The organism is Kitasatospora phosalacinea, assembly GCF_000717185.1.
Classification (GTDB): domain Bacteria; phylum Actinomycetota; class Actinomycetes; order Streptomycetales; family Streptomycetaceae; genus Kitasatospora; species Kitasatospora phosalacinea_A.
The window spans coordinates 1-56,337 of the sequence record NZ_JNYE01000029.1 but is presented as its reverse complement, the minus strand read 5'-3'; the positions used below and the strand labels follow the sequence as shown (position 1 = coordinate 56,337).

47 protein-coding genes, 1 tRNA gene and 2 pseudogenes (1 of these 50 only partly in view) are annotated in these 56,337 nt (G+C 73.9%); 18 read left to right on the top strand and 32 right to left on the bottom strand.

Annotation, left to right across the window (positions count from 1 at the left end):
- The 12 genes from OO57_RS15220 to OO57_RS15165 form a co-directional block, all read right to left on the bottom strand.
- On the bottom strand, positions 1–507 hold the 5' portion of the coding sequence (locus OO57_RS15220; protein ID WP_033252980.1) for an L-threonylcarbamoyladenylate synthase. It extends 141 nt beyond the left edge of the window; only the first 507 of its 648 coding nucleotides appear in the window; its start codon is at positions 505–507; the stop codon falls past the left edge of the window.
- A 175-nt stretch (positions 508–682) separates the two neighbouring features.
- Positions 683–1,549 carry a peptide chain release factor N(5)-glutamine methyltransferase gene (gene prmC, locus OO57_RS15215; protein WP_033252979.1) on the bottom strand — a complete coding sequence of 289 codons (867 nt, stop codon included), beginning with the start codon at positions 1,547–1,549 and terminating at the stop codon, positions 683–685.
- A gap of 18 nt (positions 1,550–1,567) precedes the next feature.
- A complete protein-coding gene (prfA, locus tag OO57_RS15210; protein WP_033252978.1) occupies positions 1,568–2,644 on the bottom strand; it encodes a peptide chain release factor 1 in 1,077 nt (358 codons plus the stop codon).
- A gap of 120 nt (positions 2,645–2,764) precedes the next feature.
- Positions 2,765–2,989: a 50S ribosomal protein L31 gene (rpmE, locus tag OO57_RS15205; RefSeq protein WP_033214688.1), complete on the bottom strand. Its 225-nt coding sequence runs from the start codon at positions 2,987–2,989 to the stop codon at positions 2,765–2,767.
- A gap of 124 nt (positions 2,990–3,113) precedes the next feature.
- Entirely contained in the window at positions 3,114–4,274 is a 1,161-nt protein-coding gene (locus OO57_RS15200; RefSeq protein WP_051777657.1) for an LCP family protein, read from the bottom strand.
- A gap of 187 nt (positions 4,275–4,461) precedes the next feature.
- Positions 4,462–6,567, bottom strand: a complete 2,106-nt coding sequence (gene rho / locus OO57_RS15195) for a transcription termination factor Rho (RefSeq protein ID WP_033252977.1) — start codon at positions 6,565–6,567, stop codon at positions 4,462–4,464.
- Between the two features lie 513 nt (positions 6,568–7,080).
- Positions 7,081–7,998: a homoserine kinase gene (thrB, locus tag OO57_RS15190; protein WP_033252976.1), complete on the bottom strand. Its 918-nt coding sequence runs from the start codon at positions 7,996–7,998 to the stop codon at positions 7,081–7,083.
- 293 nt (positions 7,999–8,291) lie between these two features.
- Positions 8,292–9,380, bottom strand: a complete 1,089-nt coding sequence (gene thrC / locus OO57_RS15185; RefSeq protein WP_033252975.1) for a threonine synthase — start codon at positions 9,378–9,380, stop codon at positions 8,292–8,294.
- A gap of 9 nt (positions 9,381–9,389) precedes the next feature.
- Positions 9,390–10,682: a homoserine dehydrogenase gene (locus tag OO57_RS15180; protein ID WP_033252974.1), complete on the bottom strand. Its 1,293-nt coding sequence runs from the start codon at positions 10,680–10,682 to the stop codon at positions 9,390–9,392.
- Between the two features lie 132 nt (positions 10,683–10,814).
- Positions 10,815–12,206 (bottom strand): diaminopimelate decarboxylase, encoded by a 1,392-nt coding sequence (gene lysA, locus OO57_RS15175; protein WP_033252973.1) that lies wholly within the window; start codon positions 12,204–12,206, stop codon positions 10,815–10,817.
- A gap of 97 nt (positions 12,207–12,303) precedes the next feature.
- Entirely contained in the window at positions 12,304–13,959 is a 1,656-nt protein-coding gene (gene argS, locus OO57_RS15170; RefSeq protein ID WP_033252972.1) for an arginine--tRNA ligase, read from the bottom strand.
- 117 nt (positions 13,960–14,076) lie between these two features.
- The gene (locus OO57_RS15165) at positions 14,077–14,604 is read right to left on the bottom strand and encodes a response regulator (protein ID WP_081973694.1); all 528 of its coding nucleotides are present in this window, start codon (positions 14,602–14,604) and stop codon (positions 14,077–14,079) included.
- Positions 14,605–14,831: 227 nt separating this feature from the next.
- Between OO57_RS15165 and OO57_RS15160 the strand changes: the two genes are divergently transcribed.
- The 3 genes from OO57_RS15160 to OO57_RS15150 all read left to right on the top strand — a co-directional run bounded on the left by OO57_RS15160 (position 14,832) and on the right by OO57_RS15150 (position 15,861).
- A tRNA-Arg gene (locus tag OO57_RS15160) sits at positions 14,832–14,903 on the top strand.
- A 99-nt stretch (positions 14,904–15,002) separates the two neighbouring features.
- Complete coding sequence (locus OO57_RS15155) at positions 15,003–15,404, top strand: hypothetical protein (RefSeq protein ID WP_033252971.1); 402 nt, start codon at positions 15,003–15,005, stop codon at positions 15,402–15,404.
- Positions 15,405–15,483: 79 nt separating this feature from the next.
- The gene (locus OO57_RS15150) at positions 15,484–15,861 is read left to right on the top strand and encodes a hypothetical protein (RefSeq protein WP_051777656.1); all 378 of its coding nucleotides are present in this window, start codon (positions 15,484–15,486) and stop codon (positions 15,859–15,861) included.
- A gap of 111 nt (positions 15,862–15,972) precedes the next feature.
- Here the strand turns inward: OO57_RS15150 and OO57_RS15145 are convergent, their stop codons facing one another.
- The 4 genes from OO57_RS15145 to OO57_RS15130 form a co-directional block, all read right to left on the bottom strand.
- Positions 15,973–16,899, bottom strand: coding sequence for a trypsin-like serine peptidase (locus tag OO57_RS15145; RefSeq protein ID WP_051777654.1), 927 nt, complete (start codon positions 16,897–16,899; stop codon positions 15,973–15,975).
- 244 nt (positions 16,900–17,143) lie between these two features.
- Positions 17,144–18,640, bottom strand: coding sequence for an MFS transporter (locus tag OO57_RS15140; RefSeq protein WP_051777652.1), 1,497 nt, complete (start codon positions 18,638–18,640; stop codon positions 17,144–17,146).
- A gap of 169 nt (positions 18,641–18,809) precedes the next feature.
- Positions 18,810–20,522, bottom strand: a complete 1,713-nt coding sequence (locus tag OO57_RS15135) for a DUF885 domain-containing protein (RefSeq protein ID WP_033252969.1) — start codon at positions 20,520–20,522, stop codon at positions 18,810–18,812.
- Between the two features lie 57 nt (positions 20,523–20,579).
- Positions 20,580–21,230, bottom strand: a complete 651-nt coding sequence (locus OO57_RS15130) for a rhomboid-like protein (protein WP_033252968.1) — start codon at positions 21,228–21,230, stop codon at positions 20,580–20,582.
- 139 nt (positions 21,231–21,369) lie between these two features.
- Here OO57_RS15130 and OO57_RS15125 point away from each other — a divergent pair, with 139 nt between their 5' ends.
- On the top strand, positions 21,370–22,140 hold the full coding sequence (locus OO57_RS15125; RefSeq protein WP_033252967.1) for a TetR/AcrR family transcriptional regulator: 771 nt from the start codon (positions 21,370–21,372) through the stop codon (positions 22,138–22,140).
- Between the two features lie 128 nt (positions 22,141–22,268).
- Here the strand turns inward: OO57_RS15125 and OO57_RS39465 are convergent, their stop codons facing one another.
- The 4 genes from OO57_RS39465 to OO57_RS15105 all read right to left on the bottom strand — a co-directional run bounded on the left by OO57_RS39465 (position 22,269) and on the right by OO57_RS15105 (position 26,207).
- Positions 22,269–23,507 (bottom strand): ALF repeat-containing protein, encoded by a 1,239-nt coding sequence (locus OO57_RS39465; protein WP_051777651.1) that lies wholly within the window; start codon positions 23,505–23,507, stop codon positions 22,269–22,271.
- A 178-nt stretch (positions 23,508–23,685) separates the two neighbouring features.
- Positions 23,686–24,525, bottom strand: coding sequence for a fumarylacetoacetate hydrolase family protein (locus tag OO57_RS15115; protein WP_033252966.1), 840 nt, complete (start codon positions 24,523–24,525; stop codon positions 23,686–23,688).
- Between the two features lie 186 nt (positions 24,526–24,711).
- Entirely contained in the window at positions 24,712–25,821 is a 1,110-nt protein-coding gene (locus OO57_RS15110) for a DUF6745 domain-containing protein (RefSeq protein WP_051777648.1), read from the bottom strand.
- A 59-nt stretch (positions 25,822–25,880) separates the two neighbouring features.
- Entirely contained in the window at positions 25,881–26,207 is a 327-nt protein-coding gene (locus OO57_RS15105; RefSeq protein WP_033252965.1) for a hypothetical protein, read from the bottom strand.
- Positions 26,208–26,399: 192 nt separating this feature from the next.
- On the opposite strand from OO57_RS15105, the gene OO57_RS15100 reads away from it, so the two are divergent.
- From OO57_RS15100 to OO57_RS15080, 5 genes and pseudogenes are all read left to right on the top strand, one after another.
- Positions 26,400–27,353: an STM4015 family protein gene (locus OO57_RS15100; protein WP_033252964.1), complete on the top strand. Its 954-nt coding sequence runs from the start codon at positions 26,400–26,402 to the stop codon at positions 27,351–27,353.
- A 14-nt stretch (positions 27,354–27,367) separates the two neighbouring features.
- A pseudogene (locus OO57_RS15095) lies at positions 27,368–28,510 on the top strand (STM4014 family protein); the annotation flags it as partial.
- A gap of 78 nt (positions 28,511–28,588) precedes the next feature.
- Positions 28,589–29,410 carry an STM4013/SEN3800 family hydrolase gene (locus tag OO57_RS15090; protein ID WP_033253004.1) on the top strand — a complete coding sequence of 274 codons (822 nt, stop codon included), beginning with the start codon at positions 28,589–28,591 and terminating at the stop codon, positions 29,408–29,410.
- Positions 29,407–30,738 carry an STM4012 family radical SAM protein gene (locus OO57_RS15085; protein ID WP_033252963.1) on the top strand — a complete coding sequence of 444 codons (1,332 nt, stop codon included), beginning with the start codon at positions 29,407–29,409 and terminating at the stop codon, positions 30,736–30,738. The genes OO57_RS15090 and OO57_RS15085 overlap by 4 nt, the downstream gene beginning before the upstream one ends.
- On the top strand, positions 30,735–31,586 hold the full coding sequence (locus OO57_RS15080; protein WP_033252962.1) for an STM4011 family radical SAM protein: 852 nt from the start codon (positions 30,735–30,737) through the stop codon (positions 31,584–31,586). The genes OO57_RS15085 and OO57_RS15080 overlap by 4 nt, the downstream gene beginning before the upstream one ends.
- A 31-nt stretch (positions 31,587–31,617) precedes the next feature.
- Here OO57_RS15080 and OO57_RS15075 read toward each other — a convergent pair whose 3' ends face one another.
- The 6 genes and pseudogenes from OO57_RS15075 to OO57_RS15050 form a co-directional block, all read right to left on the bottom strand.
- A complete protein-coding gene (locus OO57_RS15075) occupies positions 31,618–32,607 on the bottom strand; it encodes an ABC transporter substrate-binding protein (RefSeq protein ID WP_033252961.1) in 990 nt (329 codons plus the stop codon).
- A gap of 30 nt (positions 32,608–32,637) precedes the next feature.
- Positions 32,638–33,414, bottom strand: a complete 777-nt coding sequence (locus OO57_RS15070; RefSeq protein ID WP_033252960.1) for an amino acid ABC transporter ATP-binding protein — start codon at positions 33,412–33,414, stop codon at positions 32,638–32,640.
- Positions 33,411–34,358, bottom strand: coding sequence for an amino acid ABC transporter permease (locus OO57_RS15065; protein ID WP_033252959.1), 948 nt, complete (start codon positions 34,356–34,358; stop codon positions 33,411–33,413). Before OO57_RS15065 ends, OO57_RS15070 begins: the two co-directional genes overlap by 4 nt.
- Before the next feature lie 15 nt (positions 34,359–34,373).
- Positions 34,374–35,300: an ABC transporter substrate-binding protein gene (locus tag OO57_RS15060; RefSeq protein WP_033252958.1), complete on the bottom strand. Its 927-nt coding sequence runs from the start codon at positions 35,298–35,300 to the stop codon at positions 34,374–34,376.
- Entirely contained in the window at positions 35,297–35,818 is a 522-nt protein-coding gene (locus OO57_RS15055; RefSeq protein WP_033252957.1) for a GNAT family N-acetyltransferase, read from the bottom strand. Before OO57_RS15055 ends, OO57_RS15060 begins: the two co-directional genes overlap by 4 nt.
- Positions 35,815–36,828: pseudogene (locus OO57_RS15050) on the bottom strand (LLM class flavin-dependent oxidoreductase); the annotation flags it as partial. The pseudogene OO57_RS15050 and the gene OO57_RS15055, both read right to left, overlap by 4 nt.
- 542 nt (positions 36,829–37,370) lie before the next feature.
- Between OO57_RS15050 and OO57_RS15045 the strand changes: the two are divergent.
- Genes OO57_RS15045 through OO57_RS15035 form a run of 3 tightly spaced genes read left to right on the top strand, consistent with a single transcriptional unit; the run spans position 37,371 to position 42,615 of the window.
- Positions 37,371–38,390: an amino acid ABC transporter permease gene (locus tag OO57_RS15045; protein WP_033252956.1), complete on the top strand. Its 1,020-nt coding sequence runs from the start codon at positions 37,371–37,373 to the stop codon at positions 38,388–38,390.
- A gap of 5 nt (positions 38,391–38,395) precedes the next feature.
- The gene (locus OO57_RS15040) at positions 38,396–40,282 is read left to right on the top strand and encodes an FAD/NAD(P)-binding protein (protein ID WP_199811265.1); all 1,887 of its coding nucleotides are present in this window, start codon (positions 38,396–38,398) and stop codon (positions 40,280–40,282) included.
- A 59-nt stretch (positions 40,283–40,341) separates the two neighbouring features.
- On the top strand, positions 40,342–42,615 hold the full coding sequence (locus OO57_RS15035; protein ID WP_033252954.1) for an FdhF/YdeP family oxidoreductase: 2,274 nt from the start codon (positions 40,342–40,344) through the stop codon (positions 42,613–42,615).
- A gap of 19 nt (positions 42,616–42,634) precedes the next feature.
- On the opposite strand, the gene OO57_RS15030 is transcribed toward OO57_RS15035, so the two are convergent.
- Positions 42,635–44,167, bottom strand: coding sequence for an NlpC/P60 family protein (locus tag OO57_RS15030; protein ID WP_051777646.1), 1,533 nt, complete (start codon positions 44,165–44,167; stop codon positions 42,635–42,637).
- Positions 44,168–44,453: 286 nt separating this feature from the next.
- On the opposite strand from OO57_RS15030, the gene OO57_RS15025 reads away from it, so the two are divergent.
- Together OO57_RS15025 and OO57_RS15020 are read left to right on the top strand one after the other, a co-directional pair.
- Positions 44,454–45,620: an inorganic phosphate transporter gene (locus OO57_RS15025; protein ID WP_033252953.1), complete on the top strand. Its 1,167-nt coding sequence runs from the start codon at positions 44,454–44,456 to the stop codon at positions 45,618–45,620.
- 14 nt (positions 45,621–45,634) lie between these two features.
- Positions 45,635–45,862: a hypothetical protein gene (locus OO57_RS15020; RefSeq protein WP_033252952.1), complete on the top strand. Its 228-nt coding sequence runs from the start codon at positions 45,635–45,637 to the stop codon at positions 45,860–45,862.
- Between the two features lie 180 nt (positions 45,863–46,042).
- Here the strand turns inward: OO57_RS15020 and OO57_RS15015 are convergent, their stop codons facing one another.
- Together OO57_RS15015 and OO57_RS15010 are read right to left on the bottom strand one after the other, a co-directional pair.
- Positions 46,043–47,623, bottom strand: coding sequence for an MDR family MFS transporter (locus OO57_RS15015; RefSeq protein ID WP_033252951.1), 1,581 nt, complete (start codon positions 47,621–47,623; stop codon positions 46,043–46,045).
- Between the two features lie 108 nt (positions 47,624–47,731).
- Positions 47,732–48,196, bottom strand: coding sequence for a MarR family winged helix-turn-helix transcriptional regulator (locus OO57_RS15010; RefSeq protein WP_033252950.1), 465 nt, complete (start codon positions 48,194–48,196; stop codon positions 47,732–47,734).
- 115 nt (positions 48,197–48,311) lie between these two features.
- On the opposite strand from OO57_RS15010, the gene OO57_RS15005 reads away from it, so the two are divergent.
- Positions 48,312–49,355 carry an ABC transporter permease gene (locus tag OO57_RS15005; protein ID WP_033252949.1) on the top strand — a complete coding sequence of 348 codons (1,044 nt, stop codon included), beginning with the start codon at positions 48,312–48,314 and terminating at the stop codon, positions 49,353–49,355.
- A gap of 31 nt (positions 49,356–49,386) precedes the next feature.
- Here OO57_RS15005 and OO57_RS15000 read toward each other — a convergent pair whose 3' ends face one another.
- The 3 genes from OO57_RS15000 to OO57_RS43830 form a co-directional block, all read right to left on the bottom strand.
- Positions 49,387–49,920 carry a GtrA family protein gene (locus OO57_RS15000; protein WP_033252948.1) on the bottom strand — a complete coding sequence of 178 codons (534 nt, stop codon included), beginning with the start codon at positions 49,918–49,920 and terminating at the stop codon, positions 49,387–49,389.
- A gap of 81 nt (positions 49,921–50,001) precedes the next feature.
- Positions 50,002–52,395: an endopeptidase La gene (lon, locus tag OO57_RS14995; protein WP_033252947.1), complete on the bottom strand. Its 2,394-nt coding sequence runs from the start codon at positions 52,393–52,395 to the stop codon at positions 50,002–50,004.
- Positions 52,396–52,539: 144 nt separating this feature from the next.
- Positions 52,540–53,253 carry a rhomboid-like protein gene (locus OO57_RS43830; RefSeq protein WP_051777644.1) on the bottom strand — a complete coding sequence of 238 codons (714 nt, stop codon included), beginning with the start codon at positions 53,251–53,253 and terminating at the stop codon, positions 52,540–52,542.
- A gap of 312 nt (positions 53,254–53,565) precedes the next feature.
- On the opposite strand from OO57_RS43830, the gene OO57_RS14985 reads away from it, so the two are divergent.
- From OO57_RS14985 to OO57_RS14975, 3 genes are all read left to right on the top strand, one after another.
- Positions 53,566–54,291, top strand: coding sequence for a response regulator transcription factor (locus OO57_RS14985; RefSeq protein WP_033212075.1), 726 nt, complete (start codon positions 53,566–53,568; stop codon positions 54,289–54,291).
- Positions 54,292–54,394: 103 nt separating this feature from the next.
- Positions 54,395–55,552, top strand: a complete 1,158-nt coding sequence (locus OO57_RS14980) for a HAMP domain-containing sensor histidine kinase (RefSeq protein WP_051777642.1) — start codon at positions 54,395–54,397, stop codon at positions 55,550–55,552.
- Positions 55,553–55,850: 298 nt separating this feature from the next.
- Positions 55,851–56,337, top strand: a 487-nt coding sequence (locus OO57_RS14975) for a 2-oxoglutarate dehydrogenase E1 subunit family protein (protein ID WP_033252946.1), incomplete at its 3' end; no start/stop codon positions are given.

Here is a 56,337-nt window from a genome sequence, read left to right as displayed (position 1 = left end):
GTAGATCGACACCGCGTCGCCGAGCTGCGACTGGGCCTCGTCGCAGGTGGACGGGGACGGGCCGCCGGTCTTGTTGCCGGAGGAGACCGCGAGCGGGCCGGTGGCGTTCAGCAGCTCCAGGACGACCGGGTGCAGCGGCATCCGGACCGCGACGGTGCCCCGGGTCTCGCCCAGGTCCCAGCGCAGCGACGGCTGGTGGCGCGCCACCAGGGTCAGGCCGCCCGGCCAGAACGCGTCCACCAGCTCCCAGGCCTGCTCGGAGAAGTCGGTGACCAGCCCGTGCAGCGTGGTCGGCGACCCGACCAGCACCGGCGAGGGCATGTTCCGGCCCCGGCCCTTGGCGGCGAGCAGCGCGCCGACCGCCTCCGGCGAGAAGGCGTCCGCGGCGAGGCCGTACACGGTGTCGGTCGGCACCACCACCAGCTCCCCGCGGCGGATCGCCGTGGCGGCCTCACGCAGCCCGCTCGCGCGGTCCTGGGCGTCGGAGCAGTCGTATCGGCGGCTCATCGGAGCAATCCCCTTCCGGTGGTGTCAGTGGTACGTGCGGCGCGGCAGTGCCCTACGGCGAAACGCGCCTTGCCGTCGTGCTGTGCTCGGTGTTCACAACGAGACCCTTCGGGCCGTCGTGCTGTGCTCGATGTTCACAACGAGACCCTTCGGGCCGTCGTGCTGTGCTCGATGTTCACAACGAGACCCTTCGGGCTGTTGTGAAGCGCGGCCGGTTGTTCAGGTCCCGGTGGTCGGCGGCGTCCGTCCAGCCGCCCTCCTCGCGGAAGATCCACGGGACCTGCCCGCCCTGGGTGTCCGCGTGCTCGATCACCACCGCGCCGCCGGGCCGCAGCAGCCGGGCCGCGACGCGTTCGATGCCGCGGATGGTGTCCAGGCCGTCCTCGCCGGAGAACAGCGACATCTGCGGGTCGTGGTCGCGGGCCTCGGGGGCGACGTACTCCCACTCGGTGAGCGGGATGTACGGCGGGTTGCTGATCACCAGGTCGAAGCGGCCGTCCCAGCCGCGGTCGTCGGCGAAGGCCTGGGTGGCGTCGCCCTGGTGCAGGTGGACCCGGGCCCGGTCGGGGCTGGCCTCGACGTTGCGGCGGGTGTAGGCGATGGCGCCCTCGTCGAGTTCGAAGGCGTGCACGGTGGAGCGGGGCAGTTCCTGGGCGAGGGCCAGCGCGATCGCCCCGGAGCCGGTGCACAGGTCGACCACCAGCGGCTCGGCCACGTCCATCGCGCGGACCGCGTCTATCGCCCACTCGACCACCGACTCGGTCTCCGGCCGGGGGACGAACACCCCGGGGCCGACCTCCAGTTCGAGGTAGCGGAAGAACGCCCGTCCGGTGATGTGCTGCAGCGGCTCGCGCTGCTCGCGGCGGGAGACCGCCTCCCAGTACCGGGCGTCGAAGTCGCCGTCCGGCACGGTGTGCAGCTGGCTGCGCTTCACCCCGTGGATGTGCGCCGCCAGCTCCTCCGCGTCGAAGCGCGGCGAGGGCACGCCGGCCGCGGCCAGGCGCTGGGTGGCCTGGGCCACCTCGGCGAGCAGCAGGTTCATCCCTCGGGCCCCTTAGGCTCAGTTCTCCTGCGCGGCGGCCAGCTTGGCCGCGGCGTCGGCGTCCACGCAGGACTGGATGACGGCGTTGAGCTCCCCGTCCAGCACCTGGTCCAGGTTGTACGACTTGAAGCCGGTGCGGTGGTCGGAGATGCGGTTCTCCGGGAAGTTGTACGTCCGGATCCGCTCGGAGCGGTCCACGGTGCGGACCTGGCTGCGGCGGGCGTCGGACGCCTCCCGCTCGGCCTCCTCCTGCGCGGCGGCCAGCAGCCGCGAACGCAGGATGCGCATCGCCTGCTCCTTGTTCTGCAGCTGGCTCTTCTCGTTCTGGCAGGACGCCACGATACCGGTCGGCAGGTGGGTGATCCGGACCGCGGAGTCGGTGGTGTTCACCGACTGCCCGCCGGGGCCGGAGGAGCGGTAGACGTCGATCCGCAGGTCGTTGGCGTGGACCTCCACCTCGACCTCCTCGGCCTCCGGGGTGACCAGCACGCCCGCGGCGGAGGTGTGGATGCGGCCCTGCGACTCGGTCGCGGGCACCCGCTGCACCCGGTGCACGCCGCCCTCGTACTTCAGCCGGGCCCAGACGCCCTGCCCGGGCTCGGTGCTGCCGCGCGTCTTGACCGCGACCGAGACGTCCTTGTAGCCGCCGAGGTCGGACTCGTTGGCGTCGATGATCTCGGTCTTCCAGCCCAGCCGCTCGGCGTAGCGCAGGTACATCCGCAGCAGGTCGCCGGCGAACAGCGCGGACTCCTCGCCGCCCTCGCCCGCCTTGACCTCCAGGATGACGTCCTTGTCGTCGTTGGGGTCGCGCGGCACCAGCAGCAGCCGCAGCTCCTCGGTCAGCTCCTCCCGGCGGGCCTCGGACGCCTTCGCCTCGGCGATGAAGTCCGGGTCCTCGGCGGCGAGTTCGCGCGCGGCGGCGATGTCCTCGCCGGTCTGCCTCCAGGCCAGGTACGTCCGGGTGATCGGGGTCAGCTCGGCGTAGCGCTTGGCCAGCTTGCGGGCGTTCGCCTGGTCGGCGTGCACCGACGGGTCGGCCAGCCTCTTCTCGAGGTCGGCGTGCTCGACGAGGAGCTCTTCGACTGCCTCGAACATCGGTCTGTCCTACTTCCGTGAGTGTGCCGCGGGGTGCTGGAGGGGGGAGACGCGAACGGCGCCGGCCCGGACGCCACCGTGACGAGCACGGGGACGTCCGAGACCGGCGCCGTGGAAGCGCTAGGCCTTGCCGCCGGAGAGCTTCTTGCCGAAGCGGGCCTCGAAGCGGGCCACGCGGCCACCGGTGTCGAGGATCTTCTGCTTGCCGGTGTAGAACGGGTGGCAGTTCGAGCAGACCTCGGCGCGGATCTCGCCGCTGGTCTCGGTGGAGCGGGTGGTGAACTCGTTGCCACAGGTGCAGGTCACCTTGGTGAGCACGTACTCCGGGTGAACGTTGGACTTCAAGGGATTCTCCTAGCTGATCGGGAGGGCACCGGGTCGGCGGACTGGGCAGCCGCTCGTGAACCGGGACCGACGGACCAGTGTGCCAGCACTGCCCGCTTCTTCCCAAACCGGGAGGCGGATCCGACTATTCCGCTCCCCCGTCCACCGCGGTCGGCCGGGCCGAGCGGGCCGCGGAGGCCGACGCCCGGGCGGACGGGTCGGCCGACCGACCCGCCGACGGGCCCGCCGAGGGGTCGGCCTGCGCCGGGTTGGTCGGCTGCTCCGCGAGCACCGACTGCGGCACCGCCCCGTCGCCGCGCAGCGCCGCCCACAGCTGCTGGGCGTCCGGGTTCTTCGGCACCACCCGGTTGGGGTCGTTGACCGAGTACACCACCGGCAGGGTGACCATGGTGAGCTGGCCGGGGCCGATCTTCTTGATCGTCTGCGCCAGGCCGACCAGCGCGCCCACCGAGGCCAGGTCGGAGTCGGTGGTCAGCGAACTGGTCAGCTGGTCGCCGAGCTTCCACATCGCCACCGGGTTGGAGGCCAGGCCGAGCGAGCCGACCTGCCCGAGCATCGCCCGGACCATCTCCTGCTGCAGCTCGATCCGGCCCAGGTCGCTGCCGTCGCCGATGCCGTGCCTGGTCCGGACGAAGGCCAGCGCCTGCTCCCCGCCCAGGTGGTGGTCGCCCGGGTCCAGGTGCAGTCCGCTGTCCGCGTCGTCGATCGCGACCGTGGTGGTGACGTCCACCCCGCCGATCGCGTCGATCATCGCGGCGAACCCGGCGAAGTCCACCTCGACGAAGTGGTCCATCCGCATCCCGGTGAGCTGCTCGGCGGTCTTCACCGCGCAGGCCGGGCCGCCGACCTCGTACGCGGAGTTGAACATCGCGCTGCGGGCGGCCGCGACCTGCTTGCCGCCGGTGCCGGTGCAGGCCGGACGGGACACCAGGGTGTCGCGCGGTACGGAGACCACCGAGGCGGCGGTGTGCGCCTGGTTGACGTGCACCACCATCGCGGTGTCCGAGCGGGCGGTGTCGCCGGTCTCGCCGCCCGCCAGGCTCCCGTTGGCGCCGGAGCGCGAGTCGGAGCCCAGCACCAGCACGTTGAACGCCCCGCCGGTGGAGGCGGGCGGCCGGGCGGTGCCCAGCTGGCCGGAGATGTCGACGCTGCGGATGTTCCCGTTCAGCTTCCAGTAGGCGAGCCCGCCCAGCCCGGCGGCGACCAGGACGACGCCGGCCAGGGCGAACAGTGCGATCCGCAGCCTGCGGCGGCGCGGGGGGCGGCGTTCGGTGTTCTCGGCCATATCGCCTCTTTTCGCCCTCAGTGCGACCTTTCGAGCATAAGTGACACGCCGGAACGGTGATCGGTTTCCGGGCGGGGCCCGGCCCCGGGGCCCGCCCGCGGCCCCGGGGCGGCGGGCGCCCGGAACGGCGGAGACCCCGCCCCGCCTGGACGGCGGTGCGGGGTCTCCGGTGCGGTCGCGGCCGGGGTCAGTCGCCCGAACCCGGGGTGTTCTTCGCGATCTGCATCAGGAACTCGGCGTTCGACTTGGTCTGCTTCATCTTGTCCAGCAGCAGCTCGATCGCCTGCTGCGAGTCCAGCGCGTGCAGGACCCGGCGGAGCTTCCAGGTGATGGCCAGCTCCTCGTGGCCGAGCAGGATCTCCTCCTTGCGGGTGCCGGAGGCGTCCACGTCGACGGAGGGGAAGATGCGCTTGTCCGAGAGCTTCCGGTCGAGCTTGAGCTCCATGTTGCCGGTGCCCTTGAACTCCTCGAAGATCACCTCGTCCATCCGGGAGCCGGTGTCGACCAGCGCGGTGGCGAGGATGGTCAGCGAGCCGCCGTTCTCGATGTTGCGCGCGGCGCCGAAGAACTTCTTCGGCGGGTACAGCGCGGTCGAGTCGACACCACCGGACAGGATGCGGCCGGAGGCGGGCGCGGCCAGGTTGTAGGCGCGGCCCAGGCGGGTGATGGAGTCCAGCAGGATCACCACGTCGTGGCCCAGCTCCACCAGGCGCTTGGCGCGCTCGATGGCGAGCTCGGCGACGGTGGTGTGGTCCTCGGCCGGGCGGTCGAAGGTCGAGGAGATGACCTCGCCCTTCACCGACCGCTGCATGTCGGTGACCTCTTCCGGACGCTCGTCCACCAGGACGACCATCAGGTGGCACTCGGGGTTGTTGTGGGTGATCGCGTTGGCGATCGCCTGCATGATCATGGTCTTGCCGGTCTTCGGCGGGGCCACGATCAGACCGCGCTGGCCCTTGCCGATCGGCGACACCAGGTCGATGATCCGGGTGGTCAGCACGCCCGGGTCGGTCTCCAGGCGCAGCCGCTCCTGCGGGTACAGCGGGGTCAGCTTGCCGAACTCGGGGCGGCCGCGGCCGCTGTCCGGGTCCATGCCGTTGACGGAGTCCAGCCGCACCATGGCGTTGAACTTCTCGCGGCGCTCGCCGTCCTTGGGCTGGCGGACCGCGCCGGTGATGGCGTCGCCCTTGCGCAGGCCGTGCTTGCGGACCTGGGCCAGCGAGACGTAGACGTCGTTCTGGCCGGGCAGGTAGCCCGAGGTCCGGACGAAGGCGTAGTTGTCGAGGATGTCCAGGATGCCCGCGACGGGGATCAGGACGTCGTCGTCGCTCAGCGGGACCTCGGGGCCGCCGGTGCCCTCGAAGCCGTCGCGGCGGCGGCCCCGGCGGTCGCGGTAGCGGCCGCGGCGGCCGCGGCGGCCGTCGTCGCCGAACTCGTCGTCGTAACCGCCCTGCTGCTGGTGGGCGTTGCCGCCGCCCTGCTGCTGGGAGCCGCCCTGCTGCTGGTTCTGCTGGCGGCCCTGGCCGCCGTCCTGCTGCTGGCGGTCGCCGCCCTGCTGCCGGTCGGTGCGGTCGCGCTCGCGGCGGTTGCGGCGGTCCCGGCGGGACTCGCGCACCTCGCCGTCGCCCTCGGCCGCGGGGGCCTCGGTGCGCTCGGTGCGCTCGCGGCGGTCCCGGCGCTCGCGGCGCTCGGCGCGGGCCTCGCCCTCGGCGGCGGCCGGGCGCTGCGCCTCGGCCTTGGCCTCGGCGGGGGCCTGCTCGGTCGCGGTGGCCGCGGCGGCGGCGGCCGCCTCGGCGGTCGGGGCGCCGGCCGCGGCGGTGGCCCGGCGGCGCGGGCGCTCGGCCCGGGCGGTGGCGGCCGCGGTCTCGGCGGCGGCCTGCACCGGGATCTCGATCTGCGCCTGCGGCTCGGTGGCGACGGCGGCACGGGTGCGGCGGGCCGCCCGCGGCGAAGCCGCCGGTTCGCCCTGCTCCTCGGCCGGGGCGGCCTCGGCGGCGGGCGCGGCGGCGGCCTTGGCGGCCTTCTTCGCGGCCGGAGCGGCGGCGCCGGGGGCGCCCGCGAGCAGCGGGTCCCCGCCGCTCTTCTCCTTGATGGCCTCGATCAGCTGGCTCTTGCGCAGCCGCCCGGTGCCGCTGATCCCGAGGGACGAGGCGAGCTTCTGGAGCTCGGCCAGCACCAGGCCGTCCAGGCCGGCGGCGGCGGTACGACGGCGTCGCGCCGGAGCCGCCGGGGCGGCCGCGTCCGACGCCTCGGCGTCCGGGCGCGCGCCCATCAGATCGGTGGTGTCGCTCACTAAGGGTCCTTCCCTGGAGCGGACGTCGGCCTGTCTGGCACGGCGACCGGTTGTGCTGTCCTGTCCAGTGGCTCTTTGCACTGGTCAGGGGCTGGATTCCCGTGGAAGGCTGGTCCTTCCGGGGAGCTGCGAAGTGCGGTGCACTGTGGTGCGAAGCGGCGCGGACGGCCGGTTCTGGTGCCGACCTCGCTGCGCCTTGTTGATACCCGGGCCCCCGTCGCGCGGCGGCACTGCGGGCCCCAGCCCGGCCGAGCCTCAGTGCGGAGGCTGGGGGTGGGAGTCCGGTGCCGTCACGGCTTCGGGACGGGCCGCAATCGCGCAGGCAGGCTGCGTACGCGCTGTGGCGAGCTCCCGGAGAATCGTGTTCCCGAGCTTCCGGCCCCCGTGCGGACGGGGGAACGGGATCGGGATGCGTCGCACCGGCGCCCGGAGGGCATCTGGTGCAGCAATGAGGTTAACACTACCTACCCCCTGACACATTCCCCAGCCCTTTGGTTGTCAATCGTGTCCGTCTCACATGTCGAGCGGCAGCACGGTGGCGCCGGTGCGGTCCAGCTCCAGCCGGTGCGACGCGAACTGCTCGCCCGCGAAGTCCATCACCTTGCCGACGTGCGCCTCGTCGGTGAGCGCGAGCACGGTCGGTCCGGCGCCCGAGATGACGGCGGGGACGCCCTCGGCGCGCAGCGCGGCGACCAGGGCGGCGCTGTCCGGCATCGCGGAGGCCCGGTAGTCCTGGTGCAGGCGGTCCTCGGTGGCGGTGAGCAGCAGCTCGGGGCGGCGGGTGAGCGCCTCGACCAGCAGGGCGGCGCGGCCCGCGTTGAGCGCGGCGTCGGCCAGCGGCACGGTCCTGGGGAGCAGGCCGCGGGCGGTCTCGGTGAGCACCTCGGTGGACGGGATGAACACGACCGGCACGACCCGGTCGGAGGGGTCCAGGGTGATGGTGCGGGCGCCGCCGTCCTCGGTCCAGGCGACGGTGAAGTTGCCGCGCAGGCAGGCCGCGACGTTGTCGGGGTGGCCCTCCAGCTCGGAGGCGAGGGCCAGCAGCGCGTCGTCGCCGAGCGCGGAGGCGCCGCCGATGGTGACGGCGCGGGCGGCGACGATGCCGGCGCAGATCGCGGCGGACGAGGAGCCCAGGCCGCGGCCGTGCGGTATCCGGTTGGCGCAGACCACTTCGAGGCCGCGGGGCTGGCCGCCGAGCCGGTCGAAGGCGGCGCGCATCGAGCGGACCACCAGGTGGCGCTCGTCGCGGGCGAGGTTCCCGGCGCCCTCCCCGGCGATGTCCACGGTCAGGCCGGAGTCGGCGACCCGGACCACCACGTCGTCGTAGAGCCCCAGGGCGAGGCCGAAGGCGTCGAAGCCGGGGCCGAGGTTGGCGCTGGTCGCGGGGACGCGGACCCGGACGGCGGCGGCGCGGAACGCGGGACCGGCCATGCGGTGGACACACTCCTGAAAAGGTGGGGGATCTCAGGCCCGGATCCATCCGGACGACGGGGCCTGCGGCGGTACGGACGGCGGGGTCTCGGAAGGGGCGCGCAGCACGGCGCGGCCCGCCGGGGTCAAGCGTATCGAAGAGAGGTTCCGGAGCGGTACACCCCGCTCGGCTTCGATCTTCCGTGTTGCTGCAAGCAGCGGAAAAGCGCCGGTGGGTTGACCGGAAAGCGGCGGCGAGCGGCCGGCCCGGAGGGGGCCGGCCGCTCGCCGGGTCGACGCTCGGTCGAGCGGCGTCAGTCGAGCAGGCCGAGGCGGCGGGCGGCCGTCTCCGGGTCGATCGGGACGACCTGGGGCTGCGGCGCGCCGGCCACCGCCCAGTCCGGGTCCTTGAGGCCGTTGCCGGTGACGGTGCAGACGATCCGCTGCCCGGGGTCGACCAGGCCGGCCTCGGCCTTGGCCAGCAGGCCGGCCACCGAGGCGGCGGAGGCGGGCTCCACGAAGACGCCCTCCTGCGCGGCCAGCAGGCGGTAGGCGGCCAGGATCTGGCGGTCCGTCACCTTGTCGATGAGGCCGCCGGAGTCGTCCCGGGCGGCGAGCGCGTAGTCCCAGGAGGCCGGGTTGCCGATCCGGATCGCGGTGGCGATGGTCTGCGGCTTGAGCACCGGGGCGCCGTCCACGATCGGGGCCGAGCCGGACGCCTGGAAGCCCCACATCCGGGGGGTGCGGGTGGCCAGGCCGTCCGCCGCGTACTCGCGGTAGCCCTTCCAGTAGGCGGTGATGTTGCCCGCGTTGCCGACCGGGAGGACGTGGACGTCCGGGGCGTCGCCGAGCATGTCGACGATCTCGAAGGCGGCGGTCTTCTGGCCCTCGATGCGCACCGGGTTGACCGAGTTGACCAGCGCCACCGGGTACTTCTCGGAGAGCTCGCGGGCCAGCGTCAGGCAGTCGTCGAAGTTGCCGTCGACCTGGAGGATCTTGGCGCCGTGCACCAGCGCCTGGCCCATCTTGCCGAGCGCGATCTTGCCCTGCGGGACGAGCACGGCGGAGACCATCCCGGCCCGCACCGCGTAGGCGGCGGCGGAGGCCGAGGTGTTGCCGGTGGACGCGCAGATGACGGCCTGGGCGCCGTCCTCCTTGGCCTTGGAGATGGCCATGGTCATCCCGCGGTCCTTGAAGGAGCCGGTCGGGTTGGCGCCCTCGACCTTGAGGTAGACGTCGCAGCCGGTGCGCTCGGAGAGCACCTGGGCGGGGACGAGCGGCGTGCCGCCCTCCAGCAGGGTCACCACGGGGGTGGAGTCGGAGACCGGGAGGCGGTCGCGGTACTCCTCGATGAGGCCGCGCCACTGGTGGGTGTGGCTGCCTCGGGCAATCACGGCGTTCATTGGCTTTCCTTATTCCCCTTCGACCCGCATGATGCTGGCCACGTCGCGCACGCTGTCCAGTGCGCGGAGCTTGTCGACCGTCGCCGACAGGGCGGCGTCGGTGGCGCGGTGGGTCACCACGACGAGCGCGGCGTCGCCGTCGCGGCCCTGCTGGCGGACGGTGTCGATGGACACGCCGTGCTCGGCGAAGACCGAGGCGACCTGGGCGAGCACGCCCGCGCGGTCGTCCACGTCCAGGCTGACGTGGTAGCGGGTGACCACCTCGTCCATCGGCTTGGCGGGCAGCGCCGCGTACACCGAGTCGCCCGGGCCGGTGGTGCCGACCAGCTTGTTGCGGCAGACCGCGACCAGGTCGCCGAGGACCGCGGAGGCGGTCGGCGAGCCGCCCGCGCCGGGGCCGTAGAACATCAGCCGGCCGGCCGCCTCGGCCTCCACGAAGACCGCGTTGTACGCCTCGCGGACCGAGGCCAGCGGGTGGCTGAGCGGGATCATCGCCGGGTGGACCCGGGCGGTGACCGAGGCGCCGTCGGCGGCGCGCTCGCAGATCGCCAGCAGCTTGACCACGCAGCCCATCTGCTTGGCGGAGGCGATGTCGGCGGCGGTGACCTCGGTGATGCCCTCGCGGTAGACGTCCGCGGCGGTGACCTTGGTGTGGAAGGCGATCCCGGCCAGGATGGCGGCCTTGGCGGCGGCGTCGAAGCCCTCCACGTCGGCGGTCGGGTCGGCCTCGGCGTAGCCCAGCGCGGTGGCCTCCTCCAGCGCCTCGGAGTACCCGGCGCCGGTGGAGTCCATCTTGTCGAGGATGAAGTTGGTGGTGCCGTTGACGATGCCCAGCACCCGGTTCACCTTGTCGCCCGCCAGCGACTCGCGCAGCGGCCGCAGCAGCGGGATCGCCCCGGCGACGGCGGCCTCGTAGTAGAGGTCGACGCCGGCCGCGGCGGCCGCCTCGTGCAGCTCGGCGCCGTCCTTGGCGAGCAGCGCCTTGTTGGCGGAGACGACCGAGGCGCCGCCCGCGAAGGCTTTCAGGATCAGCGACTTGGACGGTTCGATGCCGCCCACGACCTCGACCACCACGTCGACGTCGTCCCGGCTGACCAGGGTCTCGGCGTCGGTGGTGAGCAGGTGGTCGGGCACCCCCGGGCGGGAGCGGCCGGCCCGCCGGACCGCGATGCCCGCGAGCTCGACCGGGGCGCCGATGCGCGCGGCGAGGTCGTCGGCCGTCGTCGTCATGATGCGCGCCACCTCGGAGCCCACCACACCACAGCCCAGCAACGCCACCTTCAGCGGGCGCGTACGCATCATCCGACTCCGCTCTGCATTCTTCGGTCCCCGCCGGGGTGTTCCGTCGCCCCCGGGGGCTTGTCTGTCGTCACCAGTCTCCGGGACTTTCCGCACAGATCTACGGCTGGTCCACGTTCTGAGACGAAAATTTCGTCAGCCGATATCGAGCCGCAGGAGATCCTCCTCCGTCTCGCGGCGGACGATCACCCGGGCCGATCCGTCCGCGACGGCCAGCACGGGGGGCTTGAGGGCGTGGTTGTAGTTGCTCGCCATCGAGCGGCAGTAGGCGCCGGTCGCGGGCACCGCGATCAGGTCGCCGGGGGCCAGGTCGGCGGGCAGGAAGGCGTCCTTGACCACGATGTCGCCGGACTCGCAGTGCTTGCCGACCACCCGGACCAGCATCGGCCCGGCCTCGCTGGTGCGGGAGACCAGCGCCACCGAGTACTCGGCGTCGTACAGCGCGGTGCGGATGTTGTCGGACATGCCGCCGTCCACGCTGACGTAGGTGCGCAGGCCCTCCAGCGCCTTGACGGTGCCGACCTCGTACAGCGTGAACGCGGTCGGGCCGACGATCGCCCGGCCGGGCTCGACCGAGATCCGGGGCGGCGTCAACTCGGCGGCGGCGCACTCGCGTCGGACGATCTCGCTGAGCGAGGCGGCGATCTCGGCGGGCTCGCGCGGGTCGTCCTCGGCGGTGTAGGCGATGCCCAGGCCGCCGCCCAGGTCGACCTCCGGCAGCTCGACGCCGTGCTCGTCGCGGACCTCGGCCAGCAGGCCCACCACCCGGCGGGCGGCGACCTCGAAACCGGCGAAGTCGAAGATCTGCGAGCCGATGTGCGAGTGGATGCCGCGCAGCTCCAGGGAGGGCTCGGCGAGCACCCGGCGGACCGCCTCGGCGGCCAGGCCGCCGGAGAGCGAGAGGCCGAACTTCTGGTCCTCGTGCGCGGTGGCGATGAACTCGTGGGTGTGCGCCTCGACGCCGACGGTGACCCGGATCAGCACCGGCTGCCGGACGCCCTGCGCCCCGGCGACCTCCGCCAGGCGGGCGATCTCCTGGAAGGAGTCGACCACGACGTGGCCGACCCCGGCCTTCACGGCCTGCTCCAGCTCCTGCACCGACTTGTTGTTGCCGTGCAGCGCGATCCGCTCCCCCGGCATCCCGGCCGCCAGCGCCACGTGCAGCTCGCCCGAGGAGCACACGTCGACGTTCAGGCCCTCCTCGTGCAGCCAGCGCACCACGGCCTTGGACAGGAACGCCTTGCCCGCGTAGTACACGTCGGCGCTGTCGCCGAAGGCCTCCCGCCAGGCCCGGGCCCGGGCGCGGAAGTCGGCCTCGTCCATCACGTACGCGGGGGTGCCGAACTCGGCCGCCAGGGTGCGCACGTCGACGCCGCCGACGGTGACGACGCCCTCGGCGTCGCGGCCGACGGTGCGCGACCAGACCTTGGGGTCCAGGGCGTTCAGGTCGGCCGGCGGGGCCTGGTAGTGGCCCTCGGGCAGCACGTCGCCGTGACGGGGGCCGGCGGGGTGGGCGGAACGACTCATCTTCGAAACTTTCCTCGACCTATGGCGAGGGGCGGCCACCGGTCGCCGTCGACCGGTCGCCGCCCCCTGCTGTGCTGCGCTTCGGGGGTCTGGTGCTTTACATCCGCTCGGGCGCCGAGACGCCGAGCAGGTGGAGGCCGTTGGCCAGCGTCGTTCGCGTGGCGTCGGCCAGCCAGAGGCGGGCGTGCGTGAGGTCGGTGACCTCCTCGTCGCCCTTCGGCAGGATCTGGCAGTTGTCGTAGAAGCGGTGGTAGGCGCGGGCCAGTTTCTCCAGGTACGTGGCCACGTGGTGCGGCTCGCGCAGCTCGCCGGCCTTGGCCAGCACCCGCGGGAACTCGCCGAGCTGGCCGAGCAGGTCGTTCTCCCACTCGGTGCTCAGCAGCTCCGGCGCGAAGTCCGCGCTGCGGGCGATGCCCTTCTCCGCGGCGTTGCGCTGCACGGAGCACATCCGGGCGTGCGCGTACTGCACGTAGAAGACCGGGTTCTCGGCGGTCTGGCTGGTGACCACGTCGATGTCGATGGTGATGGTGGAGTCGGTGGACTGCCGCACCAGCATGTAGCGGGCCGCGTCCACGCCGATCCAGTCGACCACGTCGTCGATCGTGATGATGTTGCCCGCGCGCTTGGAGAGCCGGACCTCCTTGCCGTCGCGCAGCATCTTCACGAACTGGCCGATCATCACCTCGATGTTGCGGTCCATGTCGTCGCCCGCGCAGGCCGCGATGGCCTTCAGCCGGTTGACGTAGCCGTGGTGGTCCGCGCCGAGCATGTAGACCGAGACCTCCGCGCCGCGGTCCCGCTTGCTCAGGTAGTAGGCGGCGTCGGCGGCGAAGTAGGTGGTCTCGCCGTCGGCCTTGATCAGGACGCGGTCCTTGTCGTCGCCGAAGTCGGTGGTGCGCAGCCAGATCGCGCCGTCCCGGTCGAAGACGTGGCCCTGCTCGCGCAGCCGCTCGATGGCCTTCTCGACGGCGCCGGAGTCGTGCAGCGTCTGCTCGGAGAACCAGGTGTCGAAGTGCACGCCGAACTCGGCCATCGAGCGCTGGATCTCGGCGACCATCAGCTTGAGGCCCTCGGTGCGGAACACCCGGAGCTGCTCGTCCGCGGGCAGGTCGAGCAGGCCGGGGACGCCGTCGGTGACGGCCTTGGCGATGTCGGAGATGTACTCGCCGACGTAGCCGTCCTCGGGGGCGGGCTGCCCGTTGGCGGCGGCCCGGAGCGACGTGGCGAACTTGGTGATCTGCACGCCCGCGTCGTTCAGGTAGTACTCGGTCGACACCTCGGCGCCGGTCGCCTTCAGCACCCGGGCCAGCGAGTCGCCGACCGCGGCCCAGCGGACGCCGCCGATGTGGATCGGGCCGGTCGGGTTCGCCGAGACGAACTCCAGGTTGATCTTCAGGCCCTTGAGCGCCTCGTTGCGGCCGTACGCCTCGCCGGCCTCGACGATGGTGCGCGCCAGCTCGCCCTGGGTGGCGGCGTCCAGCGTGATGTTCAGGAAGCCTGGACCGGCGATGTCGACCTTCGCGACGCCGGTGATCCCTCGCAGGCGGGCGGCCAGGACCTCCGCGACGGCTCGCGGCGGCTTGCCGGCCGGCTTCGCGAGCTGGAGGGCCACGTTGGTGGCGTAGTCGCCGTGGTCCCTGTTCTTGGGCCGCTCGACCGTGACGTGCTCGGGCACGTCGACGGTCAGCTCGCCGGCCTGGGCGGCGGCGAGGACTGCGGCCTGGACTGCCTGGGAGAGTTCTGCGGGTGTCACGGTGCCAAGCCTAGGCGAGAGGGGGCACCCGGCCGCCACCCGGTTTGCCCGCGGCGGCGCGCGTCGCCCCTCCGGGCGTGCTTCGTGTCGTCGGACGTCGGTGCTGGCGGGCACATCTCACGGGCGCGGGTCGTCCGGCCGGACGAGTTCCTGCGACCGTTCGCTCAGGGCTGAATCACCGGGGGTTTGCCGGTCGCCCCGCGGGGCCTCCGGGAGCGGGCTGCCGAAGTCGTAGGCGAAGCGCCGCCCGGCCGGAGCGGGCCGGGCCGCCGACCGCTCCCGCAGCCGCCGCACCAGCGCGACCAGCTCCGCCGGGTCGAAGGGCTTGGCCAGGTAGCCGTCCACCCCCACCGACTCCCCGCGCTCCAGGTCGGCCGGCGTGCAGGCGCTCACGATCGCGATCGGCAGGTGCGCGGTCTCCCGCGCGGCCCGCAGCCGGGCCGCCGTCCGCAGCCCGTCCAGCCGGGGCATCACCACGTCCAGGGTCACCACGTCCGGCGCGACCCGGCGAACCACCTCCAGGCACTCGGCACCGTCGGCGGCGGTCACCACCTCGAAGCCCTCCAGCTCCAGGTTGACCCTGATCAGTTGGCGGATCACCTCGCTGTCGTCCACCACGAGGACCCGCCCCGACGTCGCCGCCACCTCACCGAGGGTAGCCGCGGCCCGCCCCCCGCGTCCGGCCTTTCGGCTACTTGCCGGTCACCCCCTGACGGCCCGTCGGGGCGGCCCCGGCCCGAGTCGTCGGACGGGTCGGCGGACGGGCCGCGGACGGGTCGGCGGGGCCTCGCGGAAACCCTTGCACGGAGCACGGAGTTTCCCTGGTAGTGTTTTCCCCGTCAGGCCGGGCGACGCCGCGAGGTCAAGCCCAGGCCCCCGTAGCTCAGGGGATAGAGCACCGCCCTCCGGAGGCGGGTGCGTAGGTTCGAATCCTACCGGGGGCACTTCGCAGGAAGTGCGTGTGACAGAGGCTCAGATCCGTCGGGATCTGGGCCTTTCCCGCGTTCCGGGGGGGTGTCAGGGGCGGGCGCTACGGTCCGGGCATGGTGATCAGACCTTCCAGCGCATGGCGCGAAGACGTGGCGGCGGAGGCGCGCGAGGTGGCGGCGGGCCGTATGGAGCCCGGGGAGGCCTTCCTGGCGGAGCTCTTCCCGGAGGCGCTGCTGACCGCCACGGATGCCGTCCTCCAGGGGTTCGAGACCGACGTGCGGGGGCTGGCGGGGGCGTCGGACGAGCAGGTCATGGCGGTGGTCGAGCGGGTGGTGCTCGCGCTGAACGCCGTCAACGAGTCGTTCGACGGGGCCGCCTACGAGACCGGCGAGCGGGAGCAGCTCTGCGAGTACCTCGACCGGGTGCTGGTGGACGGGGGCGTCGACGTTCCGGCGCTCGCGGGGCGCCTCGGCATCGACCGCTACGAGATCACGGACGAGTGGCGCGACTGGTGACGGGGGCCCGGGTCCGCCGGGGGGCGGACCCCTGCCGCGTTCCGGGGCGGGCCGCGGGGTGTGGCAGGGTACCGGGGTGATGATCTCTCCCGAACAGGCCCGACTGGTCTCCGGGGCGTCCGCCCCGATCCTGCTGCTGGGCGGTGCGCCGGTGCACGACGCGCTGCCGGTGCTGCGGGTGGTGGACGGGGCGGTGCCCGGGCTGGCGGGGTGGTCGGTCTTCGCCCGGTTGACGATGTGCGTGCTGGACGGGCCCGGCGACGCGGGGTGCCTCTTCCCGACCCTCGGCGGGTCCTTCGGCACCGACGGGGTCGCCCAGTGGTGCGACGAGGTCGAGCGGGCCGGGGGTGCGCTCGTGGTCTCGCTGCCCGACGCCGCGGAGCTGGCCGGGCCGGTCGACTGGCCCGCCCTGCTGGACGGCGGTTCGCGCGGCGGGTTCGCCCCGGCGGCAGGCTGACGGCGCAGTGGGGCGGCGGGCGCGGGGACCCGTCGGGCACACGGGTGGTGCGGGTCCGGGGGCCGCTGCGCAGCCCGGACCGGCTCGTCCCCGGGCCGGCGGGCCGTGGCCTCAGCTCGCGTCGGCGAGGAGCTCGGCGACGGTGTGGTCGAAGAGGGCGCTGTAGGAGGTGTCGTCGGTGGCGCCGCCCTGCTGGTAGCCGCCGATGACGCCGATGACCTCGCCGGTGGCGGCGTCGACGAAGGGGCCGCCGCTGGTGCCGCCGGGGAAGGCGGGGCAGTCGATGCGGCGCTGGTAGGTGTCCTGGCGGCTGGTGGCGTTGGTGCAGACGACGGGGAGTTCGGTGCGGGCGGGGTAGCCGTAGAGGCGGGCCCGGACGGTCCAGGCGGCGTGGGTGCCGAGGGGGTTGCCGCCGAGGGCGTCCTCGATCTGGCGGCCGGCGTTGGGGGCGACGGTGAGGATCGCGAAGTCCTCGTCGGGGTCGTGGTCGGTGCGCCAGCCGTCCGCGGTGTGGACCTCGGTGACCTGCCAGGTTCCGTACGGGGCCTGGCCGTTGCGGTAGCCGGGGACGAAGGTGGTGCCGTTCGCGCCGGACAGGCAGTGGGCGGCGGTGAGGATCAGGTTGCGGCCGGGGCTGTCGATGACGCTGGCGGTGCAGAAGTGGTGGCCGGGGCCGACCGGGCCGGAGAACAGGGCGCCGACCCGGCGGGATTCGGCGTTGTCGGGGGCGGTGGTGGTGACGCCGAGCGGGACGTCGGGCGGCGGTGCGGTGGGCGGGGCCTGCAGGGTGGGGCCGGTGGCGGGGCCGTCCTGCAGTGCGGCGGCGGCGGGGGCGCCGGGCGAGGGGGTGGGGGAAGGGAGGAGGGCCGCGGTGGGGGCCGGGGCGATGCTGTCGTTGCCGGGCCGTCCGGCGTCCTGCAGGTGGACGGTGAGCAGGCCCGCGGCCGCCATCACCCCGACGGCGCCGACGGCGAGGAAGGAGGTGAGGGTGACCGGCCGCAGTGCGCGGCGCTGCTCCCGCCCGGTGTGTCGTCCCATTCGATGCCCCGTTCCCGCCGCTCCTGGTCGTGGGGGTGCCCGCGCCGCGGTTCCGGTGCGGGCACCTGTCGCACACCGCTTGCCCCGACCGTCCGCCGTCGAACGGGGGGACCCGTCACGACTTTCCGGGAGGCCCGGGGGGTCCGGCGGCGTGCAGCACAGCAGCGTCCCACGGCGGGGGGCGGGCGGCCGGGTGCGACACCCGGCCGCCCGCCGTCCGGGCCCGCCCGGCCCGGGCCGGGGTTCAGACCGCGGCGCGGGCCGCGGCGGCGGCGTCCTCGCCCGCGGCCTCGCCGGGGGCGGGGCGGTGGTTGATCATCAGGAAGGCGATGACCGCGGCGGCCAGCAGGATGGCCATCGCGACGGTGGTGGCGACGGCGTAGCCGTGCACCGCGCCCTGGGCCTGGACCACCGGGTCGGTGGGGTTGCGGGCGGCCAGGTAGGTGGCGGTGACGCTGGCGGCGATGGTGTTGAGCAGGGCGGTGCCGATCGAACCGCCGACCTGCTGGGCGCTGTTGATGATGGCGGAGGCGGCGCCGGTCTCCTGCGGGGCGACGCCCAGGGTGGCCAGGCTCATGGTGGGCATGAAGACCAGGCCCATGCCGAAGCCGAGCAGCAGTTCGGCGGGCAGCACCATGGTGGTGTAGGGGCTGTCGACCTTGATCTGGGTGAGCCAGGCCATGCCTCCGGCGCCGAGCAGCAGGCCGGGGACGACCAGGTTGCGGGTCGGGATGCGGGTCATCAGCCGGGAGGCGATGCCCGCGGCGCTGACCACGATGGCGGCGGTCATCGGCAGGAAGGAGACGCCGGCCTTGATCGGCGAGTAGCCCTTGATCACCTGTAGGTAGTAGGTGAGGAAGAGGAACAGGCCGAACATGCCGATGACGGCGAGCCCGACGGAGAGCGCGCCGCCGGCCCGGTTGCGTTCGCCGATCAGGTGCATCGGCAGCAGCGCGTGCTCGGTGCGGCGCTCGACCAGGGCGAAGACCGCGAGCAGGGCGACGCCGCCGCAGAGCGCGGTGAGCACCAGCCAGTCGTCCCAGCCGCGGGAGACCGCCTCGGAGGTGCCGTACACGATGGCCAGCAGGCCGCCGCAGCCGAGCACCGCGCCGGGCAGGTCGAGCCGGACCCGGCGGGAGCGGTCGATGTGGTCGCGGACCAGCAGGTAGTACGCGGCGATGCCGGTGACGATCGCGATCGGGATGTTGACGTACAGGCACCAGCGCCAGGACAGGTACTCGGTGAGCAGTCCGCCGGTGATCAGGCCGATCGCCGCGCCGCCGCCGGCCAGGGCGCCGAAGATGCCGAAGGCGGTGGCGCGTTCGCGCGGGTCGCGGAAGGTGACGGAGAGCAGGGAGAGCGCGGACGGGGCGAGCAGGGCCCCGAAGGCGCCCTGGAGGGCGCGGGCGGCGAAGAGCGTGCCGCCGGTGGTGGCGAAACCGCCGATGCCGGAGGCGAGGGCGAAGCCGAGCAGGCCGACCAGGAAGGTCCGCTTGCGGCCGAAGAGGTCGCCGATCCGGCCGCCGAGCAGCAACAGGCCGCCGAAGGCCAGCGTGTAGGCGGTGATCACCCACTGCCGGTTGGCGTCGGAGATGTCGAGCGCCTTCTGCGCGGACGGGAGGGCGATGTTCACGATCGTCGCGTCGAGGACGATCATCAGCTGGGCGATGGCGATGACCGCCAGGGCCCACCAGCGGCGCGGGTCCGGGGCGGGGGTCTCGGGGGCTTGCTGGGGTGTCACCGTGGGGCCGCCTTCCGCCGATCGGGAGTGGGGCAGGGCGCGTACGGCGCTCTTCCCAGGGAAACCCCCGAGCGGGACGGCGGCAAGGCGAATTGTCCGGTTTGTCAGTATGTGGGACGGCGTTCCCGGGTGCCCGGCCGCATCGGCCACCCGGGACGCGGGCGTCCGGCTACAGCGCGCTCAGCTCGGTGACCAGGTCGTCCAGGCCCAGCGAGCCCTGGGACAGCGCCGCCATGTGCCAGCTCTTGAGGTCGAACTCCTCGCCGCGCGCCTCGGCCGCCGCCCGGGCCGCGGCCCGTCCGCGCAGCCAGGCCCGCTCGCCGAGCTTGTAGCCGATCGCCTGGCCGGGCAGGCCGAGGTAGCGCACCAGTTCGCTGTCCAGGAAGTCCGCGGACAGGCCGCAGTAGGCGCCGAAGAACGCGCGGGCGCGCTCGGGCGTCATCGCCTCGCCGGGGGCGAACGGGGAGTCGGCCGGGAAGTCCAGCTCGGCGTGCATGCCGATGTCGACGATCACCCGCAGCGCCCGCATCATCTGGGCGTTCAGGTAGCCGAGGCGGTGGCCCGGGTCGGTGAGGTAGCCGAGCTCGTCCATCAGGCGCTCGGCGTACAGCGCCCAGCCCTCCATGTTGGCGCTGACCCCGCCCAGGGTGACCTGGTAGGTGGAGAGCCGGTCGGCCACGTACGTCCACTGGGCGAGCTGCAGGTGGTGGCCCGGGACGCCCTCGTGGTACCAGGTGGAGACCAGGTCCCACTCCGGGAACGCCTCCCGGCCCAGGGTCGGCAGCCAGGTCCGGCCGGGGCGGGAGAAGTCCAGCGAGGGCTGGGTGTAGTACGGGGCGGCGGCGCTGCCGGGCGGGGCGATCCGCGACTCGACCTTGAGCAGCGGCTCGGCCAGGTCGAAGTGCACGCCCTGCAGGTCGGCGATCGCCCGGTCCATCAGGTCCTGGAGGTACTCCTGCACGGCCTGCTCGCCGCGGATCGCCGGGCCGTCGGTCTCCAGCCACTTCATCGCCTGCATCGGGGTGCTGCCCGGACGGACCTTCTCCGCCTCGGCCCGCATCTGCGCGTCCAGGTCGTGGAACTGCTCCCAGGCCCAGCGGTACGCCTCGTCCAGGTCGAGCTCGGCGCCCGTCCAGGACCGCACCCAGCGGGTGTAGCGCTCGCGGCCGACCGCGTCGGGGGTGCCCTTCGCGGCGGTGGCGTACACGTCGCGCATCCAGTCGCGCAGTTCGGCGAGCGCGGCGGTGGCCTCGACCGCGGTGGCGGTCAGCTGCTCGCGCAGGTGCTCGGGGGCGGCGGCGACCAGGTCGCCGAACCAGCCGCCGGGCCGCTCGCCCCCGATCCACTCGCCGAACTGGCCGACCACCGTCTCCACCTGGCGCGGCGCCGACAGCAGTCCGCGCCGGACGCCCTCCTCCAGGCGCTGCCGGTACTGGGCCATCGCCAGCGGGAAGCGGGCCAGTCGGCGGCCCAGCCGCTGCCAGTCCTCGTCGCTGTCGGTGGGCAGCAGGGTGAACATCTCGCGGGTGTCGTGCACCGGCGAACCCAGGTTCCGGACGCTGCGGTAGCCCTCGCCCGCGTCGTGGACGGCCAGGTCGGCGGTCAGCCGCTCGCGCAGCAGCCGGGCGCAGCGGCGCTCGGCCTCGTCCTCGACCGGGCCCGACGCCTCCAGCTCGTCCAGGGCGGCGAGGGTGCGGCGGGCCAGGTCGGCGGTGGCTTCGATGCCCTCGGGCGACAGGTCGGTGAGCCGGTCGTCCTCCGGGTTGAGGCCGAGGTACACCGCGATCAGCGGGTCGGCGTCGGCGAGCGCGTGGACGTAGGAGTCGGCGAGGCGGCGCGGGGTGGGGCCGCTCGGGTGAGGAACGTTCAGTTCATGAGCCATTCGGCCATCCTGTCGCAGCCGCAGGCGAATTCAACCCCCTGTCCGCTGTCGGTGTCGTCACCCCCTCGCGGGCACGAGACGGCGGGCGCTGCGCCACGGGTCCCAGGTCGGGCGGCCGCGGGTGACCGGGTGGAACGCCAGGCCGATCAGCACCGCGCAGAAGTGCCCGAGGTCGGTGAACGTGTGCGAGGCCAGCAGCGGCACCAGGTAGAAACCGACCAGCCCGCACCCGTACACCCAGCGCCACGCCCCGGCCAGCCGGTACGTCAGCACGCCCTCCACCCCGGCCAGCGCGTACGACACGCCGACGTCCACCGTGGTCGACATGTTCTGCGGCAGCACCTGGTGGTGGACGCCCCAGGCGACCACGCCCTCGCTGACGAAGGTGGCCAGCACGTGCGCGGTCAGCGCGACCGTCAGCCAGCGGCGGGTGCCGAGCCAGCGCTCGGCGGGCACGTGGAAGACGTGGAACACCACGGCGTAGAAGAGGAAGTTCGCCTGCTCGGTCCAGATCAGGCTGGCCAGCAGGGCGTGCACCGGGTGCGAGGAGAGCTGGTCGAGGTTGGTGGAACGCTGCTGCAGGAAGTAGTCCAGCGCCGCCGGGTCCATCCGCGCCACCACGAAGCTCGTGCCCGCCAGCAGCAGCAGCCACACGTACGTCCCCGGGGACCTCCCGACCCACCGCCCCACCGCCCGCGCCCACCGCACCGGCCGCTCCTCGCCGCGACTCACCCGACACCTGCCCACAGTCTGCGGCCCCCGACCGGGCCCCGCCCGGCGGGAACCCGCCGGTGGCAGCCGTGCGGAAGGGGGTGCGCCAGCCCGCCCGAGGTCTACCCTGGCACGCATGGCAGCGACCCCCTCCCCCGTCGGGGACCCCGTCGAGGAACCCGTCGAGGAACCCACCGCCGCGGAGCGCCCACGCCGCGCCGCCTACCGCCGACTGCCCGTCCAGCAACGGCGCGAACAACTCATCGCCGTCGCCCTCGAACTCTTCGCCGCCCGCCCGCCCGAAGAGGTCTCCCTCGACGACGTCGCGGAGGCCGCGGGCGCCTCCCGGCCGCTCGTCTACCGCTACTTCGCGGGCGGCAAGCAGCAGTTGTACGAGGCGGCGCTGCGCAGCGCCGCCTCCGAACTCACCACCCGCTTCACCGTCGAACCCACCGACGGCACCCCCACCCAGCAGCTCGGCGCCGTCCTGCACCGCTACTTCGACTTCGTCGGCGAGCACGCCGCGGGCTACGGCGCGCTGCTGCGCGGCGGCTCCGTCGTCGAGACCGCGCGCACCTCGGCCATCGTCGACGACGTGCGCCGCGCGGCGCTCCGGCGCACCCTGCGCCACCTCGGCGTGCGGGAGGCCGGGCCGCGGCTCACCCTGCTGGTGCGCTCCTGGATCTCGGTGGTCGAGGCCTCGGCGATCAGCTGGCTCGACGAGGGACGGCAGATCCCGGCCGACTCGCTGTGCGCCTGGCTGGTCGACCAGTTCGTGGTGATGGCCGCGGCCACCGCCGTCCGCGACGGGCAGACCGCGGAGGTGCTGCACGGGTGGCTGGAGCTGGAGACGGCGGAGAGCCCGGCGGGGGTGCTCATCGCGCGGTTGCGCGACCTGGGGCTGTGAGGGGGCGGGGGCGGTGAGGGGGCGGGGGCCCGCGGGCTCGGCTGCGTGAGGCGGAGCGCGGCGGAACGCGGGACGGCCGCGCGGCGGGGTGCCGCGCGGCCGTTCCGGTGCTCGGGGGCTGCCGGGGGTCAGGACTCCTGGCGACGGCGGCGGGTGACCACCAGGGTGCCCGCGCCGAGGGCGATCGCCGCCGCGCCGGTGGTCGTGACGGCCGCGAGCGGGGTGCCCGGACCGGTGAAGGCCAGGCCGGTGCCGGTGCCGGTCTCCGTGGCGGTGGCGGTGGCGGTGGTCGTGGTCGTGGTGCCGGTGGTCGTGGTGGTCAGACCGGCCTGGGTGGCGCCGTTGCCGCCGTTGCCCGCCGGCCGGCCCTCCTCGCCCTTCGTGCCGTTCCCGTCCGCGTCGCCGTCCTTGCCGCCCGCCTGTCCGGCCGCCTGCTCGGCCGCCTTGTCCCGGGCCTGGGCCTCCTTGAGCCCCGTGGCCAGGAACTCGCGCAGGTCCTCCAGGGTGCCGCTGGTCAGCAGCACGTTCACGACCTTCCGGACCTCGGGGCCGCCCACGGACATCGCCTGGGTGGCCTGGATCCGGTAGTCGGTGAGCAGGCGCCCCGGCGCCTGCTCCAGGAAGTCGATGATCTCCTCGCGGCTGCCCTCGTCCAGCACCGCGAGCGCCTCCGCGCGCAGTCCGGCGCTGATGAACGGGGTCTCGATGAACTGCGAGAGCTCGACCCGGTTGTCGGAGTCGGTCAGGTCCGGGAAGGTGACGTGCAGGAAGTGTGCGATCGCCTCCGGGCTGCCGTCGTCGAACGCCTTCCGGGCCGCTTCCCAGACCGGGGTGCCGGGCTCGGCCGCGTCCATGAGCTGGGCGGCCCTGAGGTTGTTGTCGTCGCGGACGACCACGGCCAGTTCGACGTCCAGGAAGTGCTGGATCTGCTCGGCGGTGCCGAGCCGCGCCACCCTGACCGCCCTGTAGTAGTGGGTGTAGTGGCCCGGCTCGGCCAGGGCCGCCGCCAGGCGGGCCCGCAGCGCGGCCTCGTCGAGCACCGGCGCGGCCGGGGCCGCCGGTTCGGCCGGAGCGGCGGGTCCGGCCGGAGCGGCGGGCTCGGCAACCGGAGCGGCGGGTCCGTCAACCGAAGCGGCGGGCGCGGCGGGTGCAACCGGGGCAGCGGGCTCAGCGGCGGACTCGGTGTCCGGCGTGGTGGGGGCGGCGTCCGGCGTGGTGGGGGCGGCGTCCGGCGTGGTGGGGGCGGCGTCCGGCGCGGACTGGCCGGTCGGGGTGGTTTCGGCCATCGCCTGTGCGGTGCCGAGGGCGGTGGGTGCGGAGACGGCCGCGACGAAGACGGCAGCGGCGATCGACCGACGGATGCTCAAAACTCCCCCAGGGAAAGTGGTTCGCGCGAGAGCCACCGCCGTGGGCGAACCGTCACACGGCGGCGGGCGGAAGGGATCGTATCGGAACCTTCCACACTGTCATAACGTCGTCTTTTCAGATCCTTTGCCCGCGAAATCCTCGTTCCGCCCGTCCTCCGCACCCCGGGACGGCGCGGGGTCACGCCTGGCCGAGGGTGGTCTCCTGGCGGCCGAGGCCGGTGACTTCGAGGGCGAGTTCGTCGCCCGCGCGGAGGAAGGGGGTGCCGGGGCGGCCGAGGGTGACGCCCGCGGGGGTGCCGGTGATGACGACGTCGCCGGGGTCGAGGCGCATGAAGTGGGTGAGGTAGCGGACGGTCTCGTGCACCGGGAAGATCATGTCGGCGGTGGAGCCGTCCTGGCGGAGCTCGCCGTTGACCCAGAGCCGGAGGTCGAGGGCCTGCGGGTCGCCGAGTTCGTCGGGGGTGACCAGCCAGGGGCCGAGCGGGGTGAAGGTCTCGGCGGACTTGCCCTTGTCCCACTGGCCGCCGCGGTCGAACTGGAAGGCGCGTTCGGTGACGTCGTTGACGGCGGCGTAGCCCGCGATGATCGCGGCGGCGTCGGCCGGGGTCTCCAGGTAGCGGCCGGTGCGGCCGATGACGACGGCGAGCTCGACCTCGTAGTCGGTCTTCTCGCTGCCGCGCGGCACGAGCACCTGGTCGTGCGGGCCGACCAGGGTGTTGGTGGGCTTGAGGAAGACCACCGGCTCGGTCGGGATCGCGGCGCCCGCCTCGGCCGCGTGGTCGCGGTAGTTGAGGCCGATGCCGACGATCTTGCCGGGGCGGGCGACCGGCGGGCCGACGCGTTCGCCGGTGAGGTCGGTGACCGGGAGGGCGGCGGGGTCGAGCGCCGCCGGGTCGAACGCGGCGAGGAAGGCGCCGTCGAGGTCGGGGGTGAGCGGGCGGAGGTCGCGGGCGGTGCCGTCGGGGGCGAGTACGACCGGTCGTTCCGCGCCCGCAGGGCCCACCCGGAGGAACTTCACTGCCCGTCACCACCTGTTCGTGTCGGGGGCGGGTCCTGCCCCGCCCCGGGACATTGAGGTATACCAGCGGCGTTCGCCTGCGGAACAGTGGTGCCGCTTCGGCGAATTCCTCCCAATCGGAGACGGACGGGCCGGAGGTGAATCATCGGCCCGCACCCTTGACAGGCCCGCCCGGCCGCTCGCCGGTCAGGTCTCGCGCTGCGGCCGGTAGTCGGCCTCCTCGACGCCGAACGTCCAGGCGACACCGGCCCGGGCGGTGCGGGTGCCGGGCGGGACGCGCAGGTAGTAGGTGCGGTGGGTGCCGTCCGGTTCGGGGGTGGAGTTGACCACCTCGACCATCACCACCGGTTCGTCGTCCGGGAGTTGGATCCGCCACAGGACGCCGGTCTCGTCCCGGTGCAGCGGCTCGGCGCCGGACTCCGCGAGGTAGCGGTCGTAGCCGAAGTGCTCCAGCATGACGCGGCGCAGTTCGGCGTTCTCCTCGGCGCGGATGCGTTCGGGGGTGAGGCCGGTCAGCTGCTCGGGGAAGTCCGCGGGGACGGGCATGCCGCGCCAGGCGTGCAGCGCGAAGCCGTCGGCGTACGCGAGGGCGGGGCCGTCGGCGCGGTCGAGCCGGCCGGCCTCGTCGCGGTGCAGGGCGGTGGGGCGTTCGCTGAGCAGCACGACGCGCTCGTACGGCCACCACCAGCCGACCTGGCGGGCGACGCCGGCCAGGGCGGCGAGGGCCGCGTCGCCGGTGCCCGCGGTGTCGAAGGCGGCGAGCCAGGCGGCGTCGTGCTGCCCGGCCACGGCGTCCAGCAGGGCGAGCCGGACTTCGGCGCGGTCCTCGGCGGCGGTCTGCCGGGCCGCCCGGTTCTCGGGCCTGCGGGCCTGCTGCCAGTCGTCGATCGGCTCGGGTTCGGGGGCGAAGTGGTCGAGCAGTGCGGTGCGGACGCGTTCGGCGGGCAGGGCGGTGGTGGCGGCGAGTTCGGCGCCGGTGGTGTTCCAGAGCTCGGACCAGCCGGCCGGGCCGAGCGCGGCGAGGGCGGCGGTGCGGGCCCGCTCCCAGGCGGCGGTGCGCACCTGCTCGCGCACGCTCGCCCCGAACCCGCCCGGGTGGGCGAGGAGTTCGGCGAGGGCGGCGCGCGGCGAGGGGTACCAGCGGAACTCGGCGGGTTCGGCGAGCCCGGCGGCCCGGTAGGCGTCCTTGACGGCCTGCTCGGCGGTGGCCCGGTCGGCGGGGCCGGTGCTGGCGGCGACGGCCCGCCAGTGGGCCACCGAGAGGTCGGCCGGACGGCCGGTCAGCTGGCTGGTCATCGGTTCTCCGTGTCCTGGGTCTGGTGCGGGTGGCGGGGGCGGGCGGGTTCGGACGGGGCTCAGTCGGCGACCATGCGGACCGCGCCGGGCGTGTACTCGCGCTGGCGGACCACCCGGAACCAGCCGCCGGGCAGGGTGATCGCCGCGTGCTCCTCGTGGACGACCTTGCCGCCCTCCGGCAGGTGCAGCCAGGCGGGGGCGAACTGGCCTCCCTCGCGGACGAGTTCGCCCGGGCCGAGCACCGCGTGGGCGTGCCCGGTCACCTCGCCGAGGGCCAGCACCAGCCGCCCCCGGACGTCCCGCGGCTGGCGCGCCATGTGCGCGACGGCGCCCGGGACGGCGCTCGGCGCGACCGGAACGATCAGTACGTCTCCCTGGCGGTACACGGGTCCTCCCGCGGTCCGGTCCGGCCCGCTGCCGAACTCCGTGCACCGCAAACTAGGCCGCACCACCGACAACCGCGCTCCCGCCGCGTCCTTCGTGCGGGTGAAGTCACGGGTGCCTGGTAGACAGGTCTCCGGCCCGCCGCGGGCCGAGGCGAGACAGCAGCGGTACGACGAAGCAGCGAGGAGCAGCGCATGGTCATCAGGAACCACGCCGAGGAGTTCCACGGCCTCCCGGTCACCGACTTCCACACCGCCCGGGCGAAGGGCGACCTCCCGGCGGCGGGCGCCACCGCCTGGCGGGTCGGCCTGGACTGGGAGGACGAGGACGAGGAGTTCCCCGAGCTGTGGCAGGCGTTCCTGGACGCCGTCGACCTGGAGCGGGTCACCGCGCTGGTGCTGGGCCGCTGGTTCCGGGAGGAGCCGGAGTCGCTGTCCGAGGCGCTGCCGCTGATCCTCGCCGCCGCCGACCGGCTGCCCGCGCTGCGCGCGCTGTTCCTCTGCGACGTCACCGGCGAGGAGTGCGAGATCTCCTGGATCCAGATGTGCGACGTCACGCCGGTGTTCGAGACCTTCCCGCTGCTGGAGGAGCTGGTGGTGCGCGGCTCCGCCGCGGACTACGAGGACAAGGACCGGCTCGGCCTCAGGCCCGTCCGGCACGAGAAGCTGAAGGCGCTGCGCTTCGAGGCCGGCGGCCTGCCCGGCACGATCGTCCGGGCGGTCGGCGCCAGCGACTTCCCGGCGCTGGAGAGGCTGGAGCTGTGGCTCGGCGTCGACAACTACGGCGGCGACTGGACGGTGGAGGACCTCGCCCCGTTCCTGTCCGGCGCCAAGCTGCCCGCGCTGACGCACCTGGGCCTGCAGAACGCCGAGGCCCAGGACCGGATCGCCGCGCTGGCCGCCCAGGCCCCCGTGGTGCCCCGGCTGACCGGCCTGTCGCTGTCCATGGGCGCGCTCACCGACGAGGGCGCGGCGGCGCTGCTGGAGGGCCAGCCGCTCACCCACCTGAAGACCCTGGACCTGCACCACCACTACCTCACCGAGGGCGTGCAGCAGCGGCTGCGCGACGCCCTGCCCGGTGTCGCGGTCGACCTCTCCGGCGCCGAGGACCCGGGCGACAACTGGCGCTACGTCGCCGTCTCCGAGTAGGCGGGCCGAGGGAGTTGACGCGCAACCAGTTGGTCGTCCTGGGCTGCCCGGGGCACCGCCGGGTCACCCTGTTCGCCGCCGCGGCCCGCGCCGCCGGGCGGCCGGAGCCCGCCGTGCTGCCCTGGGCGGACCTGCTGCGCGGGCGGTACGAGCTGCCGCCCGGCGCGGTGGTCCGGCTCGACTCGCCCGGCGAGGACCCGGAGGCCGACCGGCTGCTGCGCGGCCCCGTCCTCGGCCCGGGCTACGCCCCGACCCGGGTCGAGGGCGGCCCCGCCTGGTACGCGGGCGTCACCGCGGCGCTGCGCGGGCTGGCCGCCCGGCCCGGGGTGCGGCTGCTCGGCGACCCGGACGAGATCGCCGTCATGTTCGACAAGCGGCGCACGCACGCCCTGCTGGCCGCCGCCGGGGTGCCGGTGCCGCCCGCGCTGCCGGGCGAACCGCCCTCCGGGTTCGAGGAGTTGAAGGAGCGGCTGGCGGAGGCCGGGATGCGCCGGGTGTTCCTGAAGCCGGTGCACGGCTCCTCCGCGTCCGGCGTGGTGGCGCTGGAGTTCGGGCCGGGCGGGCGGGTGCAGGCCACCACCTCGGTGGAGCTCACCGCGGACGGGCTGCACAACTCGCTCGCCGTCCGCCGCTACCGTTCCGCGGCGGAGGTCGCCGAACTCGTCGACCGCCTCGCCCCCGAGGGGCTGCACGTCGAGCGCTGGGTCCCCAAGTCCGGCCAGCACGGCCGCGCCGCGGACCTGCGGGTGCTGGTCGTGGGCGGCCGCGCCACCCACGCGGTGGTCCGCACCAGCCTGCACCCGATGACCAACCTGCACCTCGGCGGCGCCCGCGGCGAGACCGCCCTCGCCCGGGCCGCGGCGGGCGAGCACTGGCCCGAGCTGCTGGCCACCGCGGAGGCCGCCGCGAGGTGCTTCCCGCACGCCCCGATGGTCGGCGTCGACCTCCTCCCGCACTCCCGCTGGCGCCGTTCCCTGGTCGCCGAGGTCAACGCCTTCGGCGACCTCCTCCCGAACCTCCCGGGCCTCCCCGAGGGCCCGGCCCCGGGCCTGGACACGTACGCGGCCCAACTGGCCTCCCCTGCTTACGCGCCCAGGAGCGCGGGGAACGGCGGGGCCCGGTCTGCTGACGGTGCACTGCCGGAGCGCGCACCGGCTTCGGGTTCCGTCACCACACGCAGCAGCACGGGCTCGCCGTTCCCCGAGCCCCTGGTTTCTCCCGCTTCGATTCCCGACATGAACGAGGTCGTCGGCTCGCACGACCTGCTGCTGGTCACCCTCGACACGCTCCGCCACGACGTCGCCGCCGAGCTGCTCGCGGCCGGGCGGCTGCCCAACCTGGCGAAGGTGCTGCCGCCCAGCGGCTGGGAGCGGCGGCACTCGCCGGGGAGCTTCACGTACGCCGCGCACCAGGCGATCCTGGCCGGGTTCCTGCCGACGCCCGCCTCGCCGGACGGGCCGCACCCGCGGCTGTTCGCGGCGCGGTTCGCGGGGTCGGAGACCACCGGGTCGCGGACCTGGGTGTTCGACGCGCCGGACCTGCCCACCGGGCTGGCCGGGGCCGGGTACCGGACGGTGTGCATCGGCGGGGTGGGGTTCTTCAACAAGCAGGGGCCGCTCGGCTCCGTCCTGCCGGGGCTGTTCCAGGAGAGCCACTGGGCGCCGGAGCTGGGCGTCCCGTCGCCGACCTCCTTCGAGTCGCAGGTGGCGGTGGCCGAGCGGGTCGCGGCCGAGCAGCCGCCCGGGCGGCCGCTGTTCCTGTTCCTCAACGTCTCGGCGCTGCACCAGCCGAACTGGTTCCACCTGCCGGGCGCGACCCGCGCGGACGGGGACAGCCGGGAGACGCACGCCGCCGCGCTGGAGTACGTGGACGCGCACGTGGGGCGGCTGTTCGCGGCGATGAGCGCGCGGCGGCCGTGCTTCGCGATCGTCTGCTCGGACCACGGCACCGCGTACGGCGAGGACGGGTACACCGGCCACCGGATCGGCCACGAGGTGGTCTGGACCGTCCCGTACGCGCACTTCACCCTCCCCGTCACGCCGCAGGAGCCCCGATGAGCATGACCGTCAGCGAGTCCCCGTACCAGAGCTACGTCTACGCGTACCCGCACAAGACGGCGTACCGGCCGCTGCCGGAGCGGCCGCGGCTGGCGGAGCTGTGGCGGGGCGAGAAGCAGGACGCGCTGTCGCTGTACCTGCACGTGCCGTTCTGCGAGGTGCGGTGCGGGTTCTGCAACCTGTTCACCCGGATCGGCAGCCCGGAGGGGCTGACCACGGCGTACCTGGACGCGCTGGAGCGGCAGGCCCGGCAGGTGCGGGAGGCGCTGGCGCCGGGGGCGCGGTTCGCGCTGGCGGCGTTCGGCGGCGGGACGCCGACCTACCTGAGCGCGGCCGAGCTGGAACGGCTGTGCGACATCGCCGAGTTGCGGATGGGGGCGGACCTGCGGGCGGTGCCGCTCTCGGTGGAGGCCTCGCCGGACACCGCGACGGCCGACCGGCTGCGGGTGCTGGCGGAGCGCGGGACGACCCGGCTGAGCCTGGGCGTGCAGTCGTTCCTGGACGGGGAGGCGCGGGCGGCGGTGCGCCCGCAGAAGCGGGCGGCGGTGGAGGCGGCGCTGGGGCGGGTCCGGGACGCCGGGTTCCCGGTGCTGAACATCGACCTGATCTACGGCATCGACGGCCAGACGCCCGCCAGCTGGGTCGCGTCCCTGGACGCGGCGCTGGCCTGGCGGCCGGAGGAGCTGTACCTGTACCCGCTGTACGTCCGCCCGCTGACCGGCCTCGGGCGGCACGCCGCGGCCGGCGCGACGGCCCCGGAGTGGGACGCGCAGCGGCTGGCGCTGTACCGGGCGGGCCGCGACCACCTGCTGGCCGAGGGGTACGAGCAGGTGTCGATGCGGATGTTCCGCCGGGCCGGCGCGGCGCGCGCGAGCGCGGGCGAGTACGCCTGCCAGACCGACGGCATGGTGGGCCTGGGCTGCGGGGCCCGCTCGTACACCTCGCGGCTGCACTACTCCTTCGACTACGCGGTGGACGCCCGCGAGGTGCGGCGGATCATCGACGACTACGTGGCCGCGCCGGACTTCTCCCGGGCCGAGCTGGGCTGGGCGATGACGGACGAGGAGACCCGCCGCCGCCACCTGGTGCAGTCGCTGCTGCAGGGCGAGGGCGTCGACCTGGCGGCCTACCGGGAGCGCTTCGGCAGCACCCCGGAGCTGGACTTCCCGGCCGAGCTGGCCGGGTTCGCGGCCCGCGGCTGGCTGTCGGCCGAGGACCCGGCCCGGCTGCTGCTGAGCGCGGAGGGCCTGGCCTGGTCGGACGCGGTGGGGCCGCGGCTGTTCTCGGCGGCGGTGCGCGCCAACATGGCGGAGTACGAGGCCAAGTGAGCGACCACCTGACCCTCCTCTACCGGGGCCCGCTGTCCTCCTGCGACTACGACTGCCCGTACTGCCCGTTCGCCAAGCGGCGCGACACCCCTGAGCTGCTGCGGACCGACCGGGCGGCGCTGGAGCGGTTCACGGCCTGGGCGGCGACGTACGGGCACGGGCGGCTGTCGGTGCTGTTCACGCCGTGGGGCGAGGGGCTGGTGCGCAGCTGGTACCGGCGGGCGATGGTGGAGCTGAGCCGGCTGCCGCACCTGGAGCGGGTGGCGATCCAGACCAACGCGAGCTGCCGGACCGCCTGGCTGGCGGAGGCGGACCGCTCGAAGCTGGCGCTGTGGGTGACGTACCACCCGGGGCAGGTGAGCGAGCAGCGCTTCCTCGCCAAGTGCGCCGAACTCACCGCGCTGGGCGTGCGGTTCAGCGTGGGCGTGGTCGGGCAGCCGGAGCACCTGGCGGCGGCCCGGCGGCTGCGGGCGGCGCTGCCGGAGGGGGTGTACCTGTGGGTGAACGCGGCCGACGGGCTGACGTACGCCGACGCCGAGGCGGCGCAGTGGACGGAGCTGGACCCGCTGTTCGGGTACAGCCGCCACCCGCACCGCAGCGCGGGGCTGCCGTGCCGGACGGGCGAGAGCGTGGTGTCGGTGGACGGGGACGGGACGGTGCGCCGCTGCCACTTCGTCCGGCCGCCGCTGGGCAACCTGTACGACGACTCGTACCGGGAGCAACTGCGGCCGCGGGCATGCCCGTTGGGGTCGTGCGACTGCCACATCGGCTACGTGCACCTGGAGTCGCTGCCGCTGTACGACGTGTTCGCGGGCGGCGTGCTGGAGCGCATCCCGCACGGGTGGTGAGGGATGCGCTCCGACGAGCCGGTGGAGGGCGTCAGCTGTTGGACTTCGGCAGGCCGGGCGGGTTGATCTCGGAGGTCGGCACGGCCTCGTTGTCCAGGCCCCAGCGCTTCAGGACCTGGGCGTAGGTGCCGTTCTCGATGGTCTCGTTGATGGCCGCGTTGAGCGCCTTGACCAGGCCGTTGTCCTTCTTGGTGGTGGCGGCGATCTTGCCGAGGACGGTGTCGCCCGCGCCGGAGTAGGTGCCGATCACCTCGGTCTCGCCGGTCTGCGCGGCGTGGAAGGCGGTGCCCGGGTTGGGGCCGAGCCAGGCCTCGATCCGGCCGGAGCCGAGGGCGAGGTAGTAGTCGGAGGAGTTCTGGTAGTACTTCACGTCGACCGGCTCGAGGCCGTTCTCGACGTCCTGCTCGCTCCAGGCCAGCAGCAGCTTCTCCTGGTTGGTGCCGGAGGAGACGCCGATGGTGTGCCCGGCGACGTCGGCCGGGCCGGTGACCTTCCAGCTGCCGCCCTTCTTGGCCTCGAAGCCGAGGATGTCGAGCCGGTAGGTGGCGAAGTCGTACTTCTCCTTGCGGGCCTCGGTGACGGTGACGTTGGTGACGGCCGCGTCGTACTTGCCGCTGTCCAGGCCGATGAAGACGTTCTCCCAGGAGGCCGGGTCGATCTCGACCTTCAGGCCGAGCACGTCGCCGATCAGGTGCGCCAGGTCGGCTTCGGTGCCGATGACGGTCTTGTCGTCGGTGGCGTAGAAGCCCAGCGGCGGGACGGTGCCGACGCTGGCCGCGACCCGGAGGGTGCCTCTTCGGCGGACCTCGTCGGGGAGGAGGGCGGCGATCGCGTCGACCTCGGGCGTGCTGATCCGGTTCTGCTCCGGGGTCAGGTTGATCTTCACGCCGTTGGGCGCGGTGCCCTCCTTCTCGGCTCCGAGGTCGGCGGCGGCGTCGTCCGCGGAGCCGCAGGAGGAGAGCAGCAGGGCGGCGACGAGGGCGGCGGCGGCCGGGGCGAAGGTGCGGCGGTGCACGGACATGCGGGTGACTCCTTCGAACGGGACGGGACTTCAGAGGACCTTGGCGAGGAAGGCGCGGGTGCGTTCGTGCTGCGGGTCGTCCAGCACCCGGGCGGGCGGGCCCTGTTCGACGACCACGCCGCCGTCCATGAAGACCACGGTGTCGGCGACCTCGCGGGCGAAGCCGATCTCGTGGGTGACGACGATCATGGTGGTGCCGGTGCGGGCCAGGTCCTTGATCACGTCGAGCACCTCGCCGACCAGTTCGGGGTCGAGTGCGGAGGTCGGCTCGTCGAACAGCAGCACCTTGGGCTCCAGGGCGAGCGCCCGGGCGATGGCGACGCGCTGCTGCTGGCCGCCGGAGAGCCGGCGCGGGTACTCGGCGGCCTTGTCGGCGAGGCCGACCCGCTCCAGCAGTTCCAGCGCCCGGGCCCGGGCCTCCTCCCTGGGCACGCCGAGCGCGCCGACCGGGGCCTCGACCAGGTTCTCCAGCACGGTCAGGTGCGGGAACAGGTTGAAGTTCTGGAACACGAAGCCGAGCCGGGTGCGCTGCTTGAGCACCTCGCGCTCCGGCAGTTCGCGCAGCTTGTCGCCGACCCGCCGGTAGCCGATCAGCTCGCCGTCCACCCGGACGTACCCCTGGTCGAGCTTCTCCAGGTGGTTGACCGCCCGCAGCAGGGTGGACTTGCCGGAGCCGGACGGGCCGAGCACCACGGTGACGGTGCCGGGGCGGACGTCGAGGTCGATGCCGCGCAGCACCTCCAGCCGTCCGAACCGCTTGTGCACGCCGCGCACTTCGACCATGGCCGTGGTGCCGTCGCCGCTCATGCCCGCTTCTCCTTGCTCTCGGTGACGGCGGCGCGCAGCCGCTGCCAGGGGGTGGGCGGCGCGTGGCGTTCGCTGCCCCGGGCGAAGTAGCGCTCGACGTGGTACTGGACGAGCGAGAGGGCGGTGGTCAGCAGCACGTACCAGACGGTGGCGACCATCAGCAGCGGCACCACCCGGCCGGTGCGGCCGTAGACCACCTGGACCTGGTAGAAGAGCTCGCCGATCGCCATCACGTAGACGATCGAGGTGCCCTTGAACAGCGAGATGACCTCGTTGGCGGCGTTCGGCAGGATGCCGCGCATGGCCTGCGGCAGCACGATCCGCCAGGCCTGCCGGAACTTCGGGATGCCGAGCGCGGCGGCGGCTTCGAGCTGTCCGGCGTCGACCGCGAGCACCCCGCCGCGGATGATCTCGGCGGCGTACGCGGCCTGGTGCAGGGCGAGGCCGAGGACGGCCGCGCCGAGGGCGCCGAGCAGGTCCGTGGTGCCGAAGGAGGCGAAGGTCGGGCCGAACGGGACGCCGATCCCGATCCGCTTGTACAGGTAGGCCAGGTTGAACCAGAACACCAGCTGCACGATCAGCGGGATCGAGCGGAACGCCCACACGTACGTCCAGGCGATGGTGCGCAGGATCGGGCTGCCGGACAGCCGCAGCGCGGCGATCACCGCGCCCAGCGCGAAGCCCAGGACGGTGCCGTAGGCGGTGAGTTGGAGGGTGACGCCGACCGCGCGCAGGATGCTGTCGGAGAACACGAAGGCACGGAAGGTCGGCCAGTCCCAGCCGGGGTTGACGGCCAGCCCGTGCAGGAACTGGGCGGCCAGCACCAGCGCGACCAGTCCGGCCACCAGCCGCCACGGCCTGCGGTGCGGGACGATCCTCAACTCCTCGGCGGAGTCGGCGGGTTGTCGGATCGGGAGGGCTTGCTCGGGGGTGAGGGCGGTCATCGGGGGCTCCCGGGGTCAGGGGTGCTCGGGCGGGTTGATCTTCGATTCGGTGATGGCCGAGTCGGCGGTGCCCCACTTGGTGAGGATCTTCCGGTAGGTGCCGTCCTTGATCAGCTGGTTGACGGCGGCCTGGAAGGCGGGGGTGAGCGCCGAGCCCTTCTTGAACGCGAAGCCGACGTCGAGCAGGTGGTACTCGCCGAGGAAGCGGGTCTTGGCGCCGGGCTGGGCGGCCTGGTAGCGCAGGCCGTTGATGGTGGACATCACCACGTCCAGGCGGCCCTGCTGCAGGCCGGTGAAGACGGCGCCGTTGTCGGAGAACACCTTGACCTCGTACGGCTTCTTGCCGGCCTGCGCGCAGACGTCCTTCTTGGCGTTCAGGGTGGCCTCGAAGGTGGTGCCCGCACCGGTGCCGATGGTCAGGCCGCACAGCTGGACCAGGTCGGTGACGGTGTTCAGCGCGGTGTTGTCCGAGCGGACCGCGAAGCCCTGGCCGTCGTCGATGTAGGTGACGAAGTCGATGGTCTTCAGCCGGGCCTCGGTGACGCCGAAGTTGCCGGTGCCGACGTCGTACTTGCCGCTGCCGAGCGCGGGCAGGATGGTCTCGAACGCGGCGTCCTCGCGCTGCACCTGCACCCCGAGCACCTTGGCGACGGCGTTGACCAGGTCGACGTCCAGCCCGGTGATCTCCTTCTTGCCCTCCGGGTAGTACGCCCCGGGCGGGGAGCCGACCGCGCCGCCGAGCTTGACCGTGCCCGCGGCCCGGACGTCGGCGGGCAGCAGCGCCGCGGCCGCCTCGTTCTTCTGCACGCCCGACAGGACGTCCTGCTCGGGCCGGATGCCGACCGGGGCGGCCTTCGGGGCGGCGGCCGGGTCGGATCCGCAGCCCGCCAGCACCAGGGCGGCGACGGCGGCCAGGGCGACGGCGGGGAGGTGGCGCTTCATCGGATCGGTGCCTTTCCGGCCGCCGCGGCGGCCGTGCCAGTGGTGAGCAGGTCCTTCTCGAACGGCAGCGGGCCGCCGTCCGGTGCGGGCTCGACGCGGGCGTCGAACAGCGGGGTGTACCCGGCCGCCAGGTAGAGGCCCCTGGCTTCGGGCTGGCGCGGGCCGGTGGTGAGGAGGATCCGGCGGTACCCGGCCTCCCGGGCGGCGGACTCCAGTTCGGCCAGGACGCGGCGGCCGAGGCCCTGGCGGCGGTGCCCGGCCGCGGTCCACATCCGCTTCACCTCGGCGGTGGCCGGGGCGTCGTGGCGGCGGTAGGCGCCGCCCGCCACCGGTTCGCCGTCGCGCAGCAGCAGGAGCAGCAGCCCGTCGGGCGGGGCGAACTCCTCGGCGCCGTAGCGGGCCATCTCCTGGTGGCCGCCGGGGCCGTAGCGGGTGACGTACTCGTGGGTGAGCTCGCGGATCAGCGGTTCGGTGAGGGGGTCGCCGAGGACGGCCCGCTCGACGGTCAGCGCGCTCATGCCGCGGTGGCCCCGGCCGCCTTCGCGGCGTCGCGCTTGGCGACCTCCTCGCGGACGATCGGGATGACGTACCGGCCGAAGTCGATCGCGTCGTCGACGTGGTGGTAGCCGCGGGCGGAGAGGATGTCCACGCCGAGGTCGTAATAGTCGAGCAGCGCCCGGGCGACCGTCTCGGGCGTGCCGACCAGGGCGTTGGAGTTGCCCGCGCCGCCGGTGGCGGCGGCGGTCGGGGTCCACAGCGCGCGGTCGTAGCGCTCGCCCGCCTCGGCGATCTCCACCAGTCGCTGCGAGCCCGCGTTCTCCGGGCCGTCGCCGTTGGCGAGCCTGCGGCGGACCAGGTCGTCGCCCTCCCGGCGGGACTTGATCGCGGCGACCGTGCGGTGCGCCTTCTCCCAGGCGAGCTCCTCGGTGGGCGCGATGATCGGCCGGAAGGCGACCTGGATCCGCGGGGCGTCGGTGCGCCCGGCGGCCCGGGCGGCGGCCCTGACCAGCTCGATCTGCTCGGCGGTGCGGGCCAGCGGTTCGCCCCACAGCGCGTAGACGTCGGCCTCGGCGCCGCCGGCGGCGTACGCGGCGGGCGAGGAACCGCCGAAGGAGACGCCCGGACGGGGCTGCTGGACCGGGAAGACGTCCGAGACGAAGTCGTTGAAGCGGTAGAACTCGCCCTCGTGGTCGAAGGGTTCGCGGCTGGTCCAGGCCTTCTTGACGATGCCGATGTACTCGCGGGTGCGGTCGTAGCGGCGGTCCTTGGGCAGGAAGTCGCCCTCGCGCTGCTGCTCGTGGTCGTTGCCGCCGGTGATGAAGTGCACGGTGAGCCGGCCGTCGCTGATCCGGTCCAGGGTGGCGAAGGTCTTGGCGGCGAAGGTCGGGTACGAGACGTTGGGCCGGTGCGCGAGCAGGATCTGCAGCCGGTCGAGCTTGGCGGCGAGGTACGCGGCGGCGGCTGCGGGTTCGGGCGATCCGGCGCCGTAGGCGAACAGCACCCGGTCCCAGCCGTGGTCCTCGTGGGCGGGGCGCGGGGGGGGGGGGGGGGGGGGGGGGGGGGGGAGGACGGGGAGGACGGGCGTGGGCGCGTGACGGGGCGCCGGCTCAGGAGCGAGCGGGGAACGCCAGGGGGGCGGCAGCGTACGCCTGTTGGTCCGTCCGGACGGACGGCTTCCCGGCCCGCGACAGGGGCGACCGAGGGAGGACTCCCGGAGGGAGGAAGGGCCGGATCAGGCGGCCCGCTGCCGGGTCAGCCGCGACACGCCGCGGACCACACCCGACCGAAGTCGATGTGGCCTCGCGTCACGAGGGCGGGCTGCTCGGCTGTCATGTCGAACAGTTGAGCAGCGCCGCGGACGGCCCGTCAACCTTTCCGAGGGGGACGAAACACCGGCGTCACACCCGCGTCCTTGACAGCCGCCGCTCGCTCGCGCGTACGATCGGAACCGGAGCGAGAACTGCCCGGGCCCGGCCGAACTGCCGCCAGGCCCAGCCGCGTTGAGGGACGCGGCGCGCGTGAGTGACGGCATGCGGAGACCGCCCGTCCCGCCGCCCGTTGGAGCCCTCCATGGCCTCGCCCGCCGTCCCGTCCGCCGGCCCCCGCCCCGCCGCACCGCCCCCTGCCGACGCGCCCCTCACCGGGGCCCCGGCCGACGCGCCCCCTGCCGCCGGGCCGCCCGCCGACGCGCCGCCCGCCCTGTCCGGGCTGCCGATCGCGCCCCGCCGCCGCCCCGGGCGGTACGTCAGCGGCGGCCTGGCGCTGCTCGCCGCCGCACTGCTGGTGCGCTCGCTGGCCGGGAACGCGGCCTTCGAGTGGCCGGTGGTCGGCTCCTACCTGACCTCGCCGTCGATCCTGCGCGGCCTGCTGCTGACGCTGTGGCTGACCGGCGCGGTGGTCGCCCTCGGCTTCGCCCTGGGCACCGCGCTGGCGGTGGCCCGGCTGTCGGGCAACCCGGTGCTGCAGGGCCTCAGCTGGGGCTTCGTCTGGATCTTCCGGGCGACCCCGCTGCTGGTGCAGTTGCTGCTCTGGTTCAACATCGGGCTGCTGTACCCGACGCTGTCGCTGAGCCTGCCGTTCGGCGGCGAGCTGTTCTCGGTGGAGACCGTCGACCTGCTCGGCCCGGTGCTGACCGCGCTGATCGGGCTGACCCTGCACGAGGCCGCGTTCGCCGCCGAGGTGGTGCGCTCCGGCGTGCTGTCGGTCGAGCAGGGCCAGTTGGAGGCGGCCGCCTCGCTGGGCCTGGGCCGCGGCCGGGTGCTGCGCCGGATCGTGCTGCCGCAGGCGATGCGGGCGATCCTGCCGCCCGCCGGGAACATGCTGATCGGCACCCTGAAGGGCACCGCGGTGATCAGCGTGCTGGCCGTCCACGACCTGCTGTTCTCGGCCCAGATGATCTACAACCAGACGTACCGGGTGATCCCGCTGCTGATGGTGGCCACCCTCTGGTACGTCGCGGTGACCAGCGTGCTGTCCGTCGGCCAGTACTACCTGGAGCGGCACTTCGCCCGCGGCGCCACCCGCGGCGGCCTGCCGCCGACCCCGCTCCAGCGGGCCCGGGGCGCCTTCCGGCGCACGGCCGGGCGGTGAGCGCGGTGCCCGTACTGGTCGTGGTCGGCGCCGGGCCGCGGGGCACCGGCCTGCTGGAGCGGATCGCCGCGAACGCGCCCGCACTGCTGGGCCCCGGCGTCGAGTTGGACATCCACCTGGTCGACCCGCACCCGCCCGGCGGCGGCCGGATCTGGCGGTACGCGCAGTCGCCGCTGCTGCGGATGAACTCGATGGCCGAGGACGTCACCATGTTCACCGACGAGCGCACCACCATGGACGGCCCGGTCCGCCCCGGCCCCTCGCTCGCCGAGTGGGCCGCCGACCCGGCCGCCCACCCCCCGTACCGGCCCGCCGAGGACGAGGAGGTGGCCGCGGAACTGCGCGCCCTCGCCCCCACCGACTTCCCGACCCGGCGCGCCCAGGGCGGCTACCTGGACTGGGTGCTGCGCCGGGCCGCCGGTGAACTCCCGGACAACGTACGGCTGTTCGTCCACCAGGACACCGTCCGCAAGCTCACCGGCGGCCCGGACGGGCCGCAGCGCGTCCACCTCTCCGGCACCGTGCTGCTCGCCGACCGGGTGGTGCTCGCCCTCGGCCACCTGGACTCCGCGCCCGGCCCCGAGACCGCCGGGCCCCGCGCCTTCGCCGCCCGGCACGGCCGCACCTACCAGCCGCCCGCCTTCACCGCCGACGCCGACCTCTCCGGCCTGGCCCCCGGCGAACGGGTGGTGGTCCGCGGCCTCGGCCTGGCCTTCGTCGACCTGGTCGCGCTGCTCACCGAGGGCCGCGGCGGCCGCTTCACCCCCCGCCCCGGCGGCGGCCTGCGCTACCACCCCTCCGGCCGCGAACCCGTGCTGTACGCGGGCTCCCGCCGCGGCGTCCCGTACCACGCCAAGACCGGCTACCGGCTCCAGGGCCCGCTCCCGCCGTTCCCGCGCTACTTCGGCCCCGGCCTCGAACTCCCCGACGGGCAGGTCGACTTCCGGCGCGACCTGTGGCCCGCCATGGCCAAGGAGATCGGCTTCGGCTACTACCACGAGCTGTTCCACGGCCACCCCGAACGCACCGCCCTGCCCTGGGCCGAGTTCCTCGCCGCCTACGACCGCCACCCCTGGGACGGCCCCGAGCGGGCGGCCCTGGTCGCCGCCGCCGTCCCCGACCCCGAGGACCGCCTCGACCTGGAACGGCTCGACCGCCCGCTCACCGGCCTGCGGGTCGGCAGCCCCGCCGAACTCCAGCAGCACCTGCGCGCCCACCTGCGCGCCGACCTGGCCCGCCGCTCCGACCTGCGGCACAGCGCCGACCTCGGCGCCTTCTACGCCCTGCTCTCGCTCTACGGCCACCTCGTCCACCTGCTGCCCGCCCACCCGCTCACCGCCCGCTCCACCGCCGCCCACCTCGACGGCTGGTGGGGCGGCTTCTTCTCCTTCTACGCCTCCGGCCCGCCCGGCTTCCGCCTGGAACAGCTGCTCGCCCTCTCCGACGCCGGACTGCTGCACTTCCTCGGCCCCGACCTGCGGGTCGACCTCGACGAGGAGCACGGCACCTTCCGCGCCTCCTCCCCCGCCCTGCCCGGCCACCACGTCCACGGCACCGCCCTGGTCGACGCCTTCCTCCCCCGGCACGCCCTCGACCGCACCGGCGACCCGCTGCTGCGCCAGCTCCTGCGCGACGGCCGGATCGACGAGGAACGGCTGACCGACCCCGACGGCCACGCCTACCGCTCCGGGCTGGTCCGCACCGACCCCGACGCCCGCCTGGTCGACCCCGCGCTCGGCCACCGCCCGCACCCCCGCCGCACCGCCCTCGGCGCCCCCACCACCACCCGCGCCCCGGCCGCCTTCGCCCGCCCGCGCACCGACGCCCCGTCCTTCCGCCAGAACGACGCCGTCGCCCGCCGCCTGCTCACCGAGTTGCAGAAGGAGGACTGACCGCCCGGGCAGCCGCACCGGATACGCTCCAAGCACTCCGAGCCCTCCGGAGAACCGCCATGGCCAAGCAGCCCCCGCACCGCGACCCCGCCCAGGACGCCCCGCACGTCGCGCCCCCGGCCCGCGCCGCCGCCGGCCTGCCCGCGATCGGGCACACCCTGCGGATGGCCGCCGAGCAGATGTCGCCGGGCCGGGTGCTGTCCACCCTGCGCAAGGTCAACCAGCCGGACGGCTTCGACTGCCCCGGCTGCGCCTGGCCCGAGCCGGACAAGCCGCACCTCGCCGAGTTCTGCGAGAACGGCGCCAAGGCCGTCGCCGAGGAGGCCACCGAGCGCCGGGTCACCCCGGCCTTCTTCGCCGAGCACCCGGTGGCCGACCTCGCCGAGCGCTCCGGCTACTGGCTCGGCCAGCAGGGCCGGCTGACCGCCCCGATGCTGCTGGACGAGGGCGCCACCCACTACGTCCCGATCGGCTGGGACGAGGCCTTCGCGCTGGTCGCCGAGGAGCTGGCCGCGCTCGACTCCCCGGACGGGGCCGCGTTCTACACCTCCGGCCGCACCTCCAACGAGGCCGCCTTCGCGTACCAGCTGTTCGCCCGCAGGCTCGGCACCAACAACCTGCCGGACTGCTCCAACATGTGCCACGAGTCCTCGGGTTCGGCGCTCACCGAGACGCTCGGCGTCGGCAAGGGCAGCGTCTCGCTCAAGGACCTGTACCAGGCCGACCTGATCGTCGTCGCGGGCCAGAACCCGGGCACCAACCACCCCCGGATGCTCTCCGCCCTGGAGCGCGCCAAGCGGGCCGGGGCGAAGATCGTCAGCGTCAACCCGCTGCCCGAGGCCGGGCTCGAACGCTTCAAGAACCCGCAGACCCCGCGCGGCCTGGTCGGCGGCGGCACCAAGCTGACCGACCTGTTCCTGCAGATCCGGCTCGGCGGCGACCTCGCCCTGTTCCGCGCCCTCAACCACCTGCTGCTCACCACCCCGGGCGCCGTCGACGAGGCCTTCGTCGCCGAGCACTGCGCCGGCTACGAGGAGTTCGCCGCCGAGGCCGCCGAGCTGGACCGGGACGCCGTGCTGCGCGCCACCGGCCTGCCCTGGGAGCAGATCGAGCAGCTGCACGGCCTGGTGCTCGGCGCGCAGAAGGTCATCGTCTGCTGGGCGATGGGCCTCACCCAGCACAAGCACTCCGTCCCCACCATCCGCGAGGTGGTCAACTTCCTGCTGCTGCGCGGCAACGTGGGCCGCCCCGGCGCCGGGGTCTGCCCCGTCCGCGGGCACAGCAACGTGCAGGGCGACCGCACCATGGGCATCTTCGAACGCCCCTCCGCGGCCTTCCTGGACGCGCTGGGCCGGGAGTTCGCCTTCGAGCCGCCGCGCGCGCCCGGTCACGACACCGTGGACACCATCCGGGCGATGCGCGACGGCCGGGTGCGGGTGTTCTTCGCGATGGGCGGCAACTTCGTCTCCGCGAGCCCCGACACCGGCGCCACCGAGGCCGCGATGCGCCGCTGCCGCCTCACCGTGCACGTCTCCACCAAGCTCAACCGCTCGCACGTGGTCACCGGCGCCCGCGCCCTGATCCTGCCCACCCTCGGCCGCACCGACCGCGACGTGACGGCCGCCGGGCCGCAGTTCGTCAGCGTCGAGGACTCCATGGGCGTGGTGCACTCCTCCCGCGGCGGCCTGCGCCCGCCCGCGCCCGGCCTGCTCTCCGAGGTCGCGATCGTCACCCGGCTGGCCCGCGCCGTCCTCGGCCCCCAGGACCCCACCCCCTGGGAGGAGTTCGCCCTCGACTACGACCGGATCCGCGAACGCATCGCCCGGGTCGTCCCCGGCTTCGACGACTACAACGCGAAGGTCCGCCGCCCCGGCGGCTTCACCCTGCCGCACGCCCCGCGCGACAGCCGCACCTTCCCCACCGCCACCGGGAAGGCCAACTTCACCGTCAACCCGCTGACCGCCCCCGACGTCCCGGCCGGGCGGCTGCTGCTGCAGACCCTGCGCTCGCACGACCAGTACAACACCACCGTCTACGGCCTGGACGACCGCTACCGCGGCATCACCGGCGGCCGCCGCGTCGTCCTGGTCAACCCCGCCGACGCCGCCGAACTCGGCCTCGCCGACGGGCAGTTCGTCGACCTGGTCAGCGAGTGGACCGACGGCTCCGAACGCCGCGCCCCGCACTTCCGGGTGGTCCACTACCCGGTCGCCCGCGGCGGCGCGGCCGCCTACTACCCGGAGACCAACGTCCTCGTCCCGCTGGACTCGACGGCCGACATCAGCAACACCCCGACCTCCAAGTCCGTGGTGGTGCGCCTGGAGGCCGCGTAGCGGCGGGCCGCTCCGGGCCTCAGCCCGCCGAACCGCTCCCGGACGGCGCCACCGAACCGTCCCCGCCGGGGGTGTCCGACCCGCTCGGCGTCCCCGTCCCCGAGGGCGCCACCGAACCGTCCCCGCCGGGCGTCCCGGAGCCGCTCGGCGTGCCGGAGCCCGAAGGCGTCCCCGAACCGCTCGGCGTGCCCGAGCCCGAAGGCGTGCCCGAGCCCGAAGGCGTGCCCGAACCGCTCGGCGCGCCCGAGCCCGAGGGCGTCGCGGGGTCGCTCGGCGTCGCCGGGTCGGTGGGCGTGGCGGACCCGCCGGGCGTCGGGACGGGCGTCGTGGCGGGCGGGGTCGGCAGCGTGGAGGGCTTGGCGGGCTGGATCTTCACCGCGCCCAGCGGCACGTCCGGCACCTTCCACGCGCCGCCCGCGTCGTCCGCCGCGTCGTCCCCGTCCGGGCGGACCGCGCCCAGGATCGGCATGGCCCCGATCTGGGTGACCTTCACCACGTCGCCGGTGTGCGGGGCCTGGACGATCAGCCCGCCGCCGATGTACATGCCGATGTGGGTGGCGCCGCCGTAGTAGACGATCAGGTCGCCGGGCCGGATCTGGTTCAGCGGGACGTGCTTGAGCTGCGCCCACTGCTCCTGGCTGGTGCGCGGGATGGCCTTCCCGGCGTGCAGCCAGGCCTGCGAGGTCAGGCCGGAGCAGTCGAAGACGTCCGGCCCGGCGCCGCCCCACACGTAGTCCTTGCCGAGCTGCTGCAGCGCCCAGGCGACCGCCTTGCGGCCCGTCGCCGAGGGCGTCCGCTCGCCCTTGCCGAGCGCGCCGGAGGCCAGGAAGGCCAGTTGCGCCTCGTTGGCCTGCTGCTTCTCCAGCTCGGCCAGTTCGTCGCGCTGGGCGCCGGTGAGCGAGGCGACCAGCTCCTCGACCTCGGCGAGCTTGACGGCCACGTCGTTCCTGGCCTTCTCCTGCTCGGCGGCCAGCGCCTGCGATTCGGCGACGGCCTGCTCGGCGGCGGTGCGCAGCGCGGTGAGGGTCTCCCGGTCGGCCTTGAGCCGGTCCAGGAACTCCTTCTGCGAGCGCCCGGCGGAGTGCAGCAGTTCGGCGACCAGCACAGCCTCGTACGGGTTCTCGGCCATGAGCAGTTCGGCGTACCCGGAGACCTGGCTGTTGCGGTACTGCGCGGCGGCGAGCTGGGAGGCCAGGTCGGTGCCCGCGTCGACGGCGTTCTGCTGGAGCTCGGCCCGGGCGTCGAGGTCCTCGACGGTGGCCCGCTGCTCGGCGAGCGCGGCGACGGTGCCGTTGTACTGCTCGGTGGCGGTCTCGGCCTGCTGGTAGAGCGCGTGCAGCTGTTCCAGCATCGGCCCGAGGGTGCGCTTGGCGTCGGCCAGCGGGTCGGACCCGGCGGAGACCGTCAGGGCGCCCGGCTCGGGCACCGCGTACGCGGCCGAGGCGAAGAACGGCAGGGTGAGCGCGGCGGCGGCGAGCACCGCCCCGCAGCGCAGCGCGGCGCGCACCCACGGCCGCAGGCCGGTCGATTCGGTCCGCTGCCCTGCCCCCATCGGCCGGCCTCCCCTGGTTGTCCGTCGGCGATCGGACCGATCCTGCCACGCGGAGGCCCTTCCGGGGCAGGTGCTTTCGGGGCCGCCGGGTGAATTCTCATCCGGTTCCGACTGTGAGACCGGTCTCACCGGGGCCCCGGCCTCCACGGGAACGGGACGGTCCGGCAACTTCCGCGCCACGAAGGGAACCACGACTCCGCGTCCAGTTAACCTCCCGTTCACCATCCCTCCCTACCTTCGCCAAGGACAGCAACGTCAGTCCGACCACTTCGACGATTGTTTGGGTATGGAACACATCACGTTCCTGGTGGCCGTTGTGATCATCACGGCGCTCGCCTTCGACTTCACCAACGGCTTCCACGACACCGCCAACGCGATGGCCACCTCCATCGCGACCGGCGCGCTCAAGCCCAAGGTCGCCGTCGCGATCGCGGCGGTGCTGAACTTCGCCGGGGCCTTCCTCTCCGTGAAGGTCGCCACCACCATCTCGGGCGGCCTCGTCAACGAGAAGGCCGGACTGCAGCCCTCGATCATCTTCGCCGCCCTGGTCGGCGCGATCCTGTGGAACCTGCTGACCTGGCTCAAGGGCCTGCCCTCGTCCTCCTCGCACGCCCTGTACGGCGGCCTGATCGGCGCCACCGTGGTGGGCGTCGGCCTGCACGGCGTGAACTTCTCCACCGTGGTCTCGAAGATCCTGATCCCGGCGGTGGCCTCCCCGGTCATCGCGGGCGTGGCCTCCTGGGGCGCCACCAAGCTGGCGTACCTGATCACCCGGGGCGCGCCGAAGGAGGGCACCGAGAAGGGCTTCCGCCGGGGCCAGGTCTTCTCCTCCTCGCTGATCTCGCTCGCCCACGGCACCAACGACGCCCAGAAAACCATGGGCATCATCACGCTGACCCTGATCTCGGCCGGTGCCCTGCACGAGGGCGACGGTCCGCCGACCTGGGTGATCGTCAGCGCCGGCCTGGCCATCGCGCTCGGCACCTACATGGGCGGCTGGCGGATCATCCGCTCGATGGGCTCCGGCCTGGCCGACATCAGGCCGCCGCAGGGCTTCTCCTCGGAGACCGCGGCCGCGACGGTGATCCTGACCTCCTCGCACATGGGCTACGGCCTGTCCACCACCCAGGTCTGCTCCGGCGGCATCATGGGCGCCGGCCTGGGCGGCCCGTCGGGGAAGCTGCGCTGGGGCATGGCGCGCCGGATGGCCTACACCTGGTGCCTGACCCTGCCGGCCGCCGCCGTGGTCTCCGGGCTGGCCGCGCTGGTCGCCGACCGGGGCAACTGGGGCGTGGCCGTGGTCGGCCTGGCGCTGGTGCTGGGTGCCGGTTCGATGTGGGTGGTCTCGCGCCGCCAGCCGGTGCACGCCGACAACGTCAACGACGGGGCTCCCGCGGCCCCCGTCGTCGAGGCCCCCGCGGCCGTCGTCGCCCCGACCACCCTCGCGGCCTGAGAGGAATCCCCGCCATGAACATCAAGTGGGCCGCACTGGCCGAGACCGCGGGCGTCAGCCTGCTGGTGACCGTCGCCGTGGTCGTCGTCTTCGCGCTCGGCAACCTCGCCCTGTCCCGCCGGGAGGCCGCCGTGGCGTCCGGCACCGGCAGGGGCGTCCCGGCGCTGGTCGCGGCGGGCGTCTGCTTCGCGGCCTGCACGGCCGTGGTGCTGTACGGCATCTCGCTGATCGCCGCCAAGTAGCGCACGCACCGCCGGCGCGCCGCCGCCGAGGAGCGCACGCACCGCCCGGCGCGCCGCCGCCGGGCGCCGCCGCCGAGGAGCGCACGCACCGCCGCCGGGCGCGGCCGCGCACCGCACGACGAAGGGCCCCGCCGCAACGGCGGGGGCCCTTCTCGCATGTCGTCGCCGGTCGGCCGCCGGTCAGTCGTTGACCAGTTCCGCCGCCTTGGCCCCGGCGGGGGCGGCCGGGCGCTCCTCGTTGGAGGTGCGCAGCGGCACCTCGCGGATGAACAGCACCAGCAGGAAGCCCACCACGGCGAACGGCGCGGCGATCAGGAACACCGTGCCCACGCCGTGCCCGAACGCGTCGGTGACCAGCGGGACGACCTGCGCGGGCAGCTTCTTGAGGTCGGGGATGCCGTCGCCGCCCGCCCCGGAGGCGGGGATCCCGGCCTTGGCGAAGTTCTCCGCGGTGTAGCTGGCGACCTTGTGGCCGAGCAGCGCGCCGAGCGCGGAGACGCCCATCGCCCCGCCCATGGTGCGGAAGAAGGTGACGGTGGAGCTGGCGGCGCCGAGCTCGTTGCGCGGCACCGTGTTCTGCACCGCGAGCACCAGGTTCTGGCTGGTCAGGCCGAGGCCGATGCCGGCCAGCAGCATGTAGAGGGCGAGCAGCCCGTACGCGGTGTCGGCCCGGGCGGTGCCCATCAGGCCGAGGCCGACGGCGAGCAGTACGGTGCCCGCGACCAGGAAGCCCTTCCACTTGCCGTACTTGGTGATCATCTTTCCGGCGACCGTGGAGGAGACCGCCAGGCCGAGGATCATCGGCAGGGTGAGCAGGCCGGCCTGGGTGGGGGTCTTCTCCTTGGCGAGCTGGAAGTACTGGCCGAGGAAGGTGGTGGTGCCGTACATGCCGACGCCGACGAAGGCGCTGGCTACCGCGGCGAGGGTGACGGTGCGGTGCCGGAACAGGTCGAGCGGGATGAGCGGTTCGGCGGCGCGCTTCTCGACCAGCACGAACAGCCCGGCCAGCGCCAGGCCGCCGATCACCATGACGGCGGTCTGCCAGGAGACCCAGTCGTAGTTCTTGCCGGCCAGCGAGATCCAGATCATCAGCAGGCAGACCGAGGCGGTGACCAGCGTCGCGCCCAGGTAGTCGATCTTCGGCTTGCGGGCGGCGGCCTCGGGGAGCTTGAGGGTGCGCTGCAGCACCAGGATCGCGACCAGCGCGAACGGGACGCCGACGTAGAAGCACCAGCGCCAGCCGAGCCAGGAGGTGTCCACGATGACGCCGCCGATCAGCGGGCCGCCGATGGTGGCGAGCGCGAAGACCGCGCCGAAGTAGCCGCTGTAGCGGCCGCGCTCGCGCGGCGGGACCATCGCGGCCAGGCAGATCTGGCCGAGCGCGATCACGCCGCCCGCGCCGATGCCCTGCAGCACCCGGCAGAAGATCAGCATGCCGATGCTCTGCGACAGGCCGGCCAGCGCCGAGGCGAGGACGTAGATCACCATGGCGGCCTGGACCAGCAGCTTCTTGCTGACCAGGTCGGAGAGCTTGCCCCAGAGCGGGGTGGCGGCGGTGATCGACAGCAGGGCGGCGGTGACCACCCAGGTGTAGGCGGACTCGCCGCCGTGCAGGTCGGTGAGGATCCGCGGCAGGGCGTTGGAGACCACCGTGGAGGAGAGCACGGCCACGAACAGGCCGAGCAGCAGGCCCGAGAGGGCTTCGAGTACTTGACGGTGGGACATCCGGTCCTGCGGGGGTGTCGGGAGGGTCGTCGACATGCGTTTCCTTCGACTGAAATTTCGTTGCCTCAAGCAACTATACGTGGATAGTTGACTAAGGCAACTTTCTTCAAGCCCAGGTAAAGAAACCCTCCCGGCGGAGCGCCCTCAGACCCCCTCGGTCAGCTCGTTGAACCGCTCCAGCAGCCGGGCGAACTGCTCCAGCTCCCCCAGCTCCCACCCGGCCAGCGAGGCCCGGAACCGCGCCATCCGCTCCTCCCGGGCCGCCGCGAACCGCCGCTCGCCCTCCTCGGTCAGCGACACCAGCGAGGCCCGCCGGTCCAGCGGGTCGGTCTCCCGCCGCAGCAGGCCCAGCTCCTCGATCGCCCGGATCTGCCGGCTCACGGTGGCCTTGCCCACCCCGAAGTGCAGCCCGACGTCGGTCACCCGGGCCCGCCCGGACTCCCGGATGAACCCGAGCAGCACGTACGCCCCGGCCTCCAGCTCGGGGTGCACCAGCCGGGAGGTCTCGGCGGCCCGGGCCCGGCTGCGCCGGAACAGCGTCGCCACCTCCCGCTCGACCGCGAGAAACGCCAGCTCGGCGGGGTTCTGCCCGTCCAGGGGGTCACTCATGGCGGACAGTATCGCGCAGCCCGCGCCTCCCCCGGCACCCGACCGCCGCGTGGTACGAAGTAACGATTTGCCGGTTTCCACCCACTTTCCCCCTACGCAGAGGAGACGCCACACCATGGCCCACCAGGCAGATCCGGGCAAGGGCTTCCTCGGCGACCTCCGGGACGCGGTCACCCCGCGCGCGTTCTTCCTGGTCGTCGCGGTCCTGCTGCTCCAACTCGGCTTCATCACCTCGTACGTGGGCGCGCTGCACCACCCGACGCCGCACGAGCTGTCCATCGCGGTGGTCGCGCCGCCGGAGGTCGCGCCGAAGCTGGTCGGCGCCCTGGAGGCCGTCCCGGACGACGCGGTCCGCGCCTCCACCCTGCCGGACGGGGACACCGCCCGGGCCCGGATCAAGGACCAGAAGATCTACGCGGCCTGGGTCGTCGACCCGACCGGCACCGAGGACGCGCTGCTGGTCGCCGACGCCCGCGGCCCGGCCGCCGCCACCGCCGCGGAGGGCATCGTCACGAAGCTGGCCGCGAGCCAGGGCCGGACGGTGGTGGTGGACGACACCATCCCGCTGGCCAAGGGCGACGCCGAGGGCCTGTCCGCCTTCTACCTGGTGGTCGGCTGGTGCGTGGGCGGCTACCTGGTCGCCTCGATCCTCGGCATCAGCGCGGGCTCCCGCCCGGCCAACACCGCCCGGGCGGTGCTGCGGCTCGGCACGCTGGCGCTCTACTCGGTCGCGGCGGGCCTCGGCGGCGCACTGATCATCGGCCCGGTCCTGCACGCCCTGCCCGGCTCGATCGCCGCGCTCACCGGCCTCGGCACCCTGGTGGTCTTCTCGGTCGGCGCCGTCACCATGGCCCTGGAGTGCCTGTTCGACGTGGTCGGCATCGGCCTGGCGGTGCTGCTCTTCGTGGTGCTGGGCAACCCCAGCGCGGGCGGCGTCTTCCCGCCGCCGCTGCTGCCCGCGTTCTGGCGGGCGATCGGCGAGTGGATCCCGAACGGGGCCGGCACCTCCGCGGCCCGTTCGATCGCCTACCTGGACTCCACCAACCTCACCGTGCCGTTCCTGGTGCTGGCGGCCTGGGCGGTGGTCGGCGTCGGGGTGACCTTCCTCGCGGTGGCCCGCGCACCGCGCTACGGCCGCCCCGCCCCCGTCGGGACGTGAGCGGCCGCGGTCGTCGGAACCGGGGGCGGGGTCAGACCCGCTCGGGCTCCCGCCCCGGCTCCTGGTCCTGCCCCTGGGTGACCCGGTCGGACAGCTGGGTGAACACGAAGCGGTTCATCGCCCAGAAGCGGAAGGCCATCGCCAGCAGGGTGCCGATGATCATGCCGCTGAAGAAGTCCGCGACCTCCTGCGAGAAGTGGCTCACGTCCGGCTCGCGGAGGTCGAACACGTACCGGGAGGCGACCAGCGGGAGGTCGTTCACGCCCACCGCCAGCGCGCTGACCACGAAGAACCCGGCCGCCTCGCGCTTGCGCCCGGCCGCCCGGAAGGACCACTGCCGGTTCAGCACGTACGAGACCACCGTGGTGATCACGGTGGCGACGGTGAGCGCCATGACCGGCTTGCTCTCCAGCACGGACATCTTCAGGGCGAAGTTGATCAGCATGGTGAGGATGAAGCAGGTTCCTCCGACCACGAGGAACTTCACCAGCTTGCGGTGCTTGACCAGGAACGGACGGTAGCGCTCCGGAACTGCGGCCAGCGCGCGCTGCGTAGGGGACGGCATGCGGGAAGTGTCCCACGGGCCCGGAGCGGCAACCACCAGGGGCCTCGGAAGTGCACGCACTCCCGGGGCCCCCGGCTCCGGTCAGGCCGCCGCCACCAGCACCTCCGCGGGCTCCAGCGCGAGCCGCAGCACCTCCCGGACGTCCGACACCGGGTGCACCGACAGGCGCTCCAGCACCTCGGCGGGGACGTCGTCCAGGTCCGCCTCGTTGCGCTTGGGGATGATCACCGTGGTGACCCCGGCCCGGTCCGCGGCCAGCAGCTTCTGCTTCACCCCGCCGATCGGCAGCACCCGGCCGGTCAGCGACACCTCACCGGTCATCGCCACGTCGGTGCGCACCTTGCGGCCGGACAGCAGCGAGGCCAGCGCCGTGGTCATGGTGATGCCCGCGCTCGGGCCGTCCTTCGGCACCGCACCGGCCGGCACGTGCAGGTGGATGCCCCGCTCGCGCAGCCCGGTCACCGGCAGCTCCAGCTCGGCGCCGCGCGAACGCAGGTAGGAGAGCGCGATGTGCGCCGACTCCTTCATCACGTCGCCCAGCTGGCCGGTGAGCGTCAGCCCGGTCGAGCCGGTCTCGGCGTCCGCCAGCGAGGCCTCGATGTAGAGGACGTCGCCGCCGGCCCCGGTGACCGCCAGGCCGGTCGCCACGCCCGGCACCGCGGTGCGCCGCTCGGCCGGCTCCTGCGCCGCCTCCGGCACGTGGTGCGGGCGGCCCAGCAGCGCCCGCAGGTCGTCCGCGCCGACCGCGGCGGGCAGCTCGCGCTCGCCCAGCTCGGCCTGCGCGGCGACCTTGCGCAGGATCCGCGCGATCGACCGCTCCAGGTTCCGGACGCCCGCCTCCCGGGTGTACTCGGCGGCCAGCCTGCGCAGCGCCTCCTCGTCCACCGTCAGCTCGCCCCCGCCCAGGCCCGCCTTGGCGAGCTGGCGCGGCAGCAGGTGGTCGCGGGCGATGGCGACCTTCTCGTCCTCGGTGTAGCCGTCGAGGCGGACGAGGTCCATCCGGTCCAGCAGCGGCTCCGGGATGGCCTCCAGCACGTTCGCCGTGGCCAGGAACACCACGTCCGACAGGTCGAGCTCGACCTCCAGGTAGTGGTCCCGGAAGGTGTGGTTCTGCGCCGGGTCCAGCACCTCCAGCAGGGCCGCCGCCGGGTCGCCCCGGTAGTCCGAGCCGACCTTGTCGATCTCGTCCAGCAGCACCACCGGGTTCATCGTCCCGGCCTCCTTGACCGCCCGGACGATCCGGCCGGGGATCGAGCCCACGTACGTCCGCCGGTGGCCGCGGATCTCCGCCTCGTCCCGCACGCCGCCGAGCGCGACCCGCACGAACGAGCGGCCCATCGCCTTCGCGACGGACTCGCCCAGCGAGGTCTTGCCCACCCCGGGCGGGCCGACCAGCGCCAGCACCGCGCCCCCTCGGCGGCCGCCGATCTGGCCGAGCCCCCGGTCGGCCCGGCGCTTGCGCACCGCCAGGTACTCGACGATCCGGTCCTTCACGTCCGCCAGCCCGGTGTGGTCGGCGTCCAGCACGGCGCGGGCCCCGGCGATGTCGTACGCGTCCTCGGAGCGCTCGTTCCAGGGGAGCTCCAGGACGGTGTCCAGCCAGGTGCGGATCCACGAGCCCTCGGGCGACTGGTCGCTGGCGCGCTCCAGCTTGTCGACCTCCTTGAGCGCCGCCTCGCGCACCTTCCCGGGCAGCGCGGCCGCCTCGACCCGGGCCCGGTAGTCCTCCTCCTCGGACTCCGCCTCGCCGTTCAGCTCGGCCAGCTCCTTGCGCACCGCCTCCAGCTGGCGGCGCAGCAGGAACTCCTTCTGCTGCTTGGCCACGCCCTCCTCGACGTCCTTGCGGATCGAGTCGTTGACCTCCTCCTCCGCGAGGTGCTCGCGCAGCAGGCCCAGCGCGTACTCCAGCCGGGCCGGGCCGTCCGCCTCCAGCAGGACCTTCAGCTTCTGCTCGGCGGTCGCGAACGGCGCGTAGCCGATGTTGTCGGCCAGCTCGCCGACGTCCTCGATCGCGGCCACCCGGTCGACGATCTGCCAGGCGCCCCGGCGGCGCAGCCACTGCGTCGACAGCGCCTTGTACTCCTTGACCAGCTCGGCCGCCCGCCCCGCCACCGGCAGCCCGCGGTCCGACTCCTTGAACGCCGTGGTCTCCACCCAGAGCGCGGCCCCCGGCCCGGTCGTCCCCGCCCCGATCCGCACCCGCCGCACGGCCCGCACCAGCGCCGCCGGGTCCCCGTCCGCCAGCCGCCCCACCTGCTCGACCGTCGCCAGCGCCCCCACCGCCGCGTACGACCCGTCCAGCCGCGGCACCAGCAGCACCTGCGGCTTCCCCCCGCTGCTCCCGGCCCGCGCCGCCTCCACCGCGGCCCGCACCTCGGGGTTCGAAAGCTCCAGCGGAACCACCATGCCGGGAAGCACCACCTCGTCGTCGAGCGGCAGCACAGGCAGAGTGAGCGGAACGGACGTCGATGCCATGATCTCTCCCCAGTCAGTGAAGTTGAGCTGACCTGACTAAGGTTCGACGATCCCCGATTGTTCCCCGCCCCTTGTTCACCCCCAGAGAACACCCCCAGAGACCCCCCGGAGAACACCCCGGAGCAACGCACTCCCCCGCCGCGGCTACCCCTCGGCCGTCGCGGCCCGCGCCCGGGGCGCGGCCTTCCAGGCCGGTGCCCGCCGGGCCCGGCGCGGTCGGCGGGGGCCGCCGCCGCGGACGAGCGGCCAGAGGGCGACGCCCACCGCGAGCGCGGCCGGGTGGCCGATCGCGGTGACGAGGTCGGGGTCGCCGGTGGCCTGGTGCCCGATGAGGGCGAGGCCCGCGCCGAGCGCGACCTTCCGCGCGGTGGGGCCGAGCAGGCCGGCGAGCGCGCCGAGCGAGGCGAGGACGCCGTAGGAGACGCCGATGTCCGTCGCGTCCAGCAGGGCGGGTTCGGCGCCGCCCGCGGCGACCGTCGCGACGACGACGCCCTGCGAGAGCAGGGTCGCGGCGACGTGGCCCGCGCCGAAGACGCCGAGGGCACGAAGGCCGCCGATCCGTCGTTCCAAGGGTGCGACGGTGAGGGCGAAGGCCCAGAAGTACGGCATCCAGACCGGTCCGGCGACCCACAGGCCGCTGCCGACCAGGGAGAGCGCGGGGTGGACGAGCAGGTTGTGCGCGTCGGTGGAGGAGAGCGACTGGAGCCGGTGCACGGTGCCGGGGTCGCCGAAGCGGGCGTAGAGGGTGGTGCCGAGCAGCAGGGTGAGGTAACCGAGCGCGAAGGGGTTGGCCCGCGGGGTGGGGAGGGCCCGCAGCCCGGGCCGGATCAGTCGCCGTCGCAGCTCCGCGCTGGTCATGGTGCCTCCCGAACGCCTTGTCGTGCCCACGATACGGGGGGCGGGTGAGAGGTGTCTGAGGAACTTCTGTGAAGACCTTTGCCCTGGCACGTGCCGCTCGCACACGTACCGTTACAGCTCGCAAGTGCTGCGGGTAAGGTATCGGCCCGTGCCCGTTCCGAACGGGGACCTGCCAAACCTGATGCGTCCGTCCGCGGGGCACACCCGCGACGGAACAGCACGACGGAAACAAGACGACTACGAGCGGCGCCCGCCGTCCCCCCGGACGGCCGGACCGCGAGCCCTGGGGGCGGTGGCGTGACCGTGACAGAGATGCAGCAAGAGACGATCAGCAGTGGACCGGTGGGCACCCAGCGACGGGTGCTCGTCGTGGAGGACGAGCCGACCATCGCGGAGTCGATCGCGGCGCGGCTGGGAGCCGAGGGCTTCAAGGTGGCGGTGGCCCACGACGGGCCGGGCGCGGTGGACGGGTTCCACACCTGGCAGCCGGACCTGGTGGTGCTGGACATCATGCTGCCGGGCTTCGACGGCCTGGAGGTGTGCCGCCGGATCCAGGCGCAGCGCCCGGTGCCGGTGCTGATGCTGACCGCGCGGGACGACGAGACGGACCTGCTGGTGGGTCTGGGCGTCGGCGCGGACGACTACATGACCAAGCCGTTCTCGATGCGCGAGCTGGCGGCCCGGGTGAACGTGCTGCTGCGCCGGGTCGAGCGGGCCCAGCAGGCGGCCCGGACGCCCGCGCTGGGCTCCCTGCGCTTCGGCGAGCTGGAGATCGACCACGTGCAGCGCCGGGTCCGGCTGGGCTCGGGCGACGTGCACCTGACGCCGACCGAGTTCGACCTGCTGGCCTGCCTGGCGGCGCAGCCGCGCGCGGTGCTGACCCGCGAGCAGCTGCTGGCCGAGGTGTGGGACTGGACCGACGCCTCGGGCACCCGGACGGTGGACAGCCACGTGAAGGCGCTGCGCCGGAAGATCGGCGCGAGCTGGATCCGGACGGTGCACGGCGTCGGGTACGCACTGGAGGCTCCGCTGTCCTGACCGGTCGCCGCCGGTCCGGGCCTCCGCGGGGGCCCGCGCGGCGGCCCGGCGCCGCCGCGCACCGCGCCGGGGCGCGTCACCGAGGACGAGTCGCAGGGACACCATGACCTTTCCGCAGCAACGCAACGGGGACGCCGATCCGGCCGGTCCCCGGCCCCCGGTCGCGCGCCCCCCGCTCGCGGTGCGCGCCGCGCGCCGGGTGTGGGCGGACGTCCGCCCGTTCGACCCGGTGCGCTCGATCAAGGGCAAGCTGGCCCTGCTGGTGGTCGTCTCGGTGGTGCTGGCCACCGGGATGGTGGTGGTGGCGATCCGGTCGGAGACGCAGATCCGGATCATCATGATCTTCTCGCTGATCGCCTCGCTGCTGTTCATGCAGTTCCTGGCGAACGGCCTGACCGCGCCGCTGCGCGACATGACGGCGGCGGCCCGGTCGATGGCGGAGGGCGACTACAGCGCCCGGGTGGAGGTGTCCTCGCGGGACGAGATCGGCGAGCTGGCCGACACCTTCAACCGGATGGCGGGCGACCTGGAGGCCGCGGACCGGCACCGCCGCGAGCTGATCGCCAACGTCTCGCACGAGCTGCGCACCCCGATCGCGGCGCTGCGCGGCCTGCTGGAGAACGTGGTGGACGGCGTGGTGAAGCCGGACCCGAAGAACCTGGGCACCGCGCTGGAGCAGACCGAGCGGCTGGGCCGGCTGGTCACCCACCTGCTGGACCTGTCGAAGCTGGACGACGGCGTCGTCCCGCTGGACTCCCGTCCGTTCCAGGTCGGCCCGTTCCTGGACGGGGTGCTGCGCGGGGTGACGGTGGACGGGGCGACGGCCGGCGGCGCGTACGCCCGGCGCGGGGACGTGCGGCTGGCGCTGGACGTGCAGCCGCCGGACCTGGCGGCGGTGGCGGACGCGGAGCGGCTGCACCAGGTGGTGGCCAACCTGGTGGACAACGCCTGCAAGCACTCCCCGGCCGGCGGCACCGTGACGGTGCGGGCCCGGACGGCGGAGGGCGGCGGGCTGCTGCTGGAGGTGGAGGACCAGGGCCCGGGCATCCCGGCGGCGGACCGCGAGCGGGTCTTCGAGCGCTTCGGCCGCAGCGGTTCGCCGACCGCGCTGGGGCCGGGCAGCGACGGCGGGACGGGCCTGGGGCTGGCGATCGCGCGCTGGGCGGTGGACCTGCACGGCGGCCGGATCCGGGTGGCGGAGGCGGCCGCGGGCTGCCGGATCGAGGTCACCCTCCCCGGCGGGTCCCCGGTGCCCGCCTGAGACCGTGGCGGAACCGGTACGAACCGGGCCCGGCCGGCCGGGCCCGGCGTCCGGCCGGAGCCCTCAAGTGGTCCAGACCACTGGTTCGTCCGATTTTCTTCCGGTATGCCCACGATCATCCGGGGGTGGGTTCCCCGATTTCGGGCATCCCTAACGTGGGGATCCGGCCAAAACCGGCCCGACAATGTGATCTGGGCGACGCCCGACCGTCGAAAACTACGCGATCGCAGGTCAGAGGCGTAGCCTTAATCCCCGCTGTCCACCATCCCAAAAGGAAGCGGAAGAGGGCGGTTGCCCCGTGTCGCCACACCAAGAAACCCCCAGCTCGGCAAGCTCCACTGGCTTCGGCCCCAATGAGTGGCTCGTCGACGAGATCTACCAGCAGTACCTCCAGGACCCGGCTTCGGTCGACCGTGCCTGGTGGGACTTTTTCGCCGACTACAAGCCCGGTACCGAGGTGACTCCAGTGACCCAGGCCGCAACTCCGGTCGGCGCCCAGCCGACCCCCGTTGCCGCTCCCGCTGCCGCTGCTCCGGCCGCGCCCGCCGCCCCCGCGCCCGTCGCGCCGGCGCCCGCGCAGCCAGTGGCCGCCCCCGCCGCGCCGCCCGCGCCGAAGGCCGCGGCTGCGGCCCCGGCCCCGGCCGCCGCGCCGGCGAAGGCCGCCGAGGGCCCCGAGCGGGTGGTGCTGCGCGGTCCGGCGAAGGCGGTGGCGTCGAACATGGACGCCTCGTTGGAGGTGCCGACGGCGACTTCGGTGCGTGCGGTTCCGGCGAAGCTGCTGATCG

What these genes read in the sequence shown, in the direction of transcription:
- OO57_RS15100 (WP_033252964.1), top strand. Translation starts at nt 26,400, where the DNA reads ATGGTCATCAGGAACCACGCCGAGGAGTTCCACGGCCTCCCGGTCACC.
- OO57_RS15065 (WP_033252959.1), bottom strand. Translation starts at nt 34,358, where the DNA reads ATGACCGCCCTCACCCCCGAGCAAGCCCTCCCGATCCGACAACCCGCC.
- OO57_RS15090 (WP_033253004.1), top strand. Translation starts at nt 28,589, where the DNA reads ATGAACGAGGTCGTCGGCTCGCACGACCTGCTGCTGGTCACCCTCGAC.
- thrB (WP_033252976.1), bottom strand. Translation starts at nt 7,998, where the DNA reads ATGGCCGGTCCCGCGTTCCGCGCCGCCGCCGTCCGGGTCCGCGTCCCC.
- OO57_RS14980 (WP_051777642.1), top strand. Translation starts at nt 54,395, where the DNA reads ATGACCTTTCCGCAGCAACGCAACGGGGACGCCGATCCGGCCGGTCCC.
- OO57_RS14985 (WP_033212075.1), top strand. Translation starts at nt 53,566, where the DNA reads ATGCAGCAAGAGACGATCAGCAGTGGACCGGTGGGCACCCAGCGACGG.
- OO57_RS15150 (WP_051777656.1), top strand. Translation starts at nt 15,484, where the DNA reads ATGATCTCTCCCGAACAGGCCCGACTGGTCTCCGGGGCGTCCGCCCCG.
- lysA (WP_033252973.1), bottom strand. Translation starts at nt 12,206, where the DNA reads ATGAGTCGTTCCGCCCACCCCGCCGGCCCCCGTCACGGCGACGTGCTG.
- OO57_RS15010 (WP_033252950.1), bottom strand. Translation starts at nt 48,196, where the DNA reads ATGAGTGACCCCCTGGACGGGCAGAACCCCGCCGAGCTGGCGTTTCTC.
- OO57_RS15125 (WP_033252967.1), top strand. Translation starts at nt 21,370, where the DNA reads ATGGCAGCGACCCCCTCCCCCGTCGGGGACCCCGTCGAGGAACCCGTC.
- OO57_RS15030 (WP_051777646.1), bottom strand. Translation starts at nt 44,167, where the DNA reads ATGGGGGCAGGGCAGCGGACCGAATCGACCGGCCTGCGGCCGTGGGTG.
- prmC (WP_033252979.1), bottom strand. Translation starts at nt 1,549, where the DNA reads ATGAACCTGCTGCTCGCCGAGGTGGCCCAGGCCACCCAGCGCCTGGCC.
- OO57_RS15035 (WP_033252954.1), top strand. Translation starts at nt 40,342, where the DNA reads ATGGCCAAGCAGCCCCCGCACCGCGACCCCGCCCAGGACGCCCCGCAC.
- OO57_RS15005 (WP_033252949.1), top strand. Translation starts at nt 48,312, where the DNA reads ATGGCCCACCAGGCAGATCCGGGCAAGGGCTTCCTCGGCGACCTCCGG.
- OO57_RS15085 (WP_033252963.1), top strand. Translation starts at nt 29,407, where the DNA reads ATGAGCATGACCGTCAGCGAGTCCCCGTACCAGAGCTACGTCTACGCG.
- OO57_RS15075 (WP_033252961.1), bottom strand. Translation starts at nt 32,607, where the DNA reads ATGTCCGTGCACCGCCGCACCTTCGCCCCGGCCGCCGCCGCCCTCGTC.
- OO57_RS15000 (WP_033252948.1), bottom strand. Translation starts at nt 49,920, where the DNA reads ATGCCGTCCCCTACGCAGCGCGCGCTGGCCGCAGTTCCGGAGCGCTAC.
- OO57_RS15135 (WP_033252969.1), bottom strand. Translation starts at nt 20,522, where the DNA reads ATGGCTCATGAACTGAACGTTCCTCACCCGAGCGGCCCCACCCCGCGC.
- lon (WP_033252947.1), bottom strand. Translation starts at nt 52,395, where the DNA reads ATGGCATCGACGTCCGTTCCGCTCACTCTGCCTGTGCTGCCGCTCGAC.
- OO57_RS15055 (WP_033252957.1), bottom strand. Translation starts at nt 35,818, where the DNA reads ATGAGCGCGCTGACCGTCGAGCGGGCCGTCCTCGGCGACCCCCTCACC.
- OO57_RS15200 (WP_051777657.1), bottom strand. Translation starts at nt 4,274, where the DNA reads ATGGCCGAGAACACCGAACGCCGCCCCCCGCGCCGCCGCAGGCTGCGG.
- OO57_RS15020 (WP_033252952.1), top strand. Translation starts at nt 45,635, where the DNA reads ATGAACATCAAGTGGGCCGCACTGGCCGAGACCGCGGGCGTCAGCCTG.
- OO57_RS15145 (WP_051777654.1), bottom strand. Translation starts at nt 16,899, where the DNA reads ATGGGACGACACACCGGGCGGGAGCAGCGCCGCGCACTGCGGCCGGTC.
- thrC (WP_033252975.1), bottom strand. Translation starts at nt 9,380, where the DNA reads ATGAACGCCGTGATTGCCCGAGGCAGCCACACCCACCAGTGGCGCGGC.
- prfA (WP_033252978.1), bottom strand. Translation starts at nt 2,644, where the DNA reads ATGTTCGAGGCAGTCGAAGAGCTCCTCGTCGAGCACGCCGACCTCGAG.
- OO57_RS15045 (WP_033252956.1), top strand. Translation starts at nt 37,371, where the DNA reads ATGGCCTCGCCCGCCGTCCCGTCCGCCGGCCCCCGCCCCGCCGCACCG.
- OO57_RS15070 (WP_033252960.1), bottom strand. Translation starts at nt 33,414, where the DNA reads ATGAGCGGCGACGGCACCACGGCCATGGTCGAAGTGCGCGGCGTGCAC.
- OO57_RS15060 (WP_033252958.1), bottom strand. Translation starts at nt 35,300, where the DNA reads ATGAAGCGCCACCTCCCCGCCGTCGCCCTGGCCGCCGTCGCCGCCCTG.
- OO57_RS15180 (WP_033252974.1), bottom strand. Translation starts at nt 10,682, where the DNA reads ATGATGCGTACGCGCCCGCTGAAGGTGGCGTTGCTGGGCTGTGGTGTG.
- OO57_RS15025 (WP_033252953.1), top strand. Translation starts at nt 44,454, where the DNA reads ATGGAACACATCACGTTCCTGGTGGCCGTTGTGATCATCACGGCGCTC.
- OO57_RS15110 (WP_051777648.1), bottom strand. Translation starts at nt 25,821, where the DNA reads ATGACCAGCCAGCTGACCGGCCGTCCGGCCGACCTCTCGGTGGCCCAC.
- OO57_RS15155 (WP_033252971.1), top strand. Translation starts at nt 15,003, where the DNA reads ATGGTGATCAGACCTTCCAGCGCATGGCGCGAAGACGTGGCGGCGGAG.
- OO57_RS43830 (WP_051777644.1), bottom strand. Translation starts at nt 53,253, where the DNA reads ATGACCAGCGCGGAGCTGCGACGGCGACTGATCCGGCCCGGGCTGCGG.
- OO57_RS15015 (WP_033252951.1), bottom strand. Translation starts at nt 47,623, where the DNA reads ATGTCGACGACCCTCCCGACACCCCCGCAGGACCGGATGTCCCACCGT.